The organism is Mariniluteicoccus flavus (assembly GCF_054776655.1).
This window is the reverse complement of record NZ_BAAHBN010000011.1, coordinates 57,672-98,320: the sequence shown is the minus strand read 5'-3', so window position 1 is coordinate 98,320 and position 40,649 is coordinate 57,672. Positions and strand designations below refer to the sequence as shown.

40 protein-coding genes and 2 pseudogenes (1 of these 42 only partly in view) are annotated in these 40,649 nt (G+C 70.7%); 25 read left to right on the top strand and 17 right to left on the bottom strand.

What is annotated here, in order from left to right; translation table 11 throughout:
* Positions 1-121 precede the first annotated feature (121 nt).
* Both ACYVAG_RS15140 and ACYVAG_RS15135 read left to right on the top strand, forming a co-directional pair.
* Positions 122-337, top strand: a pseudogene (locus ACYVAG_RS15140) (integrase core domain-containing protein); the annotation flags it as partial.
* A gap of 486 nt (positions 338-823) precedes the next feature.
* Positions 824-2,401, top strand: a complete 1,578-nt coding sequence (locus ACYVAG_RS15135) for a DUF222 domain-containing protein (protein WP_460771010.1) — start codon at positions 824-826, stop codon at positions 2,399-2,401.
* Between the two features lie 149 nt (positions 2,402-2,550).
* On the opposite strand, the gene ACYVAG_RS15130 is transcribed toward ACYVAG_RS15135, so the two are convergent.
* Both ACYVAG_RS15130 and ACYVAG_RS15125 read right to left on the bottom strand, forming a co-directional pair.
* On the bottom strand, positions 2,551-3,291 hold the full coding sequence (locus ACYVAG_RS15130) for a TSUP family transporter (protein WP_460771008.1): 741 nt from the start codon (positions 3,289-3,291) through the stop codon (positions 2,551-2,553).
* Between the two features lie 9 nt (positions 3,292-3,300).
* Positions 3,301-3,528, bottom strand: coding sequence for a hypothetical protein (locus ACYVAG_RS15125; protein ID WP_460771006.1), 228 nt, complete (start codon positions 3,526-3,528; stop codon positions 3,301-3,303).
* Positions 3,529-3,942: 414 nt separating this feature from the next.
* On the opposite strand from ACYVAG_RS15125, the gene ACYVAG_RS15120 reads away from it, so the two are divergent.
* Positions 3,943-4,176: a hypothetical protein gene (locus ACYVAG_RS15120; protein ID WP_460771005.1), complete on the top strand. Its 234-nt coding sequence runs from the start codon at positions 3,943-3,945 to the stop codon at positions 4,174-4,176.
* Here the strand turns inward: ACYVAG_RS15120 and ACYVAG_RS15115 are convergent.
* The 4 genes from ACYVAG_RS15115 to ACYVAG_RS15100 all read right to left on the bottom strand — a co-directional run bounded on the left by ACYVAG_RS15115 (position 4,162) and on the right by ACYVAG_RS15100 (position 6,693).
* Positions 4,162-5,625 (bottom strand): DHA2 family efflux MFS transporter permease subunit, encoded by a 1,464-nt coding sequence (locus tag ACYVAG_RS15115; RefSeq protein ID WP_460771003.1) that lies wholly within the window; start codon positions 5,623-5,625, stop codon positions 4,162-4,164. The two genes, ACYVAG_RS15120 and ACYVAG_RS15115, sit on opposite strands and share 15 nt — an antisense overlap.
* A 126-nt stretch (positions 5,626-5,751) precedes the next feature.
* Positions 5,752-6,120: an NYN domain-containing protein gene (locus ACYVAG_RS15110; protein ID WP_460771001.1), complete on the bottom strand. Its 369-nt coding sequence runs from the start codon at positions 6,118-6,120 to the stop codon at positions 5,752-5,754.
* Positions 6,117-6,452, bottom strand: a complete 336-nt coding sequence (locus ACYVAG_RS15105) for a type II toxin-antitoxin system PemK/MazF family toxin (RefSeq protein ID WP_460770999.1) — start codon at positions 6,450-6,452, stop codon at positions 6,117-6,119. Before ACYVAG_RS15105 ends, ACYVAG_RS15110 begins: the two co-directional genes overlap by 4 nt.
* A 1-nt stretch (position 6,453) precedes the next feature.
* Complete coding sequence (locus tag ACYVAG_RS15100) at positions 6,454-6,693, bottom strand: ribbon-helix-helix domain-containing protein (RefSeq protein ID WP_460770997.1); 240 nt, start codon at positions 6,691-6,693, stop codon at positions 6,454-6,456.
* Between the two features lie 220 nt (positions 6,694-6,913).
* On the opposite strand from ACYVAG_RS15100, the gene ACYVAG_RS15095 reads away from it, so the two are divergent.
* On the top strand, positions 6,914-9,457 hold the full coding sequence (locus ACYVAG_RS15095; RefSeq protein ID WP_460770995.1) for an ATP-dependent Clp protease ATP-binding subunit: 2,544 nt from the start codon (positions 6,914-6,916) through the stop codon (positions 9,455-9,457).
* 81 nt (positions 9,458-9,538) lie between these two features.
* On the opposite strand, the gene galE is transcribed toward ACYVAG_RS15095, so the two are convergent.
* A complete protein-coding gene (gene galE, locus ACYVAG_RS15090; RefSeq protein ID WP_460770994.1) occupies positions 9,539-10,558 on the bottom strand; it encodes a UDP-glucose 4-epimerase GalE in 1,020 nt (339 codons plus the stop codon).
* A 63-nt stretch (positions 10,559-10,621) separates the two neighbouring features.
* Here galE and ACYVAG_RS15085 point away from each other — a divergent pair, with 63 nt between their 5' ends.
* Positions 10,622-11,101: a DUF3592 domain-containing protein gene (locus ACYVAG_RS15085; protein ID WP_460770992.1), complete on the top strand. Its 480-nt coding sequence runs from the start codon at positions 10,622-10,624 to the stop codon at positions 11,099-11,101.
* Between the two features lie 15 nt (positions 11,102-11,116).
* Here the strand turns inward: ACYVAG_RS15085 and ACYVAG_RS15080 are convergent, their stop codons facing one another.
* The gene (locus ACYVAG_RS15080; protein ID WP_460770991.1) at positions 11,117-12,190 is read right to left on the bottom strand and encodes an LCP family protein; all 1,074 of its coding nucleotides are present in this window, start codon (positions 12,188-12,190) and stop codon (positions 11,117-11,119) included.
* Between the two features lie 170 nt (positions 12,191-12,360).
* On the opposite strand from ACYVAG_RS15080, the gene ACYVAG_RS15075 reads away from it, so the two are divergent.
* Positions 12,361-13,809, top strand: a complete 1,449-nt coding sequence (locus tag ACYVAG_RS15075) for a tyrosine-protein kinase domain-containing protein (RefSeq protein ID WP_460770989.1) — start codon at positions 12,361-12,363, stop codon at positions 13,807-13,809.
* 551 nt (positions 13,810-14,360) lie between these two features.
* Here ACYVAG_RS15075 and ACYVAG_RS15070 read toward each other — a convergent pair.
* On the bottom strand, positions 14,361-16,118 hold the full coding sequence (locus ACYVAG_RS15070; RefSeq protein ID WP_460770987.1) for a polysaccharide biosynthesis protein: 1,758 nt from the start codon (positions 16,116-16,118) through the stop codon (positions 14,361-14,363).
* Positions 16,119-16,253: 135 nt separating this feature from the next.
* Between ACYVAG_RS15070 and ACYVAG_RS15065 the strand changes: the two genes are divergently transcribed.
* Positions 16,254-17,096 (top strand): EamA family transporter, encoded by an 843-nt coding sequence (locus tag ACYVAG_RS15065; RefSeq protein WP_460770984.1) that lies wholly within the window; start codon positions 16,254-16,256, stop codon positions 17,094-17,096.
* 17 nt (positions 17,097-17,113) lie between these two features.
* Here the strand turns inward: ACYVAG_RS15065 and ACYVAG_RS15060 are convergent, their stop codons facing one another.
* The 4 genes from ACYVAG_RS15060 to radA form a co-directional block, all read right to left on the bottom strand.
* Positions 17,114-18,016, bottom strand: coding sequence for an HhH-GPD family protein (locus tag ACYVAG_RS15060; RefSeq protein ID WP_460770982.1), 903 nt, complete (start codon positions 18,014-18,016; stop codon positions 17,114-17,116).
* An 80-nt stretch (positions 18,017-18,096) separates the two neighbouring features.
* Positions 18,097-18,411: a hypothetical protein gene (locus tag ACYVAG_RS15055; protein WP_460770980.1), complete on the bottom strand. Its 315-nt coding sequence runs from the start codon at positions 18,409-18,411 to the stop codon at positions 18,097-18,099.
* 137 nt (positions 18,412-18,548) lie between these two features.
* Positions 18,549-19,586: a DNA integrity scanning diadenylate cyclase DisA gene (gene disA, locus ACYVAG_RS15050; protein ID WP_460770978.1), complete on the bottom strand. Its 1,038-nt coding sequence runs from the start codon at positions 19,584-19,586 to the stop codon at positions 18,549-18,551.
* 51 nt (positions 19,587-19,637) lie between these two features.
* The gene (gene radA / locus ACYVAG_RS15045) at positions 19,638-21,080 is read right to left on the bottom strand and encodes a DNA repair protein RadA (protein ID WP_460770977.1); all 1,443 of its coding nucleotides are present in this window, start codon (positions 21,078-21,080) and stop codon (positions 19,638-19,640) included.
* Between the two features lie 137 nt (positions 21,081-21,217).
* Between radA and ACYVAG_RS15040 the strand changes: the two genes are divergently transcribed.
* A complete protein-coding gene (locus ACYVAG_RS15040; RefSeq protein ID WP_460770976.1) occupies positions 21,218-22,036 on the top strand; it encodes an SGNH/GDSL hydrolase family protein in 819 nt (272 codons plus the stop codon).
* Between the two features lie 43 nt (positions 22,037-22,079).
* On the opposite strand, the gene ACYVAG_RS15035 is transcribed toward ACYVAG_RS15040, so the two are convergent.
* The 4 genes from ACYVAG_RS15035 to ACYVAG_RS15020 form a co-directional block, all read right to left on the bottom strand.
* The gene (locus ACYVAG_RS15035; protein ID WP_460770974.1) at positions 22,080-22,634 is read right to left on the bottom strand and encodes an arsenate reductase/protein-tyrosine-phosphatase family protein; all 555 of its coding nucleotides are present in this window, start codon (positions 22,632-22,634) and stop codon (positions 22,080-22,082) included.
* A 23-nt stretch (positions 22,635-22,657) separates the two neighbouring features.
* Positions 22,658-23,752, bottom strand: a complete 1,095-nt coding sequence (gene hisC / locus ACYVAG_RS15030; protein ID WP_460770973.1) for a histidinol-phosphate transaminase — start codon at positions 23,750-23,752, stop codon at positions 22,658-22,660.
* A complete protein-coding gene (locus ACYVAG_RS15025) occupies positions 23,752-24,387 on the bottom strand; it encodes a VOC family protein (RefSeq protein WP_460770970.1) in 636 nt (211 codons plus the stop codon). Before ACYVAG_RS15025 ends, hisC begins: the two co-directional genes overlap by 1 nt.
* A gap of 72 nt (positions 24,388-24,459) precedes the next feature.
* Entirely contained in the window at positions 24,460-25,221 is a 762-nt protein-coding gene (locus ACYVAG_RS15020) for a hypothetical protein (RefSeq protein ID WP_460770969.1), read from the bottom strand.
* Positions 25,222-25,311: 90 nt separating this feature from the next.
* Here ACYVAG_RS15020 and ACYVAG_RS15015 point away from each other — a divergent pair, with 90 nt between their 5' ends.
* From ACYVAG_RS15015 to ACYVAG_RS14935, 17 genes and pseudogenes are all read left to right on the top strand, one after another.
* On the top strand, positions 25,312-26,262 hold the full coding sequence (locus tag ACYVAG_RS15015) for a Ppx/GppA family phosphatase (RefSeq protein WP_460770967.1): 951 nt from the start codon (positions 25,312-25,314) through the stop codon (positions 26,260-26,262).
* A gap of 103 nt (positions 26,263-26,365) precedes the next feature.
* The gene (locus ACYVAG_RS15010; RefSeq protein ID WP_460770965.1) at positions 26,366-27,289 is read left to right on the top strand and encodes a DMT family protein; all 924 of its coding nucleotides are present in this window, start codon (positions 26,366-26,368) and stop codon (positions 27,287-27,289) included.
* On the top strand, positions 27,276-28,502 hold the full coding sequence (locus ACYVAG_RS15005) for a glycosyltransferase family 4 protein (protein WP_460770964.1): 1,227 nt from the start codon (positions 27,276-27,278) through the stop codon (positions 28,500-28,502). Before ACYVAG_RS15010 ends, ACYVAG_RS15005 begins: the two co-directional genes overlap by 14 nt.
* Before the next feature lie 31 nt (positions 28,503-28,533).
* Positions 28,534-29,352 (top strand): sugar phosphate isomerase/epimerase family protein, encoded by an 819-nt coding sequence (locus ACYVAG_RS15000; protein WP_460770962.1) that lies wholly within the window; start codon positions 28,534-28,536, stop codon positions 29,350-29,352.
* Between the two features lie 78 nt (positions 29,353-29,430).
* Positions 29,431-30,366, top strand: coding sequence for a proline dehydrogenase family protein (locus ACYVAG_RS14995; RefSeq protein ID WP_460770961.1), 936 nt, complete (start codon positions 29,431-29,433; stop codon positions 30,364-30,366).
* 30 nt (positions 30,367-30,396) lie between these two features.
* Entirely contained in the window at positions 30,397-31,209 is an 813-nt protein-coding gene (locus tag ACYVAG_RS14990; RefSeq protein ID WP_460770958.1) for a CPBP family intramembrane glutamic endopeptidase, read from the top strand.
* A 21-nt stretch (positions 31,210-31,230) separates the two neighbouring features.
* Positions 31,231-32,115, top strand: a pseudogene (locus ACYVAG_RS14985) (cation diffusion facilitator family transporter); the annotation flags it as partial.
* A 268-nt stretch (positions 32,116-32,383) separates the two neighbouring features.
* On the top strand, positions 32,384-33,433 hold the full coding sequence (locus ACYVAG_RS14980; RefSeq protein ID WP_460770957.1) for an aspartate-semialdehyde dehydrogenase: 1,050 nt from the start codon (positions 32,384-32,386) through the stop codon (positions 33,431-33,433).
* A 3-nt stretch (positions 33,434-33,436) separates the two neighbouring features.
* A complete protein-coding gene (proC, locus tag ACYVAG_RS14975) occupies positions 33,437-34,237 on the top strand; it encodes a pyrroline-5-carboxylate reductase (RefSeq protein WP_460770954.1) in 801 nt (266 codons plus the stop codon).
* Positions 34,238-34,247: 10 nt separating this feature from the next.
* Positions 34,248-35,402, top strand: a complete 1,155-nt coding sequence (locus ACYVAG_RS14970; RefSeq protein WP_460770953.1) for an acetoin utilization protein AcuC — start codon at positions 34,248-34,250, stop codon at positions 35,400-35,402.
* A gap of 122 nt (positions 35,403-35,524) precedes the next feature.
* Positions 35,525-35,749 carry a helix-turn-helix domain-containing protein gene (locus tag ACYVAG_RS14965; RefSeq protein WP_460770951.1) on the top strand — a complete coding sequence of 75 codons (225 nt, stop codon included), beginning with the start codon at positions 35,525-35,527 and terminating at the stop codon, positions 35,747-35,749.
* Positions 35,750-35,802: 53 nt separating this feature from the next.
* On the top strand, positions 35,803-36,288 hold the full coding sequence (locus tag ACYVAG_RS14960) for a hypothetical protein (protein ID WP_460770949.1): 486 nt from the start codon (positions 35,803-35,805) through the stop codon (positions 36,286-36,288).
* Positions 36,289-36,482: 194 nt separating this feature from the next.
* Positions 36,483-38,144, top strand: coding sequence for a hypothetical protein (locus ACYVAG_RS14955; protein ID WP_460770948.1), 1,662 nt, complete (start codon positions 36,483-36,485; stop codon positions 38,142-38,144).
* The gene (locus tag ACYVAG_RS14950; protein ID WP_460770946.1) at positions 38,141-38,638 is read left to right on the top strand and encodes a hypothetical protein; all 498 of its coding nucleotides are present in this window, start codon (positions 38,141-38,143) and stop codon (positions 38,636-38,638) included. The genes ACYVAG_RS14955 and ACYVAG_RS14950 overlap by 4 nt, the downstream gene beginning before the upstream one ends.
* 140 nt (positions 38,639-38,778) lie before the next feature.
* Entirely contained in the window at positions 38,779-38,880 is a 102-nt protein-coding gene (locus tag ACYVAG_RS14945; protein WP_042842924.1) for a 30S ribosomal protein bS22, read from the top strand.
* 19 nt (positions 38,881-38,899) lie between these two features.
* Positions 38,900-39,925, top strand: coding sequence for an NAD-dependent epimerase/dehydratase family protein (locus ACYVAG_RS14940; protein ID WP_460770945.1), 1,026 nt, complete (start codon positions 38,900-38,902; stop codon positions 39,923-39,925).
* Positions 39,918-40,649: the 5' portion of a lysophospholipid acyltransferase family protein gene (locus ACYVAG_RS14935; protein ID WP_460770943.1), read on the top strand. 279 nt of this gene lie beyond the right edge of the window; the window shows 732 of its 1,011 coding nt (coding positions 1-732); it begins with the start codon at positions 39,918-39,920; the stop codon falls past the right edge of the window. Before ACYVAG_RS14940 ends, ACYVAG_RS14935 begins: the two co-directional genes overlap by 8 nt.

Genomic DNA, 40,649 nt, shown 5'->3' with positions numbered 1-40,649 from the left:
TGAAGCGGTACCTCGCTCGCGAGCTCTTCCGCCTGCTGCCGGCCCCGGACGCCATCGCCAAGCCCGTTAATGGAGAGCTCGAAATCGCGGCCTGATCGACTTGACGATCTATAGGAGCATCAACGCCCTGGCCGAGACGACCGTGGGATCGTTCAAGACCGAGCAGATCAACCGGCACGGTCCCTGGCGAGACGTCAACCACGTCGAGGTCGCCACCTTCGAGTGGGTCGATTTCTTCAACACCGACCGACCCCACGAGTCCCTGGACGACCTCACCCCGGCACACGTCGAACAGCTCCACTACTCTCACAGAACCCCCCTCACCCGGGCTGGGTGAGACACACAACCGAGTCTCCGGAAACCCCGGGAGGTCTCAGATATGTCGACGCTATGTGATCGGCTCGCGTGAGCCGCGGCGAGCCGAGCATACGTGGGCGCGGTTGGGGCGTGGGCCGGGCTCCGCGAGCTTCGTCTTGCGGCTGGGACGCCGAGCCGTGGGTTCTTGGGTCGCGTTGGGTTCGCGGCGTCTTTACGCCGCTTCGCCGAACTCGCGGGTGCCCGGCCCACGCCCCAAGCGCGCCGAACGTTAGCTGAGCGAGGAACGAGTCGAAGCCACCAGGCTGTCACGTTGGCTGAGCGAGGAACGAGTCGAAGCCCTCACGCTGGCTGAGCGACGCAGGAGTCGAAGCCACCCGCGCGCGATCCCCTTCCACGCAAGCAAAAAAATAGTTCGAGATTCTTCTCGCAGGACCCTGTTCTGGGCCCGAAATTGTCAGACCCCCTTCCTAGGCTGGAACCATCACCACACCACCAGGGGGAAACCATGGACGACCTCACCGAACACCTTGTTGCGAAGGGAAAACCCGACCGCACCGCCGTCATCCTCGGCCTCAAGGACGCCGCCGATCGCCAATGCCAGGCCGAGGTCGACCAGGTCGCGCTGGTCGCCGCCGCAGCCGAGGCCTACTCCTGGATCGACGAACCCCTCGACGACAACCCCGGCAGCGATTCCGTGCCGTCGGTGCTGCATGGCGAACGTCTGATCGTGCTTGGCGGGGATGGTACGCCGGAGGTCGCGGAGTTCTGTTCGTTGGAGGTCGGTCCGGCGCTCGGGATCTCGCCGGACGCCGCCGCCCAGCTCATCGCCGACGTCCTCGACCTGCGCCACCGCCACCCCCAACTGTGGGCCCTGGTGATCGGCGGCTACGTCCGCGTGTTCGCCGCCAGGAAGGTCGCCCAACTCACCCGCACCCGTGAACTCACCCACGACATGGCGGGTGAGGTCGACCGGAAACTCGCGCCGTTCGCTCCGCAGTACACCGTAACGCGGCTGCTGAACCAGGCCGAACTCCTGTGCGATGTCGTCGACCCCGACGGTGCGGAGGCCCGCAGGAAGGCTGCACTGGAACGGCGCTTCGTCACCGTTCGGCCAGGGGAGGCTGGGACCGCGCTGGTCACCGGGCAGGTCGACGGCCCCGCCGCGCTGCGGCTCGACAAAACCATCACCCAACTCGCGGGCATCCTCCGTGACGCCGGACACCGGGACTCGGCCGACGGTGATGGCACGGTGGCTGGGGGTGCTGATGTCGATCCGTTGGACCCGCAGTTCGCCGTGCTGCGCGCCCAAGCGCTCGAACTCCTCGCCGACCCCGCCCGTGCGGGCCGGGTCCTCGGCACGGGATCCCTCGACCTCGACGACACCGACGATCCCGACACGTCGTCGGGACTGCCGTCGCGCAAGGACCTCCTCGAACTCGTCGTCCACGTCCGCCTCGATGAGGTCGACCGCGGCGCCGGCGGCCAGGTCACCGGCCTCGGGTCAGTCGCCCGCTCCCAACTCGATGCCATGCTGGCGAACGCGGAGAGGGTGACCGTGCGGCCCGTTCTGGATCCCCAGACCCCGCACGTGACCGTCGGCTACGAACCCACTGTGGCGCAACGCAGGGAGGTGCTGCTGCAGGAGGAGTACGAGGCGTTCCCGTTCTCCACAAGGCGTTCGGCGGGGAAGTTCATCGATCTGGACCACATCACCCCGTTCCCCGTCGGCCAGACGTGCACCACAAACCTCTCGCCGTTGTCGAAGCGGGTCCATCGCGCCAAGACGTTCGGCGGGTTCACCTCCACCCCGGTCCGCCCCGGGGTGAAGCACTGGAAAACACCCACCGGGCAGGAGTTCTGGACCACCCCCCACGGCACCTACACCCGCAACCCCGACACGGACCTGATCATCGACCCGACCGGAACCAGACGCCGCATCCGCCAAGCCACCCGACGAGCCGCCGAACTCGCCGAGAAGCACACCAAGCAACAGATCTGCGAAGAAGCACGAACTGCTGCAGAACGACTGTTCGCTCAGATGAACCCCGCCCTCATCCCCCTCACGGAGGAGACCGCCGCCTGACCCAATGCTTGCTGACTGACCCGCCAGGAACGTGTCAGGCGGGCGCGAAGCATGCCCACAGAAGCCCGCCGGCTCGTCGTCTCGTTGCGCTGGGTCGGAGTGCGGTGGCTTCGACTCCTTCGTCGCTCAGCCAGCGTGGGTTTCGGCTCCTATTTCACCCAGAGCCAGACGGCGAGGAACGTGCCGGCCAGCGCCACGATGACGCGCAGGACGTCTTCGCGGAAGAGGCGCTGGGCGACAGGGCCGAGGTTGCCGCCGACGAACGCTCCCAGACCCAGTGCCAGCGCGGCCCACCAGTTGATCGGGCCGAGCCAGGCGAACAACAGTGCCGCGGTCACGTTGGTGACGCACAGCAGCACGCTCTTGAGGATCATCGACCGGGTGAACGTCTCGGACGTCGCGACCAGTGCGAGGGCCAGGAAGATCACCCCGGCGCCGGCGCCGAAATAGCCGCCGTACACGGAGACCAGGAACAGCCCGACCAAGTACGCCGGCGCGGACTCCCGTTCGCCGCGCAGCCGCGACAGTCGCGGGGAGACCAGGACCAGGAGGGAGGCGGCAAGGATGAGCGCGGGGACGATGCTCTCGAAGGTCCCCTCACCGCCGAGCAGCAACAGGCCGCCGCCGACGAGCCCGCCGAGGGCTGCCACCACGAACTGGGCGCCGATGTGGGCCGGCGGGTCGCCGCGCAGGACGCTGCCGGCACGGACGCTGGAGCCGATCCCGACGCCGATCAACCCGACGGTGTTGGACACGTTCGCGGCGACGGGGGAGAGCCCAACGGCCAGCAGCGCCGGATAGCTCACCAGCGAGGCGAGGCCCGTCAGATAGCCGACGAGTCCGCTGCCGACGCCCGCCAGCACGAGCAGGACGAACGCGGTGACGGTCACTCGGTCAGGCTAGGCGTGATCGCGTTCGCGACGCCGCCGGGACCAAGGGATGGTCAGGCGTACGCCCAGGCCGAGCGCGGCCAGGGCACCGAGCAGGCCAACGGTGGCCGGGGCGCCCGTGTCGGCGAGGGACCCCTCGGTCGCGGGGAGGCCATCGAGTGCGCGCTGCTCGATCTGGGCGTCGGTGAGCGCGACCGGTGCAGCAGGGGGCGGCGGGGGCGTACGGACCGTCGGCATGGGCGCGGGTGCACTGGTCGGCACCGGTGCGGGAGTCGCGGCGGGGCCTTCGACGGAGTCGGTCGCTGGGTCTCGCCGACGCCCGGCGTGGGCCGGGGTGACGCGACGGGCTCGGCGGCGCGGGGGATGACACAGGTGTCAGGGGCGGCCTCGGCGTCGAACGCCTCGACCGAGATCGCCAGGCGGACGTCGACCGTGCGCGTGGAGTTGTCGGCAGACCGGGGGAGCCTAAGTCCGAGGTCGATCGGCACGGCCGCTCCCCGCGGCACGATCACACATGGGAGCGCTGGGGAGCCCGCGGCGAAGGTGCCGATGGCTTCGGCGCGGGTGTGACGCACCCACAGCCGATCCTGCGCGGCCGGGCCTCCGGGGACGAGCTTCGGGCTGGCGGCGAACAGCGGCCGGGGGAGGGTGGTGGCGTACGCCTGCCCGTCGGTCGAGACCTCGATCGAGGGCGGGGCGGCGTACGCGGGGGTCGCGACGGCGAACGGCGGCCAGCGCGAGGACCAGGGCGGCCGTGAGGCGGGAGCCGTCGGCCATGGCGTCGACGCGGATGATGCGGTGGGTGACGATGCGGGGGTTGTCGGGCTGGGGCAGGAATGGATTTCTCATGTTGCGCAGGGAATAGCGCCGTTACTGGTCGGTTGACCAGTTAATCTTCGCCACAAGGCACCCCGCAGCCAGTGCGCCGACCAGGGAAATTGCTACCGGCATGACCAAGGAATGAGACATGGCGGTGGTGAAACCCGCCTCGAGGAAGTCCGGGATGCGCCCTCCGCCCATGCCGCCGCCCGCGGGGGACTGGCCTCCCCCCGGGAGATTGGTGGCGATCTGGGCCTGCATGAGGGCGGCCACCGCCGCCGATCCGAGGACCGAGCCGACCTGGCGCGTCGTGTTGTAGATGCCGGAACCTGCGCCCGCCATGCGCGGCGGCAGGTTGCGGGTCGCCGACACCGACAGCGGACCCCAGATGCCGGTGTTCGCGATGCCGGCCAGGGCGGCCGGGATCAGGAGCCAGAGGGCCGAGAGTCCGGGCCGCATCAGCCACGCGTACAGGGCGAAGGACGCACCGAGCAGGACGAAGCCGCCCACCGCGTACGGCTTGGGGTCGTGGCGGTCGATGAGCTTGCCGATGACGGGGGCCAGGAAGCCGGAGAGTACGGCGGTGGGCAGGCCGAGCAGGGCCGCCTGGGTCGGGGTCATGCCACGCGCGGTCTGGAGGAAGAACATGAGCGGGAAGACCTGCGCGGTGATGATGAAGCCCATGGCGGTGATGGCGACGTTGGCGGCGGCGAAGTTGCGGTCGCGGAACAGCCCGAGCGGGACGAGGGGCTCGCCGGACATGCGGGCCTGCCAGAGGACGAAGAGGCCGAGCACCACGACGCCCGTGACGATGAGCAGTGGCACCGAGATCGGGCCCCAGATCTGGCCCCAGTCGTAGGTCTCGCCCTCCTCGATGCCGAAGACGAGGCAGAACATGCCGAGCCCGGACAGGGCGACGCCGAGCCAGTCGAAGCGATGGGGGTGGACCTCGAGCCGGGGAACCAGACGCCACGCGAGGACGAGGGCGAGGACGCCGACCGGAAGGTTGATGAAGAAGATCCACTCCCAACCCCACGCGTCGGTGACGAGGCCGCCGACGAGCGGGCCGAGCAGGGTGGCGACGCCGGCGGTCGCGCCCCACAGGCCCATGGCCGCGCCGCGTCGCTCCGGCGGGAACGTGCGCGTGATGATCGCCATGGTCTGGGGAGACATCATCGCGGCGCCGAATCCCTGGGCGACGCGCGCGAGGATGAGCATCTCGATCGAGCCCGACAGGCCGCACCAGACCGAGGCGGCCGTGAAGACGGTCAGGCCGGTGAGGTAGAGGCGCTTGGGTCCGAACCGGTCCCCGAGGCGGCCGGTGATCAGGAGCGGGACGGCGTACGCGAGGAGGTAGGCCGACGTCACCCACACCACCCCGCCGAGGTCGGCGCCGAGGCCGTGCATGATCGCCGGCATCGCGACGGTCACGATCGTCGAGTCGACGAGGATCATGAAGAAGCCGAGCACCAGTGCCCACATGCCGGGCCAGGGGTTCGCGGGGTGTTGGGTCACTTGGGGAGTGTAGGACCGTGACTTCGACTCCTGCGTCGCTCAGCCAGCGTGGCTTCGACTCCTGCGTCGCTCAGCCAGCGTGGCTTCGACTCCTGCGTCGCTCAGCCAGCGTTGCTCCTGCGTCGCTCAGCCGGCGTGCAGCTGGTCCAGCAGCCAGCTGCAGGGGAGGCGATGTGCGCCGAGCGCCTCGATGCGGGCGATCAGCCCGCGGTCGCTCGTGACGACGTCGATGCCCTCGCCGCCGCGCGTCGCCACCTGTGCCACGATCTCGGAGTCGCCGTCGGTCGGCGCGTGGACGGTGGTCACGCCGCCCTCCGTCCCCGCTGATACGCCGCGACGGAAAAGCCCCTCCAGCACCAGGACGACCTCTGCGTACGCCAGGTCGTGCCCGGTCAGTGCCTCGTGGAGTCGCCGGGCGGCCCCGGGGCGATCGCGCCACCAGCCGTCGGGGCGCGAACCGATGACGTTGGCGGCGTCGATCACGAGCGTGGTCACGACAGGCCCAGATGAAGCCGCAGAGCGTCATCCAGCAGCGCCATGGTGGCCGTGGGCAGGCGTCCCGCCGCTGTGTCGAGTCGATCCACCGCCACCGACCGCACCTGCTCCGCCTGTGCCTTTGAATCGCTCGGCAAACCGGCCTCGTCGGCTCGCACCAGAACCTGGAACGGGTGCACGCGATCGGTGTTGGTGGTCAGTGGGACGACGGTGACGACACCACGTCCCAACCTGGTCGCCACAGAGTTGGCGCGGTCGTTGCTGACGACCACGGCCGGGCGACGCTTGTTGGCCTCCCCGCTGCGCGCCGGGTCGAGGTCGACCCACCACACCTCACCGCGGCGCAACGGCCTGCCCGTCCGCGCCGAGTCCGTCGGCAGAGGTCGCCTCCCAGACGTCGGCCTCCGGTTCCCATTCGGCCCAGGCCGCGGCGTACGCACCTTCGATCTCTGGGTCGGCCAACAGCCGGATGGCGCGCTGGATCGCGGCCGAACGCGACGGCAGTCCGGCAGCGGCGGCATACCGGTCCAAGGTGGCCACATCGCTCTCGGGAAGGCTGACGCTGAGTTTCATACTCAGATGCTACCCCGGTAGCACCATCTCAGGTTTCGCCCACAGCGAACCTGTGACTCGTCGCATCGGGAATGTTTCCCGTCCTTCCGCTCGTTATTGAGTCGAATGGACTCAACCCTGCGGGATTCCGAAGGTCGATAAGCCGCCAACGGCTCCGCGGGGTGACTAGAGTTGAGGGACACACCAATCCGGCCGACGTCGGCCGGGCGAGGAGATACACATGTTCGAGCGGTTCACCGACCGGGCGCGTCGGGTCGTCGTGCTGGCGCAGGACGAGGCGCGTACGCTCAACCACAACTACATCGGCACCGAGCACATCCTGCTCGGGCTGATCGCCGAGGGCGAGGGTGTTGCCGCGAAGGCGCTCGAGTCGCTCGGCATCTCGCTCGAGGCGGTGCGCGAGAAGGTCGAGGAGATCATCGGCCACGGCCAGCAGTCGCCGACGGGCCACATCCCGTTCACGCCCCGCGCGAAGAAGGTGCTCGAGCTCAGCCTCAGGGAGGCGCTGCAGCTCAACCACTCCTACATCGGCACCGAGCACATCCTGCTCGGCCTGATCCGCGAGGGCGAGGGCGTCGCCGCCCAGGTCCTCGTGAAGCTGGGTGCCGACCTGAACCGCGTACGCAACCAGGTGCTCCAGTTGTTGTCGGGCTTCCAGGGCGGGGCGAAGGGCGAGCCGACCGCGGTCGGTGCCGGCGCGCCCGACAGCCCGCAGGGCCCCCAGAGCTCGACGGTGCTCGACCAGTTCGGCCGCAACCTCACCCAGGCCGCGCGCGAGAACAAGCTCGACCCGGTCATCGGCCGCGAGCCCGAGATCGAGCGCGTCATGACGGTGCTGAGCCGGCGTACGAAGAACAACCCCGTGCTGATCGGCGAGCCCGGCGTCGGCAAGACCGCCGTCGTCGAGGGCCTGTCGCAGGCCGTCGTGCGCGGTGACGTGCCGGAGACGCTGCGCGACAAGCAGATCTACACGCTCGACCTCGGCGCGCTCGTGGCCGGCTCGCGCTATCGCGGTGACTTCGAGGAGCGCCTGAAGAAGGTGCTCAAGGAGATCAAGACCCGCGGCGACATCATCCTGTTCATCGACGAGATCCACACCCTCGTCGGCGCGGGTGCGGCCGAGGGCGCGATCGACGCGGCCTCCATCCTGAAGCCGATGCTGGCGCGTGGCGAGTTGCAGACGATCGGCGCGACGACGCTCGACGAATATCGCAAGCACATCGAGAAGGACGCCGCGCTCGAGCGTCGCTTCCAGCCGATCCAGGTCAACGAGCCGTCGATCGCCCACACGATCGACATCCTCCGCGGCCTGCGTGACCGCTATGAGGCCCATCACCGCATCACGATCACCGACGAGGCCCTGACGGCGGCGGCCCAGCTCGCCGACCGCTACATCCAGGACCGCTTCCTGCCCGACAAGGCCATCGACCTCATCGACGAGGCCGGCGCCCGCCTGCGCATCCAGCGCATGACCGCGCCGCCGGACCTCCGCGAGTTCGACGAGAAGATCGCCACCGTGCGCCTCGAGAAGGAGGCCGCGATCGACGCGCAGGACTTCGAGAAGGCCGCGGGGCTCCGCGACCAGGAGAAGAAGCTCATCGCGCAGCGCGGCGAGAAGGAGGAGGCCTGGAAGATGGGCGACTCCGACACCACCGCCGAGGTCGACGAGGAGACGATCGCCGAGGTGCTGTCGTCGGCAACCGGCATCCCGGTGTTCAAGCTCACCGAGGAGGAGTCGAGCCGCCTGCTCAAGATGGAGGAGGAGCTCGGCAAGCGCTACATCGGCCAGCACGACGCGGTGAAGGCGCTGTCGCGCTCGATCCGGCGTACGCGGGCGGGGCTCAAGGACCCGAAGCGTCCCAGCGGCTCGTTCATCTTCGCCGGCCCCTCGGGCGTCGGCAAGACCGAGCTGACCAAGGCGCTCACCGAGTTCCTGTTCGGCGACGAGGACGCGCTGATCACGCTCGACATGTCGGAATACAGCGAGAAGCACACCGCGTCGCGGATGTTCGGCTCGCCCCCCGGCTATGTCGGCTATGAGGAGGGCGGCCAGCTCACCGAGAAGGTGCGCCGCAAGCCGTTCTCAGTGATCCTCTTCGACGAGATCGAGAAGGCCCACCCCGACATCTTCAACTCGCTGCTGCAGATCCTCGACGAGGGTCGCCTCACCGACGCGCAGGGTCGCGTGGTCGACTTCAAGAACACCGTCATCGTCATGACGACGAACCTCGGCACGCGCGACATCAACAAGTCGGTGAACCTGGGCTTCTCGCAGGCCGGTGACACCGAGTCGAGCTACGAGAAGATGAAGGCGAAGGTGGCCGACGAGCTCAAGACCCACTTCCGTCCCGAGTTCCTCAACCGCATCGACGAGATCGTGGTCTTCCACCAGCTCACGCAGCCCGAGATCGAGAACATCGTCGACCTCATGGTGGCCCAGATCGAGGATCGCCTCCGCGACCGCGACATGGGCATCGAGCTGACGCCGGCGGCGAAGAAGCTCATCGCCAAGCGCGGCTATGACCCGGTGCTCGGCGCCCGTCCGCTGCGTCGCGCGATCCAGCGCGACATCGAGGACATCATGGCCGAGAAGATCCTCTTCAGCGAGGTCAAGGCCGGCGAGATCGTCGTCGTCGACGTCAACGAGGGCGACGACGCGACCGAGAACCCGTTCACGTTCACGGGCTCGAAGACCGACGAGGCACCCGACGCGGTGCCCGCGTCGCTGGCCGGCGGCGACAGCAAGGACGAGCAGGCGGGCTGACCCCGCGTACGCAGGTCTCGCACCACTGGGGCCCCGCCGCAGACTCACGTCTGCGGCGGGGCCCTTTTTCGCTTGGGGGGCTCAGCCCCGGTAGCCGTCCGGGTTCGCCGACTGCCACGCCCAGTGGTCGCGGCACATCGTGGCGAGGTCGCGCTCGGCGGACCAGCCGAGTTCGTCGCGGGCGCGGGAGGCGTCCGCGTACGACGTCGCGATGTCGCCGGGGCGGCGCGGGCCGACGGCCGCGGGGATCTGCTGACTCGACGCCTCGCGGAACGCCTCGATGACCTGGAGCACCGAATAGCCGCGGCCGGTGCCGAGGTTCCAGACCTTGAACCCCGGGTGGCCGTGGATCGCGTCGAGGGCCCGCAGGTGGCCCTCGGCGAGGTCCATGACGTGGAGGTAGTCGCGTACGCCGGTGCCGTCGACCGTCGGGTAGTCGTCGCCGAACACGTTCAGGCGCTCGCGGCGACCCGCGGCGACCTGGGCGACGTAGGGCACCAGGTTGTTGGGGATGCCGAGCGGGTCCTCGCCGATGCGGCCCGACGCGTGGGCGCCGATGGGGTTGAAATAGCGCAGGGCGGCCAGCGACCAGCCGCCGGGTCCGGCCGCGACATCGGACAGGATGTTCTCGACCATCAGCTTGGTCGCGCCGTACGGGTTCGTGGTGCCGGTCGGCGCGTCCTCGCGGAACGGCGGCACCGCCTTGTCGCCGTAGACCGTTGCCGACGACGAGAAGACCAGGCTGCGGACGCCGTGGCGCTCCATGGCCTGCAGCAGGCGGATCGAGCCGGTGACGTTGGTGTCGAAATAGGCCAGCGGCTTCTCGGTGGACTCGCCCACGGCCTTCAGGCCGGCGAAGTGGATGACGGCCTCGGGGGAGAAGCGGTCGAACGCCTCGTCGAGGTCGCTGTCGGTGCGGATGTCGCCCTTCTGGATCGTCAGTTCGGGCTCGCCGCCCACGAGGTCGCGTACGCGCTCGAGGGAGGTGAACGAGGCGTTCGCGAGGTTGTCGATGACGTGGACCTCGTGGCCCTGTTCGAGGAGGCAGAGGACGGTGTGGGAGCCGATGTAGCCGGCGCCGCCGGTGACGAGTACGCGCATGGTCCCCATCGTTTCATCCCCGCGCCGCGCTGCAGGGATGGCGTCGGTCGGTAGGCTGACGAGGTGAGCACCGCCCCGTCCGACACACCGAGCCAGCTCCGCGTACGCCTGGGCTGGGCCGTCGCAGCGATCGCCGCGGTGCTCACGGCGGTGTCGCTGTTCTTCGCCGTGACCACGCTCGTCTTCGCGCTCCGGTCGGGCCAGGCGACCGGCGAGGTCATCGCGCTCGAGACGGCGCGGGACGCGCAGGGGCAGGTCAAGGTCCCCGTGGAATATCAGGCGGTGATCGAGTTCCCCGACCACAACGGCCAGTTCCGGCGATTCACCGACGCGTCCACCACCACGACGCCGCCCGCCATCGGCTCGGAGGTCAAGGTCCTCTTCGACCGGAAGCGGCCGTCGAAGGCGCGCATGGAGGACATGTCGCTGATGTATCGCGAGGCCCTGACCGCCGGCGTGTGGGCGCTGGCGATCGGCATCGTCGCCGAAGAACTCGTACGCGGGGCGCGGCGGCCACGCGCGGGAGTGCCCGCGGCCGCCTGACCGGCGTTCAGTGACTCAGCAGGTGGGACCGGTGCAGCTCTTGGGGAACCGGGTCAGATAGTCATCGAGCCGGTCCTCGCGCAGGGCGTTGGCCATCTCGGCCATCTGCTTCTCGTCGACGACGGCGACGGCCTGGTCGCCGGCCCAGCCGAAACCGGTCATCGGCGCCTGCATCGACACGATGTCACCGTTCTGGGTGATGCGCATCGAGAGCGCGGTGTTGCGGATCTCGGCGTCGGTCAGGCCCTTGTCGACCTTCACGGCCCTGGAGGCGCCGGTCAGCAGCCGGTCGAACGCGATCGGGTTGGCCAGGGTGTCGGGGCGCGACGCTTTGGCGAGGATCGCCTGGACCACCGCGCGCTGGTTCTCGGCGCGGTCGAGGTCGCCGTTGGCGAGGCTCTTGCGCTCGCGGACGAACAACAGGGTGCGCTCGCCCTCGAGGTGGACCATGCCCTCCGCGAAGTGTTCGCCCCCGATCGAGAAGCTCTGCTTGTTGTAGACGTCGACGCCGCCCAACGCGTCGGCGAGCTGGACGAACCCCGTGAAGTCGACGACCGCGGTGTGGTCCATGCGTACCTTCAACAACTGCTCGAGGGTCTGGACCGTCAGCGGCGGGCCACCGAAGGCGTACGCCCAGTTGATCTTGCCCTTGTCCCTGCCGGGGATGTCGACCCACATGTCACGGGGGAACGAGATGAGGTGGACCCGCTGGCGGTTCTCGCTGACGTGGGCGACGATCAACGAATCGGAGCGTCCGGTCTCACCTGCGCGGGAGTCGGAGCCGAGCAGGACGTAGTTGATACCCTTCTGGCCCGAGGTCGTCGGCGTGGACGACGGGGCCTGCGGCTGGCCGCTGGCCCGCGGGGGCATGTAGTCCTCGCGCGGGATCTCGGCCACGGCGCGGTTGAGGCGGGAGATGTAGAACCCCGCAGCGGCCGCGATCCCCAGCACCAGGACGCCGAGCACCGCGACCGGGATGACCCAGCGGCGGCGACGCGGACGGGGCGAAGGCGAATCGTCGAACGTGGAATCGTTCTGATCATCGTCGTGGTCGTCGTTCAGGATCGACAGCCGGTCGTGCTCGCTCACATTGCTCCTTAGGGCGGATGTGTCCGATGATACGCGGGTGGCTGCCGGGATTGACGGCGAAATCAATCGGGCGGATATGTCAGGAATGGCGCGAACTGGGCCATGGGTCGCGCGAATGCCGGAACAATCCGGCACAATGAGACGAATCGTCACGATCGGATTGGGTAGAAATGCAACTTTCGGACCACCTGGGGCTCGCGCGTCGACGCTGGCTCAGCATCGCAGCCTGCGCCATGGCCGGCCTCGCCCTGGCTGCGCTGCTGTCGCTGGTGACCAAGCCGCAGTACACGTCGAAGACGTCGGTGCTGTTCGCCGTGCAGAGCGCGAGCTCGGCCGGCGACCTGGCGCAGGGCTCGACCTACGCCGAGAAGCAGGTGCAGTCGTTCGCCGAGGTCGCGACCTCGCCCCTGGTGCTGCAGCCCGTCGTCGACAAGCTCAAACTCGCCGAGCCGACGCGTGATCTCGCCAGACGAATCACCGCGACCGTGCCCCAGAAGACGGTCATCATCGAGATCTCGGTGCTCGACAAGGACGCCGGCAAGGCCGCCGAGATCGCCAATGCGGTCGGCGAGCAGCTGTCCCAGGTGGCCGGCCAGCTGACCCCGCGTACGCCGCAGGGGCAGGAGGCCGTCAAGGCGACCGTCATCGCGCCCGCACTGGCCGCGACGTCGCCGACCTCGCCCAAGGTCGCCCAGAACCTCGCGCTCGGCCTGCTGCTCGGCCTCGGCATCGGCTATGCGCTGGCGCTGCTGCGCGACCAGCTCGACACGCGCGTGCGCGACGAGGCCGACGTGAGCCGCGTGACCGACACGTCGATCATCGGGCTGATCCCCATCGAGGGCTCGGCAGGCGGCTCGCCGCTGCCGATGGAGACCGACCCGCTCGGCATGCGGGCGGAAAGCTATCGGCGCCTGCGTACCAACCTGCAGTTCCTGCACGTCGACGATGGTCCCCGTGCCGTCGTCGTGACGTCCTCGCTGCCCGGTGAGGGCAAGACCACGACCTCGACGAACCTCGCCATGGCCCTGGCCGAGGCGGGGGAGCGCGTGCTGCTCATCGACGGCGACCTGAGGCGCCCGCGGCTCGGCAAGAGGCTCGGGCTCGAATCTGCTGTCGGCCTGACGACGGTGCTCATCGGGCAGGCGGGCCTCACCGACGTCGTCCAGCCCTATGGCACGGCCGACCTGCACATCCTCCCGTCCGGCCCGATCCCGCCGAACCCGAGCGAGCTGCTCGGCTCCCACCGCATGCAGTCGCTGCTGGATGAGGCCGCGTGCCACTACGACACCGTCCTCATCGACTCGCCGCCGCTGCTGCCGGTCACCGACGCCGCCGTCCTGGCGAAGCTCGTCGGCGGAGCCCTGGTCGTCGTCAGCGTCGGCGTCGTCCACCGCCAGCAGCTGGGCGAGGCGCTCGACGCGCTGGAGACCGCCGGCGCACGCGTCGACGGCCTCGTGCTGAACCGCGTGCGAAGGAGCTCGGGTGACCGGTACGCGTACCGCTATGAATACCGCAGCGAGCAGAAGGACGCCTTCGCGACGGCCGAGGACGCCCACGCGATGACGTCGGTGCCGTCAGAGCCGGCGCACGTGCCGGCGAGGGCTGAGAAGCTGAGCTGATGTGGATTGCCTGGCTCCGCCAGGCGATCGGCCTCGCGCGCACAGCACATGGCGTCGCCCTGCGACGCGTACGGCCTCGCGCGCCTCATACGGTGTCTTCGGACGCTCTGCGCAACGCGGCCCCTGGCTGGTTGGACCGGTTCCGGTCTCATCGCTGGGGGCCGCGTTGCTCCTCGGTCCTCCAGACACCGGGCGCGCGAGTCCCGGACGTGGCTGATCGACGAGGTCCTGTGACAACGCTGGCTGAGCGAGGCCGCCCGCGGCCGAGTCGAGGCCGAGCAGCCAGCCGCGTACACGTTTGAGTCCCGAAAGGTCGTTCGAGTCGGTTCGAACAGCCTCAAACAACCTTTCGGAACTCAAGCGCGGTGAGGTAGCCGTGTTCGCGAACGCTCCTGCAGTTGGCGAACCGGAAGTGCGTTGGAGTGTGCTGCAACCTTCGCGAGGGCAACTACTCTTCGCCAACTGCAGGACGGTTCGCCAAGGTGACTAACCCGGTGCTCCTCGTCTCGCTGCGCTCGCTCGGAGAACGTGACCACGAGGGTTCTATGGACTCAGTACCGTTTGAGAAGCCTCATCTCGTCCTCCAGCGACTCCGGCGCCAGCGTCGGCACCGTCACCTGCGAGATCAGCGGGTGAGACGTCGCCTCGGCGTCCTCGGTCTCGCTGAACAGCACCTCGTGGAGCTTCTCGCCCGGGCGCAGACCGGTGAACACGATCTCGATGTCCTTGCCCGACTGCTTCACGAGTCGGTTCGCCACGTCGAGGATCTTCACGGGCTGACCCATGTCGAGGACAAGCACGTCGCCGGGCTCGCCGATGGCGCCCGCCTGGATCGTGAGCTGGCAGGCCTCGGGGATCGTCATGAAATAGCGGGTGATGTCGGGGTGGGTCACGGTGACCGGTCCGCCGTCCTCGATCTGCTGGGTGAAGGTGTGCAGCATCGAGCCGCGGGAGCCCAGCACGTTGCCGAAGCGGACCGACAACCAGGTGCCGGTGTTGTTCTCCGCATACCAGGAGGTGAGCTGCTCGGCGAGGCGCTTGGTCTTGCCGAGGACCGAGGTGGCGTCGGCGGCCTTGTCGGTCGAGATGTTCACGAAATGGCTGACGCCATAGCGGCGTGCGGCGTCGAGGACGTTGAGGGTGCCGAGGACGTTGGTCTTCCAGCCCTCGCTGGGATATTGCTCCAGCATCGGCAGGTGTTTCAGGGCCGCCGCGTGGAACACCACGTCGGGTTGGTGGAAGGCGAAGATCTTGTCCAGCGCGTCCTTGTCGCGGATGTCGCAGAGCACCATGTCGGGGGTGTCGAGAAGGCCCTTGCCATAGATCGACAGCTGGACGCCGTGGAGGCCCGACTCGTCGCGGTCGAGCATGACCAGTTCCTTGGGCCCGAAGCCGTGGACCTGGCGGGCGATCTCGGAGCCGATCGAGCCGCCGGCGCCGGTGACGAGGACGACCTTGCCGTTGAGGTAGCTCGCGATCTCGGACAGGTCGGTGGTGACCTGCGTACGCCCGAGGATGTCGGCCACGTCGACCTTGTGGAGCTGTTTGACCTCGATGCGTCCGCCGACCATGTCCTGGACCGGAGGAAGGATCAGAAGCTTGAGGCCGGCACCCTCGACCTGGTCGGCGAGCCGGCGTACGAAGTCGTTGGTGGCGGTGGGGGCCGCCAGGATGATCGTGCTGACCTCCTTGGCTGCGGCCTGCGCGAGGAGGTGGTCGCCGTTGCCGAGGACGCGGTGGCGACCGAGGTGGAGGTTGCGCTTGCGGCGGTCGTCGTCGATGAAGCCGCGCACCTCGTAGGGCGCGTCCGGGTCGTCGTTGAGCAGGCGCGCCAACTGCGAGCCGGCATTGCCGGCACCGTAGATGAGGACCGGCTCGGCGACCGTCTCGCCCTGCGCGTGCCGGACCAGGATTGCGCGCATCGCGAACCGTCCCGCGGCCATTCCGAGGAGGGACGCGACCGGTGCCAGCACGACCAGACCGCGGGGGGTCTCGGGCCGCAACACGATGAAGGTGACGCACAGGACGCCCCACGTGACGAGGGCGATGCCGGCCAGGGAGATGGCCTCCTCATAGCTGCCGACGCGATAGCGTCCCTGGTAGACCTTCGACGCCCAGCCGAGCACGAGCTGGAGCAGGACTGCGGCTCCGGTGTAGAGGAGCACCTCGGTCCAGAGCACGTTCGACAGCTCGAAGTCGTAGCGGGCGCCGACGACGATGAAGGTGGCCGCTATCCAGCAGAACGTGTCCCACAGCGCCAAGGATCCGCGGCGCCAGCGGGCGTCCGAAGTGATCAGACCATTCCCCATGAAAACCCCTACGACAGCGTCCTCCCACGGACCGCCCGTGGATTGAACGTTCAATACTGTGCAGCATTATCGCCCGACCCGAACGAAAATGACCATCCCCACCTCAACCGGGGGTAGAGACCTACACTGTCGCCTGTGACGGACCCCGCTGTGCGCCCCCGCATCCCGGCCGTCTGGCTGGTCCTCGCCTCCATCGCCTCGGTCCAGATCGGCGCGGCGATCGCCAAGGGTCTGTTCGGCGAGATCTCGCCGACCGCCATGGTCTGGCTGCGTCTGGCCACCTCCACGGTGGTGCTGCTGGTCTGGGCGCGACCCCGCGTACGCGGGCGCACGGCGCGGGACTGGGCCGTCGTGATCGCCTTCGGTCTGTCGCTGGTCGGCATGAACTGGGCGATCTATCAGAGCTTCGCCCGCATCCCGCTCGGCATGGCTGTGACGATCGAGTTCCTGGGCCCGCTCGCGATCGCGGTTGTGGGATCGCGCCGGTTGCGCGACTTCGTCTGGGTCGTGCTCGCCGGAGCAGGCGTCGCCCTGCTGGGCTTCTCCCCGGGCCGCCTCGACCCGGTCGGGGTGGCGTACGCGGTCGCGGCAGGGGCGGCGTGGGCCGCGTACATCCTGTTGAGCGGGCAGACCGGACGCCGCTGGGACGGGCTCAGCGGCCTGGCGATCGCCAGCCTCGTCGGGACCCTGGTGATCACCGGGCCCGCGCTGGTGTCGGGCGGCGAGGCCCTCGGCCGGCCGCACGTGCTGGCGATCGGCGTCGCGGTGGGCATCCTGTCGTCGGTGATCCCGTATTCGTTCGAGATCACCGCGCTGCGCACCATGTCGCCCAAGGTGTTCGGCATCCTCATGTCGCTCGAGCCGGCGGCCGCCGCACTGGCCGCGCTGCTGCTCATCGGCGAGACCCTGTCGCCGATCGAGGTGGCCGCCATGGCGTGCGTGGTCGTCGCGAGCGTGGGGGCGACGCGCACCGCCTGACCTGCGGTCCGGGCGAGTCACGGCAGGGCGTACGCGTCCCCGCGCCGCACCAGCAACCCGTCATTGACGAGCGAGGCGAGACACCGGTCGCGCTGCTCGCCCTCGTCCCACGCGCCGGCGAATGCTCCGGCGTCGACCGGGCCGTCGGCCTCGCGCACGATCGCCAGCAGGCGCCCGCGGACCTGACGGTCGGTTCCCGCGTACGCCTGCCCGCGGCGTGCGGGGCCCTCGTGGGCGGGCCGGCCCGCAGCGACCCAGGCGCAGCGGTCGACGACGGGGCAGTCGGAACAGCGGGGGGAGCGGGCCGTGCAGACCAGGGCGCCGAGTTCCATCGACGCGGCGGCCCACACGTGCGCGTCGGTGGCGGGCATCAGCGCGGCGGCGAGCGCGCGCTCGGCGACCGTCGGTGAGGTGGCGGGAAAGGCTTGCCCGGACACCGCACGGGCCAGCACGCGCCGCACGTTGGTGTCGAGCACGACATGGGCGCGGCGATGGGCGAAGCTCGCGATGGCCGCGGCGGTGTAGTCGCCGACGCCGGGGAGGGCGCGGAGCTCGTCGTAGTCGGAGGGGACCTGGCCGTCGTGACGCTCCACGATGGCGGTGGCGGCCGCATGGAGGCGCAGTGCGCGACGCGGGTAGCCGAGGCGCCCCCACGCGCGGACGGCCTCTCCGGCGGGGTCGGCCGCGAGGTGGCCCGGGGTCGGCCAGCGTTCCAGCCAGGCCTGCCACGGGTCGAGCACGCGGGCTACCGGCGTCTGCTGCAACATGAACTCGCTGACCATGACGCCCCAGGGGGAGCAGTCGCGCCGCCGCCAAGGGAGGTCGCGGGCGTGGTGGGCGAACCAGTCGATGACGACCGGGACGATGGAGTCGTCGGGGTCGGTCGATCCATCGGGGCCTGAGGGGCGGCGCGCGGGCATGCGGAGACCCTACGCGGGACGAGCGAGGTGGCGCAGCGCCCGGCGTGGCGCCACCATCTGCGTGCGCGGGCTGCCTAGGCTCACGCCATGAGCGGCTTGCTGCACCCCGTGGGCCCCGAGAACGCGGCCACGTATTGGCTGCGTCGCGCCGCTGTGTTGGCCACGCTGGTCGCGCTCGTCATCGCCCTGTGGTTCACGGTCGCGAACCTTGCGAACGCGGCGCGTACGCCGGCCACTCCGGCGGCGCCTGCTTCGGCTTCGCCCGCGAGTACGCCGGGGCAGATCGAGCGGCCGGGCACACCTGCCGCCACCACGCCGGTGGCCACACCGGCCACCGCGCCCGCGCCTTCGACACCCGCGACGCCGAACCCTCCCGCCTCGCCGCGGGCGGCCACGCCGGCGCCTACTCAGGCCGCGCCCGTGACGCCGGTCGCTCCAACCTCGGCGTCGGCGACGCCAGCCGCACCGGGCCCGCCCATGCCAGCTGACCCTCCGCCGGGGCTGCCGCACACGGGCATGGGGTCGTGAACCGTCAGTCCAGCCTGTCCTGGTAGGCCGACTCCGCCAGCCGGGTGAGGCCGTCCCGGACCATGCGCGCGCGGCTGCCGCCGACGCCGTCCACCTCCTGCAGCTCGTGGGTGCTGGCCGCGAACAGGGCCTGGAGCGAGCCGAAGTGGTCGATCAGCCGCGTCGCGACGCTCGTCGGGAGCCGGTTGACCCCCGCCAGCTGGCGGAAGCCGCGCGTCGTGATGCGGGCATCGAGGGGTTCGGTGAAGCCGATCGCCCTGGCGACGACCTGGGGGTCGACGATTTCCTCGTCGGGCAGGCCTGAGAGGGGAGCGAGTGTCAGCCCGTCGTCGGGATCGCGGCGATAGTCGCGCTCAAGCAGGTCGGGCAACTCCTCCATGCCGACGTGGACCTCGAACAGCTGCAATTGCAGCAGGCGACCGTCCGACCCCAGCTCGGTGACGTATTCGGTGGTTTCGGCCTCGAGGCGCCGCACCATCTCCAGTCGTTGGGCCACGAGCACGAAGTCGCGCACCGTCACCTGGTCGTGGACCTCGAGCGAGTTCAGCCGGCCCAGGACCTCGCCGAGGCGCACCTTGTAGCGCTCCAGCGTCTGGAGGGCGAGGTTGGCCCGGGCGAGGATCGCGGGTGACTGCTCGATCAGATAGCGCTTGTCCTCGAGGAAGATCTGGATGGTGCTCATCGACGCCGACACGGTGACCACGGGGACGCCGCACTGCTGCGCGACCCGGTCGGCGGTGCGGTGGCGGGTTCCGGTCTCGACGGTCTCGATCGTCGGGTCGGGCATCAGGTGGACCCCGGCCATCATGATGCGGTCAGCCTCGTTGTTGAGGATCAGGGCGCCGTCCATCTTCGCCAACTCGCGCAACGCCGTGGCCGTGAAGGGGGTGTCGATGCGGAAACCGCCGGTGGTCACCGCCTCGACCTGGCGGTTGCTGCCGAGAACGACGAGTGCGCCCGTGCGCCCGCGGACGATGCGCTCCAGCCCCTCGCGCAGCGGGGTGCCGGGCGCCATCTGGGCGCGATATTTCCGAACGGGCACGGAGATCCTCTCGTCGGGTGGGTCCGATCCTACGGGGCGGACTTCAACGCGTCACTCGTCGTCGGCCTCGGAAGACGGCTCTCCGTGGGCGCGGTCGGCGATGGCCGGTCTGGCCGAGAGGGCCTCGAACAGCGCGTGGTTGAGCGTGCCGACCTCCACGACCCGCATGCCTTTGACCGCGCGCCGGCGCCCCTCGCTGCCTCGTTCGGCGGGGACGATTGCGGTGTCGAAGCCCAGACGGGCCGCCTCCGCTATGCGGCGCTCCAGCCCCGGCACCCGGCGCAGTTCACCGGCAAGCCCCACCTCGCCGATGGCGACGAGTCGCCGGTTGCCCTCCACCCCGGTCGCGGTCCGCTCGAGAGCGGCCGACGCCACGGCGATGGCCACCGGCAGGTCGACGGCCGGATCGGTCACGCGCGCGCCTCCGACGGTCGACACATAGACGTCCTTGTTGCCCAGCGCGATGCGGGCCCGCCGCAGCAGCACGGCGGTCACCATCGCCACCCGGTTGGTCTCCACCCCATGGGTGGTGCGCTTCGGCGCCTGGAGCTGGCTGGGCGCCACCAGGGCCTGGATCTCGGCGAGCAGGGGACGACGCCCCTCCATCGTCACGGTCACGCACGTGCCGGTCACGGGCTCGGCGTGGTGACTGGTGAACAGGCCCGACGGATCGGGGACCTCGATGATGCCGTTCTCGGCCATCTCGAAGCACCCCACCTCGTCGGCGGGCCCGAACCGGTTCTTGGTGGCCCGCACCATGCGGAAGCCCGAATGGCGGTCGCCCTCGAAGCTCAGGACGACATCGACCAGGTGTTCCATCGTGCGGGGTCCCGCGATCGCGCCGTCCTTCGTCACGTGGCCGACGATGACGACGGCCATGCCGCGGCGCTTCGCGACCCTCACCAGCGCCGCCGTGGTCTCGCGCACCTGGGACACGCCGCCCGGGGAACCCTCGGCCTCGGCCGTCGACACCGTCTGGATGGAGTCGAGCACGCACAGGCTCGGCCCGATGTCCTCGATGTGGCCCAGGATCGTGCCGAGGTCGGCCTCGGCCGCCAGATAGAGCTCGTCGGCGAGCGCGTCGGTGCGGCCCGCCCTGAGCCGGACCTGGGCGGCCGACTCCTCGCCCGTGACATAGAGCGTGCGTCGCCCGGCGTTCGCCCACTTCGCCGCCACCTCGAGCAGCAGGGTGGACTTTCCGACCCCGGGCTCGCCCGCGAGCAGGACGACCGCCCCGGGGACGAGGCCTCCGCCGAGCACGCGGTCGAGCTCGCCGACGCCGGTCAGGTCGCGATTCGCCGCCGTCGCGCTCACCTCGCCGATGCGCACCGCTCGGGTCGTGGGCGCACTCGACCGCACCTCCTGCACCTTCGGTGCACCCTGCTCGGCCACCGACCCCCACGTCTGGCACTCGCCGCAGCGGCCCACCCATCGCGCCGACGTCCAGCCGCACTCGGTGCATGCGTACTGGGGTTTCACCGAAGACTTCGCCATGACCGGAACACTAGAGGGGGTCACCGACAATTCCTGTGCGCGTACGCCGCGTGGGCGACCGGCGGAGGCTTCAAGCGGGAGTTGAGGGTTCACCGCCTCGGGCTGCGAGGCTTCTCGTGGGTCGTTAGGGTGCGACCATGCGTTCCAAGAGATGGCCGATTCTGGGTCTCGGTGTCCTCACCCTGCTCACGGCCGGACTCGTCGTCCTCGCCCTGCTGCACGTGCGGCCCCGGGAGACCGCCGCGGTCCCCGCGGCGCCGGTCACCGTGCCGTCGGTGCCCGGTTCCGGGCCGACGTCGACTGGGAGCGCGACCCCCTCGGGTGCCTCCACGCCGCGTCCCCGCACCTCCGAGGGCGTGCGCGACGTCATGCGCGGCGACGCCGTCGACATCGTCGTGCTCGGCGACGCGTCCGGCATGGGGGCCAACGGCTGGGTCGCCCAGCTGGCCGACACCCTCGCGTCGTCGCGGAAGGTGAAGCTCGTGACCGTCGAGGGCGACCGCGAGAACGCCACGGAGAAGGGCTCGGGCGCGCGCCAGGTCACCCTCCGCAACGTCTCCGACGCCAACCTCACACTCCGCGGCGCGGCCGGCCGCATCGACCAGCTGGTGCCGCAGGGGACGGACCTGGTCATCCTGAGCTTCGGCCACAAGGAGAGCCAGAGCTCCATCTCGGCCGATCTCGAGGCCCTGTGGACCAAGATCCCCGCCAGCGCCACCGCCATCGTGACCGTGCAGAACCCAGAGAAGGGGACCGCTCAGCAGGCGCAGCGTGACCGTACGCGCGCGGTGACCGACTGGGCCAACGAGAACAAGGCGCCCAAGGTCGACGTCTTCGACGCCTTCACCAAGGCGCCCGAGCCGCTGGCAGAACTGCTCGACAAGGATCTGGTCATGCCGAACGCAGAGGGGTCACGCCTCTGGAAGGACACGGTCGTCAAGGTGTTGGGGGCCTGACTCGCTCGGCTCCTCGTCTCGCTGGCGATCGCTCGGAGAACGTTCAGCGGTGGGCCGCCGCGGCCACCGCGCGTACGGCCTCGTCGATGTCGGCGAACGCCTCGTCGAACAGCGTGTCGTCGCGCTTGTAGGGGTCGACCACGTCGTCCAGCTCGGGGGATGCGGCCCGGGCCCGTGCGCGCAAGGCACCCGCCTGGCCCACCGCCACGCGGAGAAACTGCCCGGGCGTCTCGCCGGGGGCGAAGGCGCCGTGCAGCGACAGGACCCGCGCGAGCTCACGCAGGGTGAAGGCCCGGCGCACCGCGGCGGGGAAGGTCTCGACCGCACGCGACCGGTGTTCCCGGGACATGCCGATGACGAGGTCGGCCTCACGCAGCATCGCCGGCGTGAGCTGGCGGGCGACGAAGGCGGACGGATCGACGTCGGCCGGCATGCGGGCCGCCATCGCGGGCTCCATGGGATAGCCCGCCATCGCGTGGGTCCCGGCGCTCGTCACCACGACGGAGTCTCCCAGATGGTGCTGCAGCAGCAGTTCGCCGGCGGGGGAGCGGCAGATGTTGCCGGTGCACAGCACGAGGATCTTGAACGGGTCGGACACGGTGACCTCCTGGGTCGACGGGGTCAGCGCTCGAGTCTGCCGGCCACCTCGAGTGCCAGCCGGTTCGCCTCGGGCTCGCCGACGGTGATGCGTACGCCGTCCTGGTCGTTCCCGGCCACGTAGACGCGCACCATGATGCCAGCCTCCGCGAACGCGTCGGCGTACGCCTGGCTCTTCTCGCGCGCAGGGATCCAGACGAAGTTGCCCTGGGCCTGCGGGACGGTGAAGCCGAGTCCGCGCAGGCCGTCCACGAGCACCTCGCGCTCCGCGACGAGCGCGTCGACCCGCTCCATCAGCGCGTCATGGGCGTCGAGCGAGGCCACGACCGCGGCCTGGGCCGGCACCGACACCGCGAACGGCAGGGTGCAGGCCTTGAGGGCGGCGGCGACGTCGGGGTGGGCCACCGCATAGCCCACCCGGAAGCCGGCGAGGCCGTAGGCCTTCGAGAACGTCCGCAGCACCACGACGTTCGGCCGGCCCTGCCACACGTCCAGGCCGCGCGTGGCCGCCGGGTCGGTGACGAACTCGACGTACGCCTCGTCGACCAGCACCAGCACGTGGTCGGGCAGGTCGTCGACGAACGCCACGAGCTCGTCGTGGGGGATCGTCGGACCGGTCGGGTTGTTCGGGGTGCACAGCATCACCACGCGCGTGCGGTCGGTGACCGCGGCGCGCATCGCGGCAAGGTCGTGGGTGCCGTCGGCCGCGAGCGGCACCGGGACCGGGACGGCCTCGGCCAGCTGGACCGCGATGGGATAGGCCTCGAAGGAGCGCCACGCGTACACGACCTCGTCGCCGGCCTCGCAGGCGGCGTGCAGGACGGTCGCGAGGACGGTGACCGAGCCGGTGCCGAACACGAGGTTGTCGCCGGTGACGTCGACACCCGAGCCCGAAAGGGCGGCCGCGAGCCGGTCGGTGATGGCGGTGTTGGTGGCGTCGGGATAGCGGTTCATCTGGCCGCACGCGGCCTGGACGGCCTCAAGGACGCCGGGCAGCGGCTCGTACGGGTTCTCGTTCGACGACAGCTTGAACGACACGCCGTCGGGGCCCAGGGGCGCGGGCTTCCCGGCCCGGTAGGGCGGCAGCGCCGAGACCGAGCCGCGGATGCGTACGCCCATCAGATGCGGACCTTGCCCGCCGGGGTGCGGAAGTGGGCCGCGACGATGCCGGGCGTGCCGTTCGGTGCCATCCACTCGATGTCGACATCGGAGAACATCGCGGGGCACTGGCCGCCGAGCCAGTCCTCGAGGCGATGCTGGTCGCCCGCGACCTCGACGCGGATGAGTTCGATCTCGCCCTTCAACGCCTTCGGAAGGACCGCCTCCTCGGAGGTCCACTTCACGAAGAACGGGAGCTGCGGGTCGGACTGGAGGCCCTTGACGCCGAGCTGTTTCCAGGTGAGGCGGCGGCCATCGGGGAAGTTGCGGACGCCGTTGACGGCCTCGCGGCCGAGACGCTTCTCGAAGGGGGCGATGTCGTCGACCGAGACGGCCCAGCCGAGCCAGCCACCGCCGGCCTCGGAGCGGGCGCGGACGGCCTGGCCGAACGGGGCCTTCTCGGCAGCGGGGTGGTCGAGGACCTCGACGATCTCGAGGTAGCGACCCTGGGTCAGGGCGATCACCCGGTTGCGCGTGCCGAAGGTGGGGTGGAAGCCGCCGTCGCGCGACTCGACCCCGAGCAGGGAGCCGAGTCGTTCGGCGGTCTGGACCAGACCCTCGGGCCCGGCGGCGAAAACTAGGTGGTCGAGATGCATGCGGACCATTGTGGCCCGTCCATACCAAGCGTCAATTCACGGGGTTGGCCTAGCACGAGCAGAGCACCTGTGTTAATGGCGTGTCGCCGGATGGAAGGTGCGCGACGGGCCGGCAAGGAAGTCCTCGCAGTGGCCGACCAGGTCGGCGTACGCCTGCTCGCCCATCAGCGCGACGAGTTCGTCGTGGCTGGAGACGTAGACGGGGTCGGGGGCGGTGTGCGCCTCGGTGTTGGACGTGCAGTACCAGTCGAGGTCGTGGCCGCCGGCACCCCAGCCCTCGCGCACGTATTCGCCGATCGTGACCTCGGTGTAGGTCGTGTCGTCGCCGCGGGTGACCTCGCGGAACTGGCGTCGGATCGGGAGCTGCCAGCACACGTCGGGCTTGGTCTCGACGAACGAGCGCCCCTCGCGGGCCGCCAGGGTGTGGAGCGCGCAGCCCGCGCCGGCGGGGAAGCCGGGACGGTTCAGGAAGATGCAGGCGCCGTCGACGACGCGGGTCTTGCGGGCGGGCTCCTCGCCCTCGCCGACCTGGTCGGCGGCCTCGAGCTCGGCCCAGGCGTCGCGGCCCTCGGGTCGCAACTGCCAGTCGTCGTCGGTCAGTCGCGTCACCGCCTCTCCGACGCGCGCCTCGTCGCCGGCGTCGGAGAAGTGGGCGCCGAGGGTGCAACAGCCGTCGTCGGGGCGATCGGCGTAGATGCCCTGGCAGCCGGACCCGAAGATGCAGCGCCACCGGGACGTGAGCCAGGTCAGGTCACACCGGAACACCTGGGACTCGTCGGCGGGATCGGTGAACTCGACGAAGCTGCGGGGGAATCGCAACAGGACCTCAGGCATTGGAGGAGTGTAAGGGCTGCGACCGTGACGGAGTCGACGCGGCTTCGACTCCTTCGTCGCTCAGCCAGCGTGACCTCTAGTGTGCTCCCCGTGCGCTTAGGAGTCCTCGACATCGGGTCCAACACCGTCCACCTGCTCGTCGTCGACGCCAGGGTCGGCGGCGCCCCCGTGCCCGCTGCGTCCCACAAGCGCGAACTGCGGCTGGCCGAGCACCTCGCCGACGACGGGTCGATGAGCCGCGCCGGCATCGATGCGCTGGTCGCCACCGTCGCCGAGTGCCGCGACTTCGCCGAGGACACCGGCTGCTCCGAGATGCTCCCGTTCGTGACCTCCGCGCTGCGGGAGGCGTCGAACTGCGACGACGTCGTCGGCGAGGTGCGCGACGCGACCGGGGTCGAGGTCCGCGTCCTCTCCGGCCACGACGAGGCGCGCGCCACTTTCCTCGCCGCACGCCGTTGGTTCGGCTGGTCGGCCGGCGCGCTGGCCGTCTTCGACATCGGCGGCGGATCGCTCGAGATGGCCGCGGGTCGCGACGAGGAGCCCGACATCGCCCTGTCGGTCCCCGTCGGCGCCGGGCGCCTGGCCCGCCGGTTCGGACCCCGCGAGCGCTCCCGCGTACGCCGCCTCGCGCGTGCCGAGGTCGGCGGCGTCATCGGTGACGTGCTCCGGCGCGGCCCGTTCGACAGGGCGGTGGCGACCTCGAAGACCTTCCGTACGCTGGGCCGCCTCACCGGCGCCGCCCCGGCCACCGAGGGACCGTTCGTCCGTCGAATCCTCGAGCGCTCCGCGCTGCACGAGGTCGTCAACCGGCTCGCCGCGACCAAGCCGGAGGCGCGTGCCGGCCTGCCGGGGGTCTCGGAGGGCCGCGCCGACCAGATCCTCGCCGGAGCCATCGTGGCCGAGGCCGTGATGGACCTGGCCGGGCTCGAGACCCTCGAGCTGTGCCCGTGGGCCCTGCGCGAGGGCGTGATCGTGAACCATCTTGACCACCTCGACTACTTCACCGACCGCTCCCCGCGCGCCCGCCGCCTGGGCGACTGAGGCGGCTTGGCGGCCGGCACGCGCGAGAACCCGGGTCTTTCCGGGGTCGCCGCACGGCGTACCGGCTTTCCGAACCGGCCGTCAGGGGGCATGATCGACAGCGATGCTCACGCCCTCCGCCCCGCTCGCCGTCGCCATCTCGGTCTTCGGCAGCCTCTGCTATGCCTTCGGCATCGCCCTGCAGCACCACAGCGTCGGTGAGGGAGGCACGGACTCCGTCGGCTTCCGCGCGTTCCTGAAGCTGCTGACGACGCCCCGCTGGCTCCTGGGCCTGCTCCTGGTCGGCGTGTCCGCCGCGTGCCACCTGACCGCGCTCACCTTCGCGCCCATCACCCTGGTGCAACCCATCGGCATCCTCGCCATCGTCTGGGCCGTCCTCCTCGAGGTGCGCCAGCGCCGCCTCGAGTCCACGTCGCGCCTGTGGGCGACCGTCGCGGTCGCCGTGGCGTCGCTGGCGGTGTTCGTCGTGCTCGCGGGCCTCCACACGCAGGCGACGACCCATCTCGCCGTCGGGCCCGTGCTCGCCACCGGCATTCCCATCGTCGTCATCGCCCTGATCACCGGATTCCTGGCGCCCCGCCAGGGCCGCGCCCTCCGCGCGTTCCTCTGGGCCGCATCGGCCGCCATGGTCTACGGCCTCGCGACCGGCATGATCCGCGTCGGCCTCATCACCGTGGCCCAGCCCCGGTGGTTGCTGTCGCCCTGGTTCTGGGCGGTCGTCGCCGTGCTCGTCATCGGCTACAGCGGCGCCGCGTGGGTCGTCCAGCAGTCGTTCGCCGCCGGCCGTGCGTCGGTCAGCGTCGGCGTGATGACCACGGTCGACCCCGTGATGGCCGTCCTGTTCGGCATCTTCGCCCTCGGCGAGGGCGCCCGCATCGGCCTGTGGTCGGGTCTCGCCATGGCCGTCACGGCCGCGCTCGCGTTCGGTGCGGTCGGCCTGCTGTCGGCGCGCCGCGACCACCCGGAACACGAGTCGCCCGCGTCCGAGCCCGTCCCGACAGCCGCGGCGCGCGATGGCCTCCGCTGACCCCGGGACCCCGCGTACGCGCCCCCGCGTCGCGCTGGTCAGCGACTACTGCTTCCGCACCCTCGGCGGGGCGCAGACGGCGATCATTCAGCAGGCCCGCGCCCTCGCGGTCGACCACGACGTGGTCCTGATCGCCCCGCGCTCCGATGCGCTCGCCGCGCTCGCCGGCCCCGGCATCACCACGCTCGGCCTCGACCCCTTCGTCTATGTCCCGTTCGCGGCCGTCGTGTCGGTCCGCAACAGTCCGCGTACGCGCGCTCGCGTCGCCGAGGCGCTCGACGGTGTCGACGTCGTCCACCTCCACTCCGAGCTCGGCATCGCCGCCGCGGTCGTCGCAGTGGCGAAGGGGCGCGGCATCCCGATCGTCCACACCATCCACTGCTGGCTGAACACGCCCTACCCGATCCAGCGGCTGCTGGCCGTCGTCGTGCCGCCCTACCACCGCGTGATCACCGGCCTGCCGTGGCGACGCCGCCACCTGTCCGACCAGCCGGGCGACTCCGCCATGCGCACCATGACGTACGCGGTCGCGCGCCACGCCGACCGGATCGTGCTGCCCTCGGCCCACGTGGCGGCCCAGGTCGCGACCTCGGGGCTCGGGCCGATCGACGTCATCCCGAACGCGCTGGCCGAGCCCCCGGCCGACGCGACGCCGCTCGAGGCCGTCGACGGCCCGATCACGATCGTCTGGATCGGCCGTGCCGTCGAGGAGAAGCGCCTCACGCTGTTCGCGAAGGCCTGCATGGCCGCGGTCGAGCGCCTCGGCCCCGGCCGCCTGCGCATCGAGGTCGTCGGCGAGGGCGAGTCGCTGGCGCGCGCGAAGGCCATCACCCGCGGCCACCCCGACATCCGCTTCCTCGGCCGCCTGCCCAACGATCAGGTCCAGGCCCACATCAGGGCCGCCCACGCCACGGCGCTCACGTCGTGCGGCTTCGACAACCAGCCCATGACGATCGTCGAGTCGGTCATGCAGCTGCGCCCGGTGATCTATCGCGACCCCGACCTCGCCGAGGGCCTCGACACCGGCGCCGGCCTGCCGGCGTTCGGCGACGCCGACGCGTTGGCCGAGCGGCTCGTGGACCTCGTCGAGCACCCCCACCAGCTCGTGACCGCCTCGCAGGCCTGCGTCGAGGCGCGCCAGACGTTCGCGGGATCGACCTTCGTCGAGCGCGTCTCGTGCTGCTATCGGGCCGCCGGCGCGAACTGGCCCTGAGCGCCTACCTCCCCGGCGTTAGGCTCACGGGGTGAACGAGCAACCCGATGACCCGACCCCGGTGTCGCTGAGCACCTCGGCGGCCTATCCCGAGTCCACCGCGGCCGGCTTCGCCTACGCCGAGAGACTGGGCTATGACGGGGTCGAGGTCATGGTCGGGCTCGACGCGCAATCGCTCGACGTCGACGCGCTCGAACGGCTGCGCGACCACCACGGCCTGCCGGTCGTCTCGATCCACGCGCCGACCCTGCTGGTGTTGCAGCGCGTCTGGGGCTCCGACCCCTGGGAGAAGCTCGAGCGTTCCGCCGAGGCCGCGAACCGGCTCGGCGCGTCCACGGTCGTCGTCCATCCGCCGTTCCGCTGGCAGGGCCGGTACGCGTCCGCGTTCGCCGAGGGCGTCCGCCGCCTCACCGAGACCACGGGCGTGGAGTTCTGCGTCGAGAACATGTATCCGTGGCGCACACCCCGCGGCGAGTTCAAGGCATACCTCCCGGGGTGGGACCCGACCGAACTCGACTACGACCACCTGACGCTCGACCTGTCCCACGCGTCGACCGCCCGCCAGGACTCGCTCGCGCTGGCACGGTCGTGGGGGGATCGCCTGCGCCACCTCCACGTCACCGACGGCAAGGGGTCGTTCAAGGACGAGCACCTCGTCCCGGGTCGCGGGGACCAGCCGGCGGCCGAGCTGCTGGAATACCTTGCGGGCAAGGGATGGGACGGGCACGTCGTGCTCGAGGTGAACACCCGCGGTTCCGGAGGGCGAGCCGGCCGCGAGGCCGACCTGGTCGAGGCGCTGGAGTTCACCCGCACCCACCTCGCGCGCGGGCGTACGCCGGATCACCGCTAACCTGAGGGCCGGCCCGCGCCCGGCGCGGACGCCGGACACGACGAACAGGCAGACGACCAACAGAACAGGTGGGGACCAGTGGACGTGGTGCGACAGGCGCTGCTCGGCGTCGCGCGGAACGAGACCCTGAAGAAGACCGCGGTGGGCTTCGCGCCCACCCGCAAGGTCGTCGAGCGGTTCGTCGCGGGCGAGACGGCCGACGACGCGGTCGCGGCAGTGCGATCCCTGCGGGACAAGGGCATCGCGGCCACCATCGACCACCTCGGTGAGGACACCCTCGACGCCGACCAGGCGGCCCGGACGGCCGAGGCCTACCTCGTTCTGCTCGAGAAGCTCGGCGAGGCCGACCTCGCCGCCGGCACCGACCTGTCGCTGAAGTTGTCGGCGCTCGGCCAGCTGGTCGGGCCGCGCGGCGAGCAGCTCGCGCTCGACCACGCGCGCGCGATCTCGACCGCCGCACGCAACGCCGGAGCCACGGTCACGGTCGACATGGAGGACCACACCACGACCGACTCGACGCTCGGGATCGTCGCCGAACTCCGCAAGGACTTCCCGTCGACGGGCGCGGTGCTGCAGGCGTACCTCCACCGCACCGAGGCCGACTGCGCCGCGCTGGCCGGGCCGGGGTCGCGCGTACGCCTGTGCAAGGGCGCGTACGCCGAGCCCGAGACGGTCGCGTTCACCGACCGGGCCGAGATCGACCGGGCGTACGTGCGGTCGCTGCGCATCCTGATGGAGGGCGAGGGCCACCCCATGGTCGCGACACACGACCCCCGGCTGGTCGCCATCGCGCTCGACCTGGCGAACCGGAACCACCGCGCGCCCGACAGCTATGAGATGCAGATGCTGTTCGGCGTGCGCCCGCAGGCCCAGGAGCAGATCGCGGCGCAGGGTCACCAGATGCGGGTCTATGTGCCGTTCGGCACCGATTGGTACGGCTACCTCGTCCGTCGCCTCGCCGAGAAGCCCGCCAACCTGTCGTTCTTCCTGCGCGGACTGGTGGACCGCCGTTGACCGGGCCCGCCGCCTGATGCCGGCGCGCCGATGAGCCACGCGTACGCGGCCCCACCCGCCGCGGGGGCCAGGCCGCGCCCCGTGGCCGAGCTGCTGCTCGTGCTCGGGGTTTCGCTGGGGGAGTCGGCGATCTATTCGGTGCTGCGCATCGTCGAGCGACTGACGCGCGTCGACCAGCCGCTGAGCCAGCAGAGCGCGTCGACCAACCAGTCGGTGACGCCGGAGCGGCCGTGGCTGGACCTGGCGTACCAGGTGGCGAACGTGACGCTGCCGCTCGTGCCGGTGCTGTTGGCGTTCTATCTGCTGGCGGTCTGGGTCGGGCCGCGGTTCGCGCCGTGGGACCGGCTCGGCGTGGGGTCGCGGCGGCTCGGTCTGGACCACCGGCGCCCGCTGTTCGACGTGCTGTGGGGCGTGGCGATCGCCGCCGGCATCGGCATTCCCGGGCTGTTCTTCTATCTCGGCGCGCGCCAGTGGGGGCTGAATGTCGACGTGCGCCCCGGCAACCTCGCCGAGAACTGGTGGACGGTGCCGGTCTATGTGCTGGCCGCGTTCATGAACGGCCTGCTGGAAGAGGCCGTCATGATCGGCTATGCCTTCGTCCGCCTGCGCCAGGCGCGCTGGTCGTGGCCGGCGGTGATCGTCGTGAGCGCGCTGGTGCGGGGGTCCTACCACCTCTATCAGGGGTTCGGCGGGTTCGCCGGCAACGTGCTGATGGGCCTGCTGTTCGGGCTGCTGTTCCTGCGGCTGCGACGCGTGGGACCCCTGGTCGTCGCCCACACGGTGATCGACATCGCGGCCTTCGTGGGGTACGCGGCGCTGCACGACAAGGTGAGCTGGCTGTAGATCCGTGGGATGATCGACGGCGTGTCCGAGCGTCGCGACCTCACGAAATATGCCTGGCTGTCCATCGGGGCGGCCATCGTGACGATCGCGCTGAAGACCGGCGCGTGGGCCATCACGGGCTCGGTCGGCCTGCTGTCGGACGCCGCCGAGTCGATCGTGAACCTCGTCGCCGCAGTCGTGGCGCTCGTGGCCCTGAAGGTCGCCGCACGGCCGGCCAACGCGAAATACACCTACGGGCGCGCCAAGGCCGAATATTTCTCCGCCGCCATCGAGGGCATGATGATCTTCCTCGCCGCGGCGGTCATCCTCGTGACCTCGGTGGAGCGATTCGTCCACCCGCGACCCATCGACGACGTCGGCCTGGGCCTCGCGATCTCGGTCGTCGCGAGCGTCGTCAACGGCGTGGTCGCGGTCGTGCTGATCCGGGCGGGGGAGCGGTTCCGCTCGCTGACGCTCGCCGCGGACGGGCGTCACCTGATGACGGACGTGATCACGTCGGCGGGCGTCGTCATCGGCGTCCTGCTCGTCTGGCTGACCGGCTGGGACCGCCTCGACGCCATCGTCGCGTTCGCCGTGGGCGTCAACATCATCGTCACCGGCGCGAAGCTCGTCGCCGAGTCGACCGAGGGGCTCCTCGACGTCACGCTGCCCGAGGCCGAGAACCGGGCCATCATCGAGGTCCTGCGCCGGCGTACGAGCGACCAGGTGACGTTCCACGGACTGCAGACCCGCGTGGCGGGCCACCAGCGCCACGCGAGCCTGCATGTGCTCGTGCCGGGCGACTGGACGGTGCAGCAGGGTCATGACTATCTCGAGGAGCTGGAGGACGAGCTGCGCGCGGCGGTGCACGACCTCCACGTCATGACCCACCTCGAGCCCTTCGACGACCCGTCGTCCTACCGTGACCGGCCGATCGGGGAGGTACGCATCCACGACGACGACCACCACGACGGCCGCGGGGCGGCGCTGGGGTCGGAGTAGGACCCTTCGACTCGGCCGCGGGCGGCCTCGCTCAGGGAACGTGTGGTGGGGTCGGGCGGCCTCGCTCAGGGAACGTGTGGTGGGGTCGAGCGGCCTCGCTCAGGGAACGTGGACCGCGACGCGGAATGCGCCCGCGCGTGTCAGTCCCACCGCGTACGCTGGGCCCGTTCGTGCAACCAAGGAGAGAGACGTCATGCGCGTAGGTGTGTTCGGGGCGACCGGTCAGGTGGGTGGCGTGATGCGCGCCCTGCTGGAGGAGCGCGATTTCCCGGTCGACGAGATCCGGTTCTTCGCGTCGTCGCGGTCGGCCGGCAGGACGCTGCCGTTCAAGGGTCGTGACGTCGTCGTCGAGGACATGGCGACCGCCGACTTCGCCGGGCTCGACATCGCGCTGTTCTCGGCCGGCAAGGGCGCCTCGAAGGAGTTCGCGCCGAAGGTCGCCGCCGCCGGCGCGGTCGTGATCGACAACTCGTCGGGCTGGCGCATGGACCCCGACGTGCCGCTCGTCGTCGCCGAGGTGAACCCCGAGGACACGGTCGCCCCGGCCAAGGGCATCATCGCGAACCCCAACTGCACGACCATGGCGATCATGCCGGTGCTCAAGCCGCTGGCCGTCGAGGCCGGCCTCGAGCGCCTCGTCGTCGCGACCTACCAGGCCGTGTCCGGCACGGGCGGCACCGCGGTGTCGGTGTTCGCCGACCAGGCCCGCGACACCGCCGACCTCGAGGGGCTCACCTTCGCCGGCCGCGCCGACGAGGTCGCCGACCCCGCGCCCTATGTGAAGCCCATCGCCTTCAACGTCCTCCCGCTCGCCGGGTCGATCGTCGACGATGGCTCCGACGAGACCGACGAGGAGCAGAAGCTCCGCAACGAGTCCCGCAAGATCCTGCACCTGCCCGACCTGCGCGTGGCGGGGACCTGCGTACGCGTGCCCGTGTTCACCGGCCACTCGCTGGCCGTGCACGCCGAGTTCGCGCGCGAGATCTCGCCGGAACGCGCCCGCGAACTGCTCGCCGACGCCCCCGGCGTCGAGCTGATGGACGTGCCGACGCCGCGCGACGCGGCGGGCGCCGACCCGTCGTTCGTCGGCCGCATCCGCGCCGACCAGTCGGCCCCGGAGGGCCGCGGCCTGGTGCTGTTCGTCTCGAACGACAACCTGCGCAAGGGCGCGGCGCTGAACGCCGTCCAGATCGCCGAGGTCGTCGTCGCCCACCGCGGCGCGGCCGCCACCGCGGGGGTCTGAGCCATGGCGCGGCTCGCCATCCTCGGTGCCGGCGTCATGGGCGAGACCGTGCTGGGCGGACTGGTGAAGGCCGGCTGGGACGCGGGCGACATCGTCGTCACCGACCGCCGCCCCGAGCGCAAGGCCGAACTCGAGGAGCGCTACGGGGTCTCGGTGGTGTCCAACGTCGAGGCCGCGGGCGCCGCCCAGACGATCCTCGTCGTGGTCAAGCCCCAGGACATCGAGCCGGTGCTGTCGGAGATCGCGCCGGTCCTCGCGCCGGGGGCTGTCGTGGTCTCGCTGTGCGCCGGAGTCTCCACCGCCCGCATCGAGGCGCGGCTGCGCGAGGGCACGCCCGTCGTGCGCGTCATGCCGAACACCCCGGCCCAGGTCGCCGAGGGCATGGCGGCGATCTCGGCCGGTTCGTCGGCGACGAGTGACCACCTCGACACCGTCACCGAGATCCTGGCCGCGACCGGACGGGTGGTGACGGTCCCGGAACGCTATCAGGACGCCGTCACGGCCATCTCGGGGTCGGGACCGGCCTACCTGTTCTTCGTGGTCGAGGCCATGATCGAGGCCGGCGTCCAGCTGGGGCTGCCGCGCGACACCTCCAGCGAGCTCGTCGTCCAGACCATGCTGGGCTCGGCCAAGCTGCTCAGCGAGTCGGGGGAACACCCGACCGTGCTGCGCGAGCGGGTGACCTCCCCGGGTGGCACCACGGCCGCCGCGGTGCGCGCGCTGGAGAACAACGGCGTACGCGCGGCGTTCATGGAGGCGATGGAGGCCGCGCGCGACCGGTCCGCCGAGCTGGGCTCGAAGTAGGGCCACCGACGTGCGCGCCTGCCTGGTCCACTCCGACGAGCTGACCCACTATGACTTCGGGTCGTCCCATCCGATGGCGCCGGGCCGCGTACGCCACGCCATCGACCTCGCCCGCGCGCTCGGGGTGATGGACCACCTCGATGTGGTCGAGGCGCCGCCGGCCGACGACGCGCTCGTGCGGCTGGTGCACACCGACGACTACATCGCGGCGGTGCAGTCCGACCGGGTCCAGACCCACTACGGGATCGGCACGCCGGACAACCCGCTGGTGCTCGGCATGCACCACGTGGCGTCCCGCGTGGCCGCGGCGACGACCGAGGCCGCGCGGCTGGTCTGGAGCGGCGAGGCGACGCGTGCGGCCAACATCTCGGGCGGGCTCCACCACGCCATGCCGGCGGCGACCAGCGGGTTCTGCGTCTACAACGACTGCGCGATCGCCATCCGGTGGCTGCAGGCGCAGGGCGCGCAGCGCATCGCCTACCTCGACATCGACGCCCACCACGGCGACGGTGTGCAGGACATCTTCTACGACGACCCGAACGTGCTGACGATCTCGCTGCACGAGTCGCCGATCCACCTGTTCCCCGGCACGGGCTATGCGTCCGAGATCGGCGCCCGGGGTGCCGAGGGCTCGGCGGTCAACGTGGCGCTGCCGCCGGACGTCGACGACGCCGGCTGGCTGCGCGCGTTCGACGCGATCGTCCCCGCGGCGCTGGAGGCGTTCAAGCCCGACATCCTGATCAGCCAGCACGGCTGCGACTCCCACGTCGCCGATCCGCTCACCGACCTGCGGCTGTCCGTGGACGGGCTCGCGGCGTCGTACGCGATGGTGGCCGACCTCGCCGATCGCTTCTGCCGGGGGCGCTGGGTCGCGACCGGCGGGGGAGGGTACGCGGTCCACTCCGTGGTCCCGCGGGCCTGGACCCACCTGCTGGCGGTGCTGGCGGGCCATCCCATCCCGACCGACACCCCGACGCCGGAGTCGTGGCGCGCCGGCATGGCCGCCGAGGGCGTCGAGGACATCCCCGAGACGATGGGGGACGGGTGCTCGGGAGAGTTCGAGGCTATCGGCTGGGGCTACAACCCGTCGAGCCGCGTCGACCAGGCCATCATCGCCACGCGCCGGTCGGTGTTCCCCGACCTGGGGCTCGACCCGGACTTCTGACACGCTCGGGCTGGCGCGATCGGCTTTCGCGTCGCCCCATTTACCACTACTGTCACTCCCAGTGCGTGCGACGCGCCGGAGGGGAAGCCGGTCGCAGGGATGCGTGCTGGAAAGTGTGTGCCATGAGCGATCCGCAGCGCCCCGCGCTCTCGCCCGTCGACGACCTCTCCGGGGTCAAGTTCGTGACCGTTGCCGAGGTGGCGGCCATCATGCGCGTGTCGAAGATGTCGGTCTATCGGCTGATCCACTCCGGCGAGCTCGAGGCGGTGCGCTTCGGCCGCAGCTTCCGCGTGCCACAGAAGGCGGTCAACGACTACCTGCGGGGCTCGTACTACGACGTGGGCTGAGCCGCGTGGTCGGACCTGCGGGTGCCCGGAAGCGTGACCGGGCCCGTTTCGGCATGAACCTTCACCTGAACGGACGGATCGCTCGGACCGCCCAGCGGGACGAGGGACCGAATGCCGGCGACCTCGATCGCCTGATCCGGGTGTGGCGCGTCGGCCAGGAACTGGCCCGGCAGGGTCCCCTCGATCCCGTCCTGGTGACCCCGCGTGCGACCGGTCTGTCGACTCGGCGTGGCCTTCCTGTCGACTCCCCGGCCGTACGCAAGGTCTCGCGGGCCGCGGTGACGCAGCTCTGGCACCGCGGGACGAACTCCGTGGTGATCCTCGACGTGCTCGCCGGTCGCGAGTGTCGGATCGAAGTGCCGCCGCGCGAGGTCGCCGGACTCGGGCTCGACGTGCGGTTGAGCGACGTCGACATCGACCTCCTGGTGCTGCTCCATGAGCTCAAGGGGGCACCGCGTCGCCGGTCCACAACTCCTCCGGTCCCCGTCGGCGACGAGACGCTCCCGCGTACGGTCCTGCTTGGTCCTACCAGGCGTTGAGACCGAAAATCTTGTGATGTGGACGTTCCTGACCCAGGAGTCCTGTGGGTGACACGCGGTGCGGCGGCCTTTTCGCGCGAGAAGTTCGAGGCAACCGGAAGTTTCCGGGTTCCTGTGCCGGGCGCGCGTTGACAGGGTGGAGGGGGCAAGGGTCCGAGGAACCACCCCCCATCCTGGAAGTCCGGAGGCACCCCATGCACCCCTCGACGCGTCGAACCCGTCTCGCCCTGCTGGCCGCCGTTGGTTCTGCCGCCGTCGCGGCAACCGCGCTGACCGCCACCGATGCCGTGGCGAAGGAGGCCGGACCCGAGGACCCGGGTACGCCGGCGAAGTCCGCGCCGAAGCCGGCGCCGAAGCCGGCCGCGAAGTCGGCGCCGAAATCAGCGCCGAAGTCCGCCGCGAAGCCCACCTCGAAGAAGATGTCGGAGAACGAGCAGGCGCGCGCGGACAAGAAGGAACAGCGGGCCGAGGCGAATGCGGCGGCGAAGAAGCGTGCGGTGGCGGCGAAGGCCCCGGCGAAGTCCGCCGCGAAGCCGAAGCAGAAGCCCGCCGCGAAGAAGATGACGGAGAAGGAGCAGGCGCGCGCGGACAAGAAGGTCCAGCGCGCGGACGCGAACGCAGCGGCCAAGAAGAAGGCCGTGACCGCGAAGCCTGCGGCGAAGGCGCCGGCGGTCAAGGCGCCCGCGAAGCCTGCGGCGAAGGCCCCAGCGAAAGCGCCGGCCAAGCCCCTCGACCTGCGCCAGGCCGGGAAGTTCCCCACGCGGATGAACGACGCCGAGCAGGCCAAGCTGGACAAGAAGGAGCAGGTCGCGACGCAGAACGAGGCCGCGGCGAAGAAGGCCAGGGCGCAGCACGTCCAGGCGGCCAACAAGGCCGACCGGCAGGCCGTGGTCGAGCGGAAGGCCGAGGCTGCCGAGCGTCGCGTCGGCGCGAAGCAGGATGCCCGTCGCAACGAGTCCATCCGTCAGGCCGAGGCGAAGCTCGCCCTGAAGGCGAAGAAGGTCGAACAGCAGTCGGTCGCCGAGCGGAAGGCCGAGGCGGCCGAGCGCCGGGCCGGCGCGAAGCAGGATGCGCACCGGAAGGCGGCGGAACGGAGGGCCACTGCGGAATGGGTCGCGAAGTCGCCTCGCATCACACCCTCCGCCGCCAAGTCCCCAGCCCCCTCCAGGCCGGGGGGCTTCCAGACCCAGCCGAAACTGGACCTGTCGCCCGAGGCCCTGAAACTGATCAAGACCCCGGAGGAGGGGCAGGCGCGCCTCGACAAGCAGGAGCAGGTGAAGCCCGGCAACGCCGCGGCCGCCCGCCGCGCCGCCGCCACGCAGGACGCCAAGCGGAAGACACAGAACCGCGAGGACGCGAAGCCGGGCAGCCTGAAGAACCAGCTCCGCCACCAGGAGGATCGGGAGGGGCAGCGCAGCGTACAACTGACGCCCAGCGAGCGTCAGCGTGACCGCGAGAAGAAGGCGGGCCTGGACTCGGGGTCGGTCCGGCACGTCGACGGCCACCGCGAGTTGGAGTCGGCGAAGAAGAATCCCAAGGCCCAGGGGCCGGGCGTCTGCGCCGAGGCCGACTATGCCCCCGCCGGTTTCGGGGCCGGTCTCCAGGTGTGCAACGGGGCGAACTGGAGTGCCCAGGCGGTGCGCGGCCACGCGGGTCAAGCCGTGTCCGGGAAGGTGTCCGCCGTCGATGCGGCCCCGAAGCCCGGTTGGGCGCTCAAGGCGACGTCGGAACGGCAGATGGGCACCTACAGCAACTCGGTGGAGGGGAAGATCGGGCGCGAGGACAGCGGCAAGGTCACCGAGTCGTTGGGCGTCGAATCCAAGGCGGTGACGGGCCACTCGGTGGGGGCCACGTGAAGTTCGCAGGGGCGCGCCCGGAGGAAGTTCGCGGGAAGTACGGGACGCCGGCGGGCGTCGGGGCGGAGGGGGCGTACGACGTCACCACCGACTCCTTCAAGATGTCCGGCGGCAAGAAGCTGTCCGGCGGTCTCGGCAGCAAGAACGTCGTCACCGTCGAGCGCACGGAGGTGCAGGTGCGTCCGCCGTCGCCGGCCGAGCAGCGTGAGTTCCTCGACAAGGTCCGCATCAGCGAGAACGAGCGCGTCCAGAAGCTGAAGGACTCCAGCCGGGCCGAGGACCCGGGGGCCCTGACCCAGTCGCCCATGCGCCTGCGCGCGGAGCAGAAGGCCCGCGAGAACGGCGTCGAGACCCGGAACGCCCAGTTCCGCGCCCACGGGTGGGAGCGCTGGGCGGCCGCGGCCGGCTACAGCGACTCCGACATCGCCGCGGCCAGGCACGATGCCCGCGACGGGGAACGCGAGCAGGCCCGCCGGGTCGCCGAACGCCGGTGACGGGAGGCCGTGACTTGGCCGATCCGGCGCGACCGCGTAGGATTCCGTTCTTGTCCGGCGCATCCGTCCGGGCTCGCCTCACTCCGCTGGTCCCACCCGATCGCGACCGGGGCGAATCGATTCTCTGAGAGGCACCACCTGTGGGTTCGGTCATCAAGAAGCGTCGCAAGCGTATGGCGAAGAAGAAGCACCGTAAGCTCCTGAAGCGCACGCGCATTCAGCGTCGCCGCGCCGGCAAGTAACTCCGAACCGAGTCCCCTCATGTCCCGCGTCGTGCTCGTCACGGGCGTCGCGCGTGACGTGGGGGCCCGTTTCGCCCGCGCACTGGCCGCGACCGAGGGCTATGAGGTCATCGGCCTCGACGTGACCTCCCCCCGCCACGAGTTGGGGGCGGTCAACCACGTGCGCGCCGACGTACGCAGCCCGCTGGTGCAGCGCCTGGTTTCCGACCGTGCGGTCGACACCGTCGTCCACCTCGGCCTCATCGACGGCGGTCAGAGCCGCGCGTCGGCCAAGGAGGCCAACGTCATCGGCACCATGCAGTTGCTGGCGGCGTGCCAGAAGGCCGAGTCGGTCTCGAAACTGGTGTTGATGAGTTCGGCCGTGGTCTATGGCTCCGGCCCGCTGGCTCCGGCCCGGTTCACGGAGCCGATGGCCAGGCGTACGCCCGATTCGCCGGGTTTCGCCAGTGACTGCCTCGAGGCCGAGAGCTATGTCGACGGCCTCGCGCTGCGCCGACCCGACGTGACAGCGACGACGCTGCGGCTGGCGAACCTCATGGGCGCCGGCGTCGACTCCCCGCTGACGCGCTACCTGTCGTCGGCGGTCGTGCTGCGACCGCTGGGGTTTGACGCGCGCCTGCAGTTCCTCCATCCGGCCGACGCCGTCACCGCCCTGCTGGCCGTGGTCGAGCGCGACCTGCCCGGCACGTACAACGTGGGCGCCGACGACGTCGTGACGCTCACCCAGGCCGTGCGTACGCTGGGTCGCCCCTCGCTCGGGGTCCTGCCCGACCTGCCGCCCGCCGCGTGGTCACTCGGCCGCCGCCTGGGCCTGACCAGCGTGACCGCCGACCAGTTCCGGGGCGTCATGTTCGGGCGCGCGATGGACACGTCGCGGTTCGCCGAGGCCACCGACTTCACCCCCCACTACTCGTCGCGCCGCGCGCTGGACGAGTTCGCGGCGCTGGGCGAGCCGGGCCTGTTGTCGATCGACAAGGTCGACCGGGCGCTGGACGCCGCGGCCCGCATGTTGGCCCCGGCCCCGGGAAGGCGTACACATGGCTGACCGCGACCGCGGCGGCGACGACCGCCCCGACCTCGGGTCGCTGCTGATCGAGCTGGCCGGCGCTGGGGTGGAGGCGCTGGAGAAGTTGCGCGGGGCCGGTGGCGACCAGTGGAGGCGCCTGGCCGACGACCCGTGGCCGGCGTTGTTCGAGGCCGGACGCGCGGCCGGCATCGAGTGGCAGGGGTCCCTGGAGGAGTTGGTGGCGTTCGCGCGCCAGCGCATCTCGGGCGACTACGCGGTCGACGAGTTCGGGCTCGATCCCGAGTTCACCGAGCGCGTCGTGTTGCCCGCTCTGCGCTTCCTCGCCACGCGTTGGTTCCGCATCGAGGTCCGCGGCCTCGAGAACGTGCCCGCCGACGGACCGGCGCTGCTGGTCGCGAACCATGCCGGCGCCATGCCGATCGACGCGCTGATGGTGCAGTCGGTGGTCTTCGACGGGCTGGGCCGGCACTCCCGCATGCTCGGCGCCGACCTCGTCTTCGAGACCCCGTTCAGCCACGACTTCGCCCGCCGTGTCGGCGCCACGGTCGCCTGCCCCGAGGACGCGGCGCGGCTGCTGTCCAACGGCGAGTTGGTGTCGGTGTTTCCCGAGGGGTTCAAGGGGCTCGGCAAGCTCTATTCGGAGCGCTATCGGCTCCAGCGCTTCGGCCGCGGCGGCTTCGTGTCGACGGCGCTGCGGGCGCGGGCTCCGATCGTGCCGGTCTCGATCGTGGGCTCGGAGGAG

What these genes read in the sequence shown, in the direction of transcription:
- ACYVAG_RS15005 (WP_460770964.1), top strand. Translation starts at nt 27,276, where the DNA reads ATGGCCTCCGCTGACCCCGGGACCCCGCGTACGCGCCCCCGCGTCGCG.
- ACYVAG_RS14965 (WP_460770951.1), top strand. Translation starts at nt 35,525, where the DNA reads ATGAGCGATCCGCAGCGCCCCGCGCTCTCGCCCGTCGACGACCTCTCC.
- ACYVAG_RS15010 (WP_460770965.1), top strand. Translation starts at nt 26,366, where the DNA reads ATGCTCACGCCCTCCGCCCCGCTCGCCGTCGCCATCTCGGTCTTCGGC.
- ACYVAG_RS15025 (WP_460770970.1), bottom strand. Translation starts at nt 24,387, where the DNA reads ATGCATCTCGACCACCTAGTTTTCGCCGCCGGGCCCGAGGGTCTGGTC.
- ACYVAG_RS14940 (WP_460770945.1), top strand. Translation starts at nt 38,900, where the DNA reads ATGTCCCGCGTCGTGCTCGTCACGGGCGTCGCGCGTGACGTGGGGGCC.
- ACYVAG_RS15070 (WP_460770987.1), bottom strand. Translation starts at nt 16,118, where the DNA reads ATGGGGAATGGTCTGATCACTTCGGACGCCCGCTGGCGCCGCGGATCC.
- ACYVAG_RS14955 (WP_460770948.1), top strand. Translation starts at nt 36,483, where the DNA reads ATGCACCCCTCGACGCGTCGAACCCGTCTCGCCCTGCTGGCCGCCGTT.
- ACYVAG_RS15135 (WP_460771010.1), top strand. Translation starts at nt 824, where the DNA reads ATGGACGACCTCACCGAACACCTTGTTGCGAAGGGAAAACCCGACCGC.
- hisC (WP_460770973.1), bottom strand. Translation starts at nt 23,752, where the DNA reads ATGGGCGTACGCATCCGCGGCTCGGTCTCGGCGCTGCCGCCCTACCGG.
- ACYVAG_RS15075 (WP_460770989.1), top strand. Translation starts at nt 12,361, where the DNA reads ATGCAACTTTCGGACCACCTGGGGCTCGCGCGTCGACGCTGGCTCAGC.
- ACYVAG_RS15100 (WP_460770997.1), bottom strand. Translation starts at nt 6,693, where the DNA reads ATGAAACTCAGCGTCAGCCTTCCCGAGAGCGATGTGGCCACCTTGGAC.
- ACYVAG_RS14980 (WP_460770957.1), top strand. Translation starts at nt 32,384, where the DNA reads ATGCGCGTAGGTGTGTTCGGGGCGACCGGTCAGGTGGGTGGCGTGATG.
- ACYVAG_RS15040 (WP_460770976.1), top strand. Translation starts at nt 21,218, where the DNA reads ATGCGTTCCAAGAGATGGCCGATTCTGGGTCTCGGTGTCCTCACCCTG.
- radA (WP_460770977.1), bottom strand. Translation starts at nt 21,080, where the DNA reads ATGGCGAAGTCTTCGGTGAAACCCCAGTACGCATGCACCGAGTGCGGC.
- proC (WP_460770954.1), top strand. Translation starts at nt 33,437, where the DNA reads ATGGCGCGGCTCGCCATCCTCGGTGCCGGCGTCATGGGCGAGACCGTG.
- ACYVAG_RS15060 (WP_460770982.1), bottom strand. Translation starts at nt 18,016, where the DNA reads ATGCCCGCGCGCCGCCCCTCAGGCCCCGATGGATCGACCGACCCCGAC.
- ACYVAG_RS15020 (WP_460770969.1), bottom strand. Translation starts at nt 25,221, where the DNA reads ATGCCTGAGGTCCTGTTGCGATTCCCCCGCAGCTTCGTCGAGTTCACC.
- galE (WP_460770994.1), bottom strand. Translation starts at nt 10,558, where the DNA reads ATGCGCGTACTCGTCACCGGCGGCGCCGGCTACATCGGCTCCCACACC.
- ACYVAG_RS14960 (WP_460770949.1), top strand. Translation starts at nt 35,803, where the DNA reads ATGAACCTTCACCTGAACGGACGGATCGCTCGGACCGCCCAGCGGGAC.
- ACYVAG_RS14990 (WP_460770958.1), top strand. Translation starts at nt 30,397, where the DNA reads ATGAGCCACGCGTACGCGGCCCCACCCGCCGCGGGGGCCAGGCCGCGC.
- ACYVAG_RS15125 (WP_460771006.1), bottom strand. Translation starts at nt 3,528, where the DNA reads ATGCCGACGGTCCGTACGCCCCCGCCGCCCCCTGCTGCACCGGTCGCG.
- ACYVAG_RS15095 (WP_460770995.1), top strand. Translation starts at nt 6,914, where the DNA reads ATGTTCGAGCGGTTCACCGACCGGGCGCGTCGGGTCGTCGTGCTGGCG.